General features: G+C 67.5%; 46 protein-coding genes (1 of these 46 running past the window's edge). 28 read left to right on the forward strand and 18 right to left on the reverse strand.

Going from position 1 to position 57,671, the window contains the following annotated elements:
* The coding region (locus QLQ86_RS05750) for an Ig-like domain-containing protein (RefSeq protein ID WP_282816195.1) at window positions 1-2,843 on the forward strand (2,843 nt) is incomplete at its 5' end.
* Window positions 2,844-2,947: 104 nt separating this feature from the next.
* Entirely contained in the window at window positions 2,948-3,286 is a 339-nt protein-coding gene (locus tag QLQ86_RS05755) for a tryptophan synthase subunit beta like protein (RefSeq protein WP_282816196.1), read from the forward strand.
* A gap of 68 nt (window positions 3,287-3,354) precedes the next feature.
* On the opposite strand, the gene QLQ86_RS05760 is transcribed toward QLQ86_RS05755, so the two are convergent.
* From QLQ86_RS05760 to QLQ86_RS05780, 5 genes are all read right to left on the reverse strand, one after another.
* The gene (locus QLQ86_RS05760) at window positions 3,355-5,271 is read right to left on the reverse strand and encodes an EAL domain-containing protein (RefSeq protein ID WP_282816197.1); all 1,917 of its coding nucleotides are present in this window, start codon (window positions 5,269-5,271) and stop codon (window positions 3,355-3,357) included.
* Window positions 5,272-5,275: 4 nt separating this feature from the next.
* The gene (locus QLQ86_RS05765) at window positions 5,276-5,989 is read right to left on the reverse strand and encodes a transglutaminase-like cysteine peptidase (RefSeq protein ID WP_282734498.1); all 714 of its coding nucleotides are present in this window, start codon (window positions 5,987-5,989) and stop codon (window positions 5,276-5,278) included.
* Window positions 5,990-6,074: 85 nt separating this feature from the next.
* A complete protein-coding gene (locus QLQ86_RS05770) occupies window positions 6,075-7,280 on the reverse strand; it encodes a cation diffusion facilitator family transporter (RefSeq protein WP_282816424.1) in 1,206 nt (401 codons plus the stop codon).
* Window positions 7,281-7,293: 13 nt separating this feature from the next.
* The gene (locus tag QLQ86_RS05775; RefSeq protein WP_282816198.1) at window positions 7,294-8,460 is read right to left on the reverse strand and encodes a 1-acyl-sn-glycerol-3-phosphate acyltransferase; all 1,167 of its coding nucleotides are present in this window, start codon (window positions 8,458-8,460) and stop codon (window positions 7,294-7,296) included.
* 26 nt (window positions 8,461-8,486) lie between these two features.
* Window positions 8,487-9,419, reverse strand: a complete 933-nt coding sequence (locus tag QLQ86_RS05780; RefSeq protein ID WP_282816199.1) for a recombination-associated protein RdgC — start codon at window positions 9,417-9,419, stop codon at window positions 8,487-8,489.
* A gap of 162 nt (window positions 9,420-9,581) precedes the next feature.
* Here QLQ86_RS05780 and QLQ86_RS05785 point away from each other — a divergent pair, with 162 nt between their 5' ends.
* The 9 genes from QLQ86_RS05785 to QLQ86_RS05825 all read left to right on the forward strand — a co-directional run bounded on the left by QLQ86_RS05785 (window position 9,582) and on the right by QLQ86_RS05825 (window position 21,125).
* The gene (locus QLQ86_RS05785; RefSeq protein ID WP_318725858.1) at window positions 9,582-10,001 is read left to right on the forward strand and encodes an acyl-CoA thioesterase; all 420 of its coding nucleotides are present in this window, start codon (window positions 9,582-9,584) and stop codon (window positions 9,999-10,001) included.
* A 119-nt stretch (window positions 10,002-10,120) separates the two neighbouring features.
* On the forward strand, window positions 10,121-12,856 hold the full coding sequence (gene gyrA / locus QLQ86_RS05790) for a DNA gyrase subunit A (protein WP_282734503.1): 2,736 nt from the start codon (window positions 10,121-10,123) through the stop codon (window positions 12,854-12,856).
* 15 nt (window positions 12,857-12,871) lie between these two features.
* A complete protein-coding gene (serC, locus tag QLQ86_RS05795) occupies window positions 12,872-13,975 on the forward strand; it encodes a 3-phosphoserine/phosphohydroxythreonine transaminase (RefSeq protein ID WP_282816201.1) in 1,104 nt (367 codons plus the stop codon).
* Between the two features lie 3 nt (window positions 13,976-13,978).
* On the forward strand, window positions 13,979-15,070 hold the full coding sequence (gene pheA / locus QLQ86_RS05800) for a prephenate dehydratase (RefSeq protein ID WP_282816202.1): 1,092 nt from the start codon (window positions 13,979-13,981) through the stop codon (window positions 15,068-15,070).
* Window positions 15,071-15,072: 2 nt separating this feature from the next.
* A complete protein-coding gene (locus tag QLQ86_RS05805; protein WP_282816203.1) occupies window positions 15,073-17,388 on the forward strand; it encodes a bifunctional prephenate dehydrogenase/3-phosphoshikimate 1-carboxyvinyltransferase in 2,316 nt (771 codons plus the stop codon).
* Window positions 17,385-18,074, forward strand: coding sequence for a (d)CMP kinase (gene cmk / locus QLQ86_RS05810; RefSeq protein WP_282734507.1), 690 nt, complete (start codon window positions 17,385-17,387; stop codon window positions 18,072-18,074). The genes QLQ86_RS05805 and cmk overlap by 4 nt, the downstream gene beginning before the upstream one ends.
* A 182-nt stretch (window positions 18,075-18,256) precedes the next feature.
* Window positions 18,257-19,933 carry a 30S ribosomal protein S1 gene (rpsA, locus tag QLQ86_RS05815; protein ID WP_282734508.1) on the forward strand — a complete coding sequence of 559 codons (1,677 nt, stop codon included), beginning with the start codon at window positions 18,257-18,259 and terminating at the stop codon, window positions 19,931-19,933.
* 286 nt (window positions 19,934-20,219) lie between these two features.
* Entirely contained in the window at window positions 20,220-20,606 is a 387-nt protein-coding gene (locus QLQ86_RS05820; protein ID WP_282734509.1) for a histone-like nucleoid-structuring protein, MvaT/MvaU family, read from the forward strand.
* A gap of 231 nt (window positions 20,607-20,837) precedes the next feature.
* Complete coding sequence (locus QLQ86_RS05825; protein WP_282734510.1) at window positions 20,838-21,125, forward strand: hypothetical protein; 288 nt, start codon at window positions 20,838-20,840, stop codon at window positions 21,123-21,125.
* A 33-nt stretch (window positions 21,126-21,158) separates the two neighbouring features.
* Here the strand turns inward: QLQ86_RS05825 and QLQ86_RS05830 are convergent, their stop codons facing one another.
* The 4 genes from QLQ86_RS05830 to QLQ86_RS05845 are packed head-to-tail and all read right to left on the reverse strand — an operon-like array spanning window position 21,159 to window position 23,814.
* Window positions 21,159-22,034, reverse strand: coding sequence for a DNA replication terminus site-binding protein (locus QLQ86_RS05830; protein ID WP_282734511.1), 876 nt, complete (start codon window positions 22,032-22,034; stop codon window positions 21,159-21,161).
* Entirely contained in the window at window positions 22,031-22,264 is a 234-nt protein-coding gene (gene yacG, locus QLQ86_RS05835; protein ID WP_282816204.1) for a DNA gyrase inhibitor YacG, read from the reverse strand. The genes QLQ86_RS05830 and yacG overlap by 4 nt, the downstream gene beginning before the upstream one ends.
* Before the next feature lie 41 nt (window positions 22,265-22,305).
* Window positions 22,306-22,920, reverse strand: coding sequence for a dephospho-CoA kinase (gene coaE, locus QLQ86_RS05840; protein ID WP_282734513.1), 615 nt, complete (start codon window positions 22,918-22,920; stop codon window positions 22,306-22,308).
* A 42-nt stretch (window positions 22,921-22,962) separates the two neighbouring features.
* A complete protein-coding gene (locus tag QLQ86_RS05845; RefSeq protein WP_282734514.1) occupies window positions 22,963-23,814 on the reverse strand; it encodes a prepilin peptidase in 852 nt (283 codons plus the stop codon).
* Window positions 23,815-23,962: 148 nt separating this feature from the next.
* On the opposite strand from QLQ86_RS05845, the gene nagZ reads away from it, so the two are divergent.
* Together nagZ and QLQ86_RS05855 are read left to right on the forward strand one after the other, a co-directional pair.
* The gene (gene nagZ / locus QLQ86_RS05850) at window positions 23,963-24,976 is read left to right on the forward strand and encodes a beta-N-acetylhexosaminidase (RefSeq protein ID WP_282816205.1); all 1,014 of its coding nucleotides are present in this window, start codon (window positions 23,963-23,965) and stop codon (window positions 24,974-24,976) included.
* 42 nt (window positions 24,977-25,018) lie between these two features.
* On the forward strand, window positions 25,019-25,597 hold the full coding sequence (locus tag QLQ86_RS05855) for a hypoxanthine-guanine phosphoribosyltransferase (RefSeq protein WP_282734516.1): 579 nt from the start codon (window positions 25,019-25,021) through the stop codon (window positions 25,595-25,597).
* 156 nt (window positions 25,598-25,753) lie between these two features.
* Here the strand turns inward: QLQ86_RS05855 and QLQ86_RS05860 are convergent, their stop codons facing one another.
* Window positions 25,754-27,445 carry an AMP-binding protein gene (locus tag QLQ86_RS05860; protein ID WP_282734517.1) on the reverse strand — a complete coding sequence of 564 codons (1,692 nt, stop codon included), beginning with the start codon at window positions 27,443-27,445 and terminating at the stop codon, window positions 25,754-25,756.
* 91 nt (window positions 27,446-27,536) lie between these two features.
* The gene (locus QLQ86_RS05865) at window positions 27,537-27,980 is read right to left on the reverse strand and encodes a MerR family transcriptional regulator (protein ID WP_282734518.1); all 444 of its coding nucleotides are present in this window, start codon (window positions 27,978-27,980) and stop codon (window positions 27,537-27,539) included.
* 260 nt (window positions 27,981-28,240) lie between these two features.
* On the opposite strand from QLQ86_RS05865, the gene QLQ86_RS05870 reads away from it, so the two are divergent.
* The 6 genes from QLQ86_RS05870 (at window position 28,241) to QLQ86_RS05895 (ending at window position 35,740) form a co-directional block, all read left to right on the forward strand.
* Window positions 28,241-29,407: an acyl-CoA dehydrogenase family protein gene (locus QLQ86_RS05870; protein WP_282734519.1), complete on the forward strand. Its 1,167-nt coding sequence runs from the start codon at window positions 28,241-28,243 to the stop codon at window positions 29,405-29,407.
* Window positions 29,408-29,442: 35 nt separating this feature from the next.
* A complete protein-coding gene (locus tag QLQ86_RS05875) occupies window positions 29,443-30,597 on the forward strand; it encodes an enoyl-CoA hydratase/isomerase family protein (protein WP_282816206.1) in 1,155 nt (384 codons plus the stop codon).
* 65 nt (window positions 30,598-30,662) lie between these two features.
* On the forward strand, window positions 30,663-31,565 hold the full coding sequence (mmsB, locus tag QLQ86_RS05880; RefSeq protein WP_282816207.1) for a 3-hydroxyisobutyrate dehydrogenase: 903 nt from the start codon (window positions 30,663-30,665) through the stop codon (window positions 31,563-31,565).
* Window positions 31,566-31,742: 177 nt separating this feature from the next.
* On the forward strand, window positions 31,743-33,128 hold the full coding sequence (locus tag QLQ86_RS05885; RefSeq protein WP_282816208.1) for an MATE family efflux transporter: 1,386 nt from the start codon (window positions 31,743-31,745) through the stop codon (window positions 33,126-33,128).
* Window positions 33,129-33,229: 101 nt separating this feature from the next.
* Window positions 33,230-34,411 carry an acyl-CoA dehydrogenase gene (locus tag QLQ86_RS05890; RefSeq protein WP_282816209.1) on the forward strand — a complete coding sequence of 394 codons (1,182 nt, stop codon included), beginning with the start codon at window positions 33,230-33,232 and terminating at the stop codon, window positions 34,409-34,411.
* A 123-nt stretch (window positions 34,412-34,534) separates the two neighbouring features.
* Window positions 34,535-35,740: a CaiB/BaiF CoA transferase family protein gene (locus QLQ86_RS05895; RefSeq protein ID WP_282816210.1), complete on the forward strand. Its 1,206-nt coding sequence runs from the start codon at window positions 34,535-34,537 to the stop codon at window positions 35,738-35,740.
* Between the two features lie 86 nt (window positions 35,741-35,826).
* Here the strand turns inward: QLQ86_RS05895 and ppsR are convergent, their stop codons facing one another.
* On the reverse strand, window positions 35,827-36,660 hold the full coding sequence (ppsR, locus tag QLQ86_RS05900; RefSeq protein WP_282734525.1) for a posphoenolpyruvate synthetase regulatory kinase/phosphorylase PpsR: 834 nt from the start codon (window positions 36,658-36,660) through the stop codon (window positions 35,827-35,829).
* Window positions 36,661-36,931: 271 nt separating this feature from the next.
* On the opposite strand from ppsR, the gene ppsA reads away from it, so the two are divergent.
* From ppsA to ggt, 6 genes are all read left to right on the forward strand, one after another.
* The gene (ppsA, locus tag QLQ86_RS05905; protein WP_282816211.1) at window positions 36,932-39,304 is read left to right on the forward strand and encodes a phosphoenolpyruvate synthase; all 2,373 of its coding nucleotides are present in this window, start codon (window positions 36,932-36,934) and stop codon (window positions 39,302-39,304) included.
* Window positions 39,305-39,425: 121 nt separating this feature from the next.
* Complete coding sequence (locus QLQ86_RS05910; protein ID WP_282816212.1) at window positions 39,426-40,070, forward strand: anti-virulence regulator CigR family protein; 645 nt, start codon at window positions 39,426-39,428, stop codon at window positions 40,068-40,070.
* A gap of 119 nt (window positions 40,071-40,189) precedes the next feature.
* The gene (locus QLQ86_RS05915) at window positions 40,190-42,598 is read left to right on the forward strand and encodes a Lon protease family protein (protein WP_282816213.1); all 2,409 of its coding nucleotides are present in this window, start codon (window positions 40,190-40,192) and stop codon (window positions 42,596-42,598) included.
* Window positions 42,588-43,370: a universal stress protein gene (locus QLQ86_RS05920; RefSeq protein ID WP_282816214.1), complete on the forward strand. Its 783-nt coding sequence runs from the start codon at window positions 42,588-42,590 to the stop codon at window positions 43,368-43,370. Before QLQ86_RS05915 ends, QLQ86_RS05920 begins: the two co-directional genes overlap by 11 nt.
* A gap of 83 nt (window positions 43,371-43,453) precedes the next feature.
* A complete protein-coding gene (locus tag QLQ86_RS05925; RefSeq protein WP_282816215.1) occupies window positions 43,454-43,897 on the forward strand; it encodes a hypothetical protein in 444 nt (147 codons plus the stop codon).
* A 69-nt stretch (window positions 43,898-43,966) separates the two neighbouring features.
* Entirely contained in the window at window positions 43,967-45,793 is a 1,827-nt protein-coding gene (gene ggt, locus QLQ86_RS05930) for a gamma-glutamyltransferase (RefSeq protein WP_282816216.1), read from the forward strand.
* 6 nt (window positions 45,794-45,799) lie between these two features.
* On the opposite strand, the gene QLQ86_RS05935 is transcribed toward ggt, so the two are convergent.
* From QLQ86_RS05935 to acnB, 3 genes are all read right to left on the reverse strand, one after another.
* Complete coding sequence (locus QLQ86_RS05935) at window positions 45,800-47,683, reverse strand: glycerophosphodiester phosphodiesterase family protein (protein ID WP_282816217.1); 1,884 nt, start codon at window positions 47,681-47,683, stop codon at window positions 45,800-45,802.
* Window positions 47,684-47,771: 88 nt separating this feature from the next.
* Window positions 47,772-48,260, reverse strand: a complete 489-nt coding sequence (rraA, locus tag QLQ86_RS05940; RefSeq protein ID WP_282816218.1) for a ribonuclease E activity regulator RraA — start codon at window positions 48,258-48,260, stop codon at window positions 47,772-47,774.
* Window positions 48,261-48,492: 232 nt separating this feature from the next.
* Entirely contained in the window at window positions 48,493-51,096 is a 2,604-nt protein-coding gene (gene acnB, locus QLQ86_RS05945) for a bifunctional aconitate hydratase 2/2-methylisocitrate dehydratase (RefSeq protein ID WP_282736149.1), read from the reverse strand.
* A 276-nt stretch (window positions 51,097-51,372) separates the two neighbouring features.
* Between acnB and QLQ86_RS05950 the strand changes: the two genes are divergently transcribed.
* From QLQ86_RS05950 to QLQ86_RS05960, 3 genes are read left to right on the forward strand one after another with little or no spacing between them, the layout of a single operon-like run.
* Window positions 51,373-51,828 (forward strand): DUF1289 domain-containing protein, encoded by a 456-nt coding sequence (locus tag QLQ86_RS05950; protein ID WP_282736148.1) that lies wholly within the window; start codon window positions 51,373-51,375, stop codon window positions 51,826-51,828.
* Window positions 51,829-51,836: 8 nt separating this feature from the next.
* Entirely contained in the window at window positions 51,837-52,469 is a 633-nt protein-coding gene (gene miaE / locus QLQ86_RS05955; RefSeq protein WP_282816219.1) for a tRNA-(ms[2]io[6]A)-hydroxylase, read from the forward strand.
* Window positions 52,470-52,502: 33 nt separating this feature from the next.
* On the forward strand, window positions 52,503-56,417 hold the full coding sequence (locus QLQ86_RS05960; protein ID WP_282736146.1) for an AAA family ATPase: 3,915 nt from the start codon (window positions 52,503-52,505) through the stop codon (window positions 56,415-56,417).
* A 72-nt stretch (window positions 56,418-56,489) separates the two neighbouring features.
* On the opposite strand, the gene QLQ86_RS05965 is transcribed toward QLQ86_RS05960, so the two are convergent.
* The 3 genes in view from QLQ86_RS05965 to queE are tightly spaced (each overlapping or abutting the next) and all read right to left on the reverse strand, a layout consistent with a single transcriptional unit that may run on beyond the window.
* Entirely contained in the window at window positions 56,490-56,765 is a 276-nt protein-coding gene (locus QLQ86_RS05965) for a YkgJ family cysteine cluster protein (protein ID WP_282736145.1), read from the reverse strand.
* Window positions 56,762-57,607, reverse strand: a complete 846-nt coding sequence (locus QLQ86_RS05970) for a 6-pyruvoyl trahydropterin synthase family protein (RefSeq protein ID WP_282816220.1) — start codon at window positions 57,605-57,607, stop codon at window positions 56,762-56,764. The genes QLQ86_RS05965 and QLQ86_RS05970 overlap by 4 nt, the downstream gene beginning before the upstream one ends.
* Window positions 57,607-57,671, reverse strand: the 3' portion of a protein-coding gene (gene queE, locus QLQ86_RS05975; protein ID WP_282816221.1) for a 7-carboxy-7-deazaguanine synthase. Its footprint extends 592 nt past the window's final position; only the last 65 of its 657 coding nucleotides appear in the window; its start codon lies off the right edge, out of view; its stop codon occupies window positions 57,607-57,609. Before queE ends, QLQ86_RS05970 begins: the two co-directional genes overlap by 1 nt.

Here is a 57,671-nt window from a genome sequence, read left to right on the forward strand (position 1 = left end):
CGGTGACGCTGAGCATCGCCGCGGACTCCACGCCGACCGTGACCGTGGCGGATGCCTCGGTCGACGAGACGGGCGGTCTCGAGTCCGATACCCAGGCGTTTACCACCACCTACGGCAGCGACAGTGCCGGCACGCTGGCCCTGAGTGCGGCGGGTGCCACCTGGGATGCCGCCACCAGCACCCTGGCGGCGGACAACGGTGACTGGCAGATCGTCGTCAATGATGACGGCACCTACACCGTGACCCAGCTGCAGGCGATGACGCATCCGGACGCCAGTGATCCGAACGACGCGGTCGTGGTCACCGTGACGGCGGACATCACCGACAACGAGGGGGATCCGGCGCAGGACACCTTCACGGTCACCTTCCTTGATGATGGTCCGGTGGCTGCCGATGACACCGTGACAGACGAGGTGGATGAGGACGGCAGCGTCGACATCGACGTCTTCGCCAATGACACCGCGGGCGCCGACGGCGTCGACTTGCAGAGCGGCGTCGCCGTGGCCACCGCGCCTACCCAAGGTACGGTGACCTACAACGGTGACGGCACCTTCACCTACACCGCCAATCCCGGCGCCGAGGGCAGCGACAGCTTCAGCTACACCCTCACCGACGCGGATGGCGACACCGCCACGGCCACGGTGACGCTGAGCATCGCCGCGGACTCCACGCCCGCGATGATCTCCGTGACCGATACGCTGGTGGATGAGGACAACCTGGAAGTGGGGCTCGCCGACGTGGCCAACGGTGACGATAGTCAGGTGCTGACTGGTACCTTCAGTTTCGACACCGGCTTCGACGCTCTGCAGGCCATTGCCCTGGCAAGCAGCACGGATGATCTGACCACCGTGGATGGGGACTCGGTAAGCTTCGCCTGGGACGCCACTACGGGAACCTTGTTCGGTTACACCGGTGACACGGCGCCGACCGAAGATGGTTACGACCCGTCCAACACGGTAGTGACGGTGACACTGGACGCGGTGCAGTATGCGACGGCCTTGGGCAGTACCGGCACTGGCAGCGTGGACTACACGGTGGAGCTTTTCCAGCCACTGGCCCATCCGGCCGTGGACGCCGCTGGTGAGCCGGTTGCCGCCTTTGAAAACAACCTGGCTTTCGAGGTTGATGTGACGCTGACTGACGCGGATGGGGACACCGCGCCGGCGAGCAGCTTCACCGTCGAGATCGACGACGATATGCCCGCTAGTTTCTACCCGCAATCGGGTCATGTGCTGCTGGCTGTGAACTCTGATGCTCCGACAGAACAAACCGTTACTCAGTCCCTGAACTTCCTTGCTGGAGCGGATGGTTTAGGGGATATCGTATTCAACCTTGACCTGGTGGATGGGCGGCAAGCCTTCCTTAGCGTTGATGGTGATCAGCTTTACTTGAACAACGAGCCTTTGTTCCTTAAATACACGAATGGCGACGATCAAAGCAGCATCCAGGCTGTCACTGAAAGTGGTGATGTCGGGTTCACAGCCACCATCGATGCCGAAGGAAACGTGACCTACACGGTATTCTCAGGATCGATCTTGACTGATAGCAAGATCACCTCTGTTACCGATTTGGGTGGTATCGGGGGGGGTAATGTACCCTTCAAGGGTCTGAACATCGGCACCAGCAATTCTCCTGACCCCGATGGCACAGATGATGTCCTGGTATCTTCGGAGATTCTTCCCCTTGCTGATGGCATTCAGAGCACCGTAAACAGCACAAGCAACATCCTTGGTGTTGGCAAGGGTGCTGAGGTGTCTGGCGGCGAGGTCTTGCGTTACGACTTGGTACGAAATCTTTCGATTGATGATACCAATAATCAGGAGTCATTCAGCTTCGACGGTTATCAACAAACGAATGTGTTTTCGCAGAATATTGTCGTATCTGGTGATGCTCAGAAAGAGGCTAGCTTCAATTTGCGGATCTACTCCATGGGTCTGGAGGATTCCGCTAGTGGTGAATCATCGTCACTCGTCTCGGGTCCCGGCGGTGAAGGGCAACTGATCTTGACCGCCGAAGAGGTCAAGATCTACGACGAGAACGGTGTTGAGCAGACGGGGCATGTCACCACCAACAGTGATGGCTCTGTCCTGGTCGAGGCGCTTCAGGATGGCTGGACCTTCGAGATCGTCAGTGTCGACGACAATCTTGACCCTGAAGCCTTCAATGCCGTTGAGATCGAGGGTGTCGAACTGGATGGCGGTGCTGATACCAGCTTCAAGCTTGGGGAGTTCAGCTATGGGGAAGAGCCGACCTTTGATCCGGTCACCTTCGAGCTGCCAGTCACTGGTTCGGATGCCGATGGCGATAGCCTCGATAGTCAGGTCGCCATCACCGTCTATCCTGATTCGGAAAGTATCGTGGGTGATGCTCAGGGTAATAACCTCTCGGGGACCAGCGGGGATGATAGCCTGTTCGGTCTCGAGGGTGACGATACCCTGACTGGCGGACAGGGCGATGATGTGCTGGCTGGTGGCCTGGGCGCCGACACCTTTGCCTGGAGCTTCGCTGACGACGGTGGTGACCAGGGAACAGCCGGTTCACCGGCCGTTGATCTGGTTACTGACTTCAACTTCAATGAGGTCAGCGAAGGGGATGTCCTGCAGCTGAGTGACCTGCTTCAGGGATCTGATACCGTATCGGACTTCGCGAACTACCTGCATGCCGAAGACGACGGCCAGGGCAATACCCTACTACACGTCAGCACCAGTGGCGCTTTCGGGGACGGCTTCAGTTCAGCTGAGTCGGATCAGATCATTGCCTTGAATGGTGTAAGCATGGAGGGGATTGATTCCAACGACTTCCTTGAATCCCTCATCGCCGAAGGCCAACTCAATATCGAGTAAAAGGCTATCCTCCAATCCCATCGTTCGGCCATGGCCGGGCGATGGTTTGTCACTTTCAACGCCGCCACTTTACGCTGCGGGGCACGACGTTCCAGGAGCTAGTCATGTACATCAAGCGCGACGGTGAAGGTCATATCGAGCTGGTCAGTCGCGAGGAGACGTCGGCGTGCAGCGAGTACCTGCCGGCGGACTCCCCGGAGCTGCTGGCCTTCCTGATGGATGGCGAGGTGGGCAAGGGCGCGGCGCGTTTCCAGGCCTCGGACCTGGCCTTCGTGCGGGTGCTCGAGGACGTGATCGAGGTGCTGATGGACAAGGGGGTGATCAGCTTCACCGACCTGCCTCCAGCCGCCCAGGAGAAGGTGATGGAGCGCCAGTCGTTGCGTCGCCGCCTGAATGGCCTGCAGCTGGTGTCCGGCAGCGACGAGGAGAGCGGGGTGATCTAGCTCGAGCAAGTCCCGTGGTGACCTGATGATGCGGGCCGGCATTCTCCTGAGTGTCGGCCCGTGTCGTGTCAGCTCGTGGGCTTGTCGTGCTGCCGGATGCCGGGGCCGGTGGCGCCGTCCAGGCCCAGCTCGAAGAGCATGAGCGCCTCCTCGCGGTTCTCGACTCCCTCGCCGATGGCCAGTATCCCCAGCGAATGGCAGAGCGTGGCCATGCCGCGCAGGATGGTCTGTTGCTCCGCAATCTTGTCGACCTCCTTGATCAGCGTCCTGTCAATCTTGAGGTAGGCGAGCCCCAGGTCCTGCAGGTCGGCGATGCGGGTGAATTCGGCGCCGACATGCTCCAGGCCGATCCGGCAGCCGAGCGGCTGCAGGGCGTGGCAGAGGCTGCGGAAGCTGGCCAGGTCATGGATCGCCAGGGATTCCGGGATCTCCAGCCAGAGCCGCTTGGCGACGTCAGGTCGGGCCCTGAGCCGTGCCTGGAGCTCCATGACGAAGCGGGCATCCTGTATGGAGGCGGCCGAGAGGTTGATGCCCAGCGGCTTGCCGCGCTGGGTGATGTCGCGCACGGCCTCGTCGATCACCGCCAGGTCGAGCTGGCTGTCGAGCTCGAGCCGCGAGATCCAGGGCATGAAGACCCCGGCGGGCTGCCACTCGCTGTTCAGACGCAGCCGCGAGGGACTCTCGAAGTGCAGGAGCTCGCCCTTGCCATCCAACACCGGATAGTGGGCCAGGTAGATGCCCTTGGCCATCGCCTCCTGGAGGGCGCGGCGCCAGGCGCCATGGCTGGTGAACAGGCTGCGGCGCTGGGGGCCTTGGGCGATGACCAGGCTCTGGTCACCGCGGGTCTCGGCGGCCGAGAGGGCGCCGTCGAGGCTGGCCAGCAGCACGCTGCGCTGGTCGCCCTGGGCGTAATCGACCAGCGCCGCGGGCAGGCCGAGGGGCACTCGGCTCTGATCTCTCAGGGAGGCGAGACGCTTGCCGAGCTCATGACGCAGCTGCTCCAGGTCATGGGCGCCGGGCAGCAGCAGGGCGAAGTCACTGCCGTTGAGGCGGCCCACGACACCCCCGCCGCGGACCTTGCCGAACTGGTCCAGGCCGTTGGCCAGCGCATGCAGCAGGGTATCGGTGTCGACATGACCGAGAAGTTCGTTGACCTCGGCCAGGCGGGCGAGGCGTACCAGGGCGAGCGTGCCGCTTGCCCGTGAATCCTGGCTCTCAAGGTGGATCTGCAACTGGGCGAGGAAGGCCTCGCGCTTCAGGACGCCGGTCACGCCGTCGTGCTGCAGTCGCCGGCGCAGGAGGTCGAGCTTCTGGCTCTCCTCGCCGAGCATGTCCCGGACGGCGGCGGAGAGCTGGTTCATGGCCACCACCACCTCGCGCAACTCCCGCGTGCGCGGGGCGGGAATGGTGGTGAAGCGCCGCTCGCCGATGTGCAGGGCCTGTTCGACCACGTTGCGCAGCGGGCGGCGGATGGTCCGCACGATCCACCAGGCCAGCATCAGGCTGAGGGCGGCGGCCAGGGCGAACCAGCCGACCAGTTCCAGGCTGCTGCGCCACAACGAGCGATAGGCAAAGCTGTGTTGGCTCTCGAGGGTAAGGGTGCCGAACTGTCGCCAGCCGTCCTGGACCACGGCCTGCCCCGGGGGCACCTCGAAGCGGACCAGCTCGACGAACCAGGCCGGTACGTCCTCGATGGCCTCGCCGGCGCGGCGCTGCTCGATGATCTCGCCCTGTGGGTCGCGCAGCTCTACCCGCCGGTAGTGGCCGGTATCGAACTGGGCGGCCACCAGCAGCTCCAGGGTCACCGGGTCCTTCTGCATCTGGCTCATGGTCAATGCCAGGGCGTTGGCGTTGTCGGCATTCTTGATACGGACTTCCTGCTCGATATAGGCCCGGCTGGAGCTGACCCCGATGAACAGGCTGCCGCCGAAGGCGAGCAGCAGCAGTACCACGATGGCCAGCCAGAGCTGCTTGATGAGCGACATCTCGTTACCCCCCTTGAATGAATCCCTGCTCCTGCATGCGGCCGATCACGCGTCGCCAGCGCGACAGTCGTGCCACCGGGTCTGCGCGCGACCGAGTGGAGCCGCCGGCCCAGAGGCCGCTGCTGTTGAAGCTGAACAGCGGGTCCAGGTCGTCGCGCAGGGAGCCACGGGTGATCGATGGCACCAGATTATCGAGCACCAGCGGGTCCGCCGCGGGGGTCTCGTAGTAGCCCAGCACCATATGCGCCTGTGTGATGCCGCTGCGACCGATGCGTGCACGGACATAGATCATGCGCAACTCGTCGCCGGGTACCCCCAGTTCCTTGAGGGTGATGTACTTGGCAATGGAGAAATCCTCGCAGTCCCCCTGGCCGCGGCCCAGGGTCTCCAGCGGCGTGGCCCAGTAGTCTTCCTGGCCCCAGATGTCGATATCGTCGAGCCAGCGGACCCGCCGGTTGAAGAAGGCGTTGACCTCGCGCAGGCGGGTCTCCAGGTCGGCAGGGCGCAGCCGGTCGAGCAGCGCGAACCACGCCTCGAGGCTCGCCATCCCGCGCTCGCCATACTGGGCCTGCATGCTCCGGCGCAGGCGTTCCGGCGAGAGGTTGGCCACCACCGAGGAGGGGCGCAGCCCCAGGCCGAGGACCAGCGACAGGCCGCCTAGCCCCGCCAGGAAACGGCGGCGCCCGGGCGATTCGAGTGTCCGGGAGGAGGGCGGCATGCAGCGGGCCTGAATGAGCGTTTGCTCAAGTCTAGGGGGCGTAGACCCTTAATGCGAGGGGGTGAGGAACGTGATGTCGAGCGACTCAGCCCTTGCCGGGGCCCAGCCAGATCCGCAGCCGGCCTACCCAGTCGAGCTCCCGTGCGGCCCGGCGCAGTTCACCGGCCGCATCCTCTAGGGTCTGGCCGTCAGGCAGCGCATTGATGTAGAGGGAGACATCCACCTGGTTGTCCAGGTAGTGGAGGTCCAGCGCGACCCGAGTATGCCAGATCGGCAGCCCGTGCCAGGCACCATCGAGGAGCTCCACCACGTCGCTGCGCAGCGGCAGGCCGGGGCGCAGGCTGTGCTCGAGTTCGCCGGAATCGTCCTCGGGGTCGATGTGGAAGGTCACGTCGGCGAGCTCCGGGAAGGCCTCGCGAAGGCGGCGACTCACCTCGTTGCCGATCTCGTGGGCCTCGGAGACGGTGACTCGCGGCGGCACCACGATGTGCAGGTCGAGGACCACATCGCTGCCCAGCTTGCGGGTCCGCAGGTCGTGCACCCCGTTGACGTGGGGGACGCGCTCGGCGATGTCCTGCATGCGGTCGCGCTGGGCGCGGGGCAGCGCCGTGTCGATCAGCTCCTGGCTGGACTCCCACAGCAGGCGTCCGCCGACCTGCCCGACCATCAGGCCTACCACGATGGCGGCCACGGCATCCATCCAGCCGACCCCGAATTGGGCCGCCACCAGGCCTACCAGTACCACCACCGTGGAAAGGGCATCGGAGCGGGAGTGCCAGGCGTTGGCCTCGAGCAGCCGCGAATTGACCCGCCTGGCCACGCGCAGGGTGTAGCGGAAGATCCACTCCTTGGCGAGCAGGGCCGCCACGGCGATGGCGATGGCCCACAGGCCCGGTGCGGGCACTGCCTCCCCCCCCACCAGCCGGGTGATGCTCGCCCAGGCGATGCCTCCGGCGACGAAGATCAGCACGCTGCCCAGCCACAGGGTGGCCAGGGTCTCGATGCGGCCGTGGCCGTAGGGGTGGTTGCTGTCGGGCTCCTGGCGGCCGAAGTGGGTGGCGGCGACGACGAACAGGTCCGTCAGGATGTCCGAGAAGGAGTGGATGCCGTCGGCCACCAGCGCCGCCGAGCCCACGACGAAGCCGGCGACCATCTTGGCCACGCCGACCACGAAGTCGATGACGGCGCCGATCAGCGTGACCTTGTGGGCCTCGCGGGTCTGGGCGGCGCGGTCTGCGGCCGCCCCCTGCCGGTTCGTCGCCTGACCGCTTACGCCGGGCGTCTCATGCATCATGCTTCGCCCCTCAACGGCAGCGCTCCGCCTTGTTGAGCACCGGGTTGGCGTACTGGGTCAGCCACCAGTGGCGAAGGTCGTCGGGCACTTCCTGCAGGCGCGCCTGGAAGCGGGCGCGATCGGCGTCGCTGACCTCGCTCAGGTCGAGCAGCTCCGGGGCCTCGCCCAGGGCCTCCAGGGCCAGGAAGTGGCTGGGGAAGAGGTGGTAGCCGGCGAGCACCTGGCGGTCGATCTCGGCGGCCACGGCTTCGGGGTCGTCGAACGCCGCCGTGAGCGGGGTGCCGAAGGTGAGCTGCACGCGGCCCTTGTGGCCGGTAATGCCGGCGACGATGGAGCTGATGTCCTCGAACTCGCTCTTCTCGTAGTTGCCGCTGGTCTGCATGGCGTGCAACTCCCTGGCCTTCTGCAGGTCGCAGGGGTCGTACTCGTAGCTGATCGACACCGGCACCAGGCGCAGCTCGGCAATGGCCTCGCCGATGCTCGCCTGGCGCTCACGGCCGCGCCGGGCCATGGTCAGCATCTTGACGATCGCCGGATCGGTTCGGTCGATGCCATTCTTGGCGCGTCCCTCGCGCTGGGCCATCCAGATGGAGTGGTTGTCCTCGAGGATGGAGTGGCGAATGTAGGCGGAGAGGTTCTGGTAGGCGGCCAGCATGGCGCGCTTGCCTCGGGCGCTGCGCGGCACGATGAAGCTCTTGTTGAGACGCATCAGGTCGTTGACGTAGGGCTTCTTGAGCAGGTTGTCGCCGATGGCGATGCGCACGGTGTCACGCCCGGCCAGGTAGAGGGCGTAGTTGACGAAGGCCGGGTCCAGTGAGATGTCGCGGTGGTTGCCGATGAACAGATACGCGGTGTCCGGGTCCAGCGACTCGAGGCCCTCCACCCGGAAGGTATCGGTGGAGGTCCGGATCATGCGCTGCATATAGCTGGCAATGCGCATCTGGAAGTCATTCACGCCGGTCACGCCGCGCACCTCGCGGCGGATGGCGACGCTGGCCAGGGCGCGCGAGAGACGCGGCATGAAGCGGCTGAGCCTCGGCAGTCGATAACGGGTCAGGGCATCGAGCAGCTCGGCATCATGGGCCAGGCGCTCGAGGACCTCGGCCACCTCGTCGTCCTGGTAGGGCCGGATCTCGGCCCAGGGATCGGATGCGGGGATGTCGTGAGTCTCGGTCATGTTTACCAGGCTGTGGTCGGAAGCGATCAGGCGCTGCGGGCGTCACCGGCGGTGCCGGCCTCGCCGCCCAGCCACTCGATCAGGCGCTCGATGTTCTCGGCCAGCGCCTGGGTCATCAGGATGAAGTCGGTCTCCAGGCGTACCAGGGCATCATCGCCATCGTCGGCCTGGGAGGCCTCGTCGATCAGGGCGTCGTCGAAGCGCAGCGCCTTGATCGCCAGGTCGTCATGCAGCACGAAGCTTAGCCGGCCCTCGATCGACAGTGCCAGCTTGCTGGCCTGGCGACCGCTCTCCAGCAGCTGCTGGATCTCGTCGCTGTCGAGGTCGACCTGGCGGGCACGCAGCACGCCGTCGTCGCCCTTCGCCTTGAGCTCCACCTGGTCGCCGAGCACCAGGTCGGCGGGCCGCGACCCCGGGTCGCCGAGCCAGGTGGTCATGGCCCGCATGGGTAGCGTCTGGCTGGCCAGCGGGGTCACCTTGAGGCTGCCCAGGGTCTCGCGCAGCAGGTCGAGGAGTTCCTCGGCACGCTTGCGGGAGCTGGCATTGACGGCGATCAGCTGGCGGCGACTGTCCCACCACAGGTCGACCTTCTGGCTGCGCACGAAGGCGCGGGGCAGGAGCTCCTCGTAGACCTGCTCCTTGATCGCCAGCTTCTCCTGGCGGCGCAGCTTGCGGCTCTCGCTGATCTCGATCGCCTCGCTGCGCTCCTCGACCTCCTCGCGGACCACCGAGGCGGGCAGGATGCGTTCCTGGCGCAGGGCGGTCATCAGGCGCTGGCCCTGCAGCTCGTGCAGCAGCTGCGTCCCGGCCCGGCCGGCCGGCGCGGACCAGCCCAGGCGACGCGCTTCGCTGCCCCCCAGGGGGCGGAAGGCCTGCTCGCCCAAGGCGGTTTCCAGGCTGGCGGCGTCCAGCTCAGGGGCGTCGTGCAGGCGGTAGAGGTGCAAGTGCTTGAACCACATGGAGCATTTCCCGAGAGAAAAGGGGCACATTATGGCCAAAGGGAGTCGCCGGTGCCAGCGCATGCGTGAGTGGCGTGATATGCTGATGTTCAAACGATGGTTTGAATATCGGCCGCCGCCCTGACTAGAATCGAGGCTTTGCCCGCCCAGGAGGCCGTCAGCATGGATCCCCGCATCTCCCGCACCGCCCTGCGTGTCAGAGGCTATCACCTGGATGGTTATGGCCATGTGAACAATGCCCGCTACCTGGAATTCCTGGAGGAGGGGCGCTGGGCGTACTTCGACGACCGCCCCGGGCTGGCCGCCTTCCTGCAGAAGGGCGACGTGGCCTTCGTCGCGGTCAACCTCAACATCGACTACCGTCGTGCCGCGGTCGCCGGCGATGACCTCGAGGTGCTGACCCGGCTCGCCGAGCTCGGTTCGCGGCGTGCCCGCATGCATCAGGAGGTTCGCCGGGTGCGTGACGGCAAGCCGGTGGCCAGTGCCGACATCACCTTCGTACTGCTCGACGTGGCGACCCATCGGGCCATCGAGATCGGCGGCGAGATCCGCGAGGCCATGGCAGCACTGGTCCTGCCATAGCCCCCTTGCATAGCTCCCTTTGCACCGTCCGGGATGGTATGATGCCAGGCTGATATTGCGCGCCATGTCACGGCCACGTGACGCGCCAACCTGTTGCAGTGCAAAGGATTCGACGACCCATGGGTGACATCGCCAGAGAGATTCTGCCAGTCAACATCGAGGACGAGCTCAAGCAGTCGTACCTCGATTACGCGATGAGCGTGATCATCGGCCGTGCGCTGCCCGACGTGCGCGATGGCCTCAAGCCGGTGCACCGGCGCGTGCTGTTCGCCATGCACGAGCTCGGCAACGACTGGAACAAGCCGTACAAGAAGTCCGCCCGTGTGGTGGGCGATGTCATCGGTAAGTACCACCCCCATGGGGACAGCGCCGTCTACGACACCATCGTGCGCATGGCCCAGGACTTCTCGATGCGCCACGTGCTGGTCGACGGCCAGGGCAACTTCGGCTCCATCGACGGCGACAACGCCGCTGCCATGCGTTACACCGAGGTGCGCATGGCCCGGCTGGCCCACGAGCTGCTGGCCGACCTGGAGAAGGACACCGTCGACTGGGTCGACAACTACGACGGTACCGAGCGCATCCCCGAGGTGCTGCCCACCAAGGTTCCCAACCTGCTGATCAATGGCTCGTCGGGCATCGCCGTGGGCATGGCGACCAACATACCGCCCCACAACATGGGCGAGATCATCAACGCCTGTCTGGCGCTGATCGACGACTACACCCTCACCGTCGACGACCTGATGGAACATGTGCCCGGCCCGGACTTTCCCACCGGCGGCATCATCAACGGTCGCGCCGGTATTCTCGAGGCCTATCGCACCGGTCGCGGGCGCATCTACGTGCGGGCCTGCCACACCATCGAGCATGACGACAAGACCGGCCGCGACCACATCATCGTCAACGAGCTTCCCTACCAGGTGAACAAGGCGCGGCTGATCGAGAAGATCGCCGAGCTGGTCAAGGAGAAGAAGATCGAGGGCATCGCCGAACTGCGCGACGAGTCCGACAAGGATGGCCTGCGGGTGGTGATCGAGGTCAAGCGCGGCGAGTCCGGCGAGGTGGTGGTCAACAACCTCTTCGCCCAGACCCAGCTGCAGACCGTGTTCGGCATCAACATGGTGGCCATAGACAATGGCCAGCCGAAGATCCTCAATCTCAAGGAGATCCTCGAGGCCTTCATCCGCCACCGGCGTGAGGTGGTCACCCGCCGCACCCTCTTCGAGCTGAAGAAGGCCCGCGAACGCGGTCACATCCTCGAGGGCCTGGCCGTCGCCATCTCCAACATCGACGAGGTGATCGAGCTGATCAAGGCCTCGCCGAACGCGGCAGAGGCCAAGGAGAAGCTGCTGGCAAAGTCCTGGCAGCCGGGGCAGGTCACCGGCATGCTCGAACGCGCCGGGGCCACCTCCTGCAAGCCCGAGGAGCTGGAGGAGGGCTTCGGCCTCAGTCAGGCCGGCAGCGAGTATCGCCTGTCGCCGGCCCAGGCCCAGGCCATCCTCGAGCTGCGCCTGCATCGCCTGACCGGGCTCGAGACCGAGAAGCTCCTCGACGAGTACCTCTCGATCCTCGAGAAGATCGCCGAGCTCACCGCCATTCTGGCCTCCGCCGAGCGGCTGCTCGAGGTGATCCGCGAGGAGCTGATCGCCGTGCGTGATCAGTTCGGCAACCCGCGCAAGACCGAGATCCAGGCCAGTCACCTGGACCTGCGCCTCGAGGACCTGATCGCCGAGGAGGACATGGTGGTCACCGTGTCGCGCACCGGCTACGCCAAGACCCAGCCGCTCTCCGATTACCAGGCCCAGCGCCGAGGTGGACGCGGCAAGTCGGCCACGGCGATGAAGGACGAGGACGTCATCGAGCACCTGCTGGTGGCCTCGACCCACGATACCGTGCTGCTGTTCTCCAATCGCGGCAAGGTCTATTGGCTCAAGGTCTACGAGATGCCCGTCGCCAGCCGCGGCTCGCGGGGCAAGCCGCTGGTCAACCTGCTGCCGCTGGACGAGGGTGAGGCGATCAACGCCATCCTGCCGGTGCGCGACTACGACCCGGAGAGCTACATCTTCTTCGCCACCGAGCGCGGCACCGTCAAGCGTACCAGCCTCGAGCAGTTCTCGCGGCCGCGCAGCGTGGGCCTGATCGCCATCGACCTCGAGGAGGGCGACCGCCTGGTGGGTGCGGCCATCACCACGGGCAGCGATCACGTCATGCTGCTCTCCTCCAACGGCAAGGCGATCCGCTTCGAGGAGTCCAACGTGCGCGCCATGGGCCGCACCGCCCGCGGCGTGCGCGGCATGCGCCTGCTGGGTGATGCCGAGGTGATCAGCCTGATCATTCCGCAGAGCCAGCAGATCGATGCCGAGGCCGACGTCGAGGCCGAGGCCGAGGAGGGTGCGAGCATCGAGAACGGCAACGGCGGCCAGATCTATATCCTCACCGCCAGCGAGAACGGCTTCGGCAAGCGCACCCGCCTCGAGGAGTTCCCGCTGCGTGGGCGCGGCGGCCAGGGGGTGATCGCCATGCAGACCAGCGAGCGCAACGGCGCGCTGGTGGCCGCCATGCAGGTCTACTCGACCGACGAGATGATGCTGATCACCGATCGCGGCACCCTGGTGCGGACCCGGGTCGACGAGGTCTCGATCACCTCGCGCAACACCCAGGGCGTGATGTTGATCCGCCTGGGCAACGACGAGAAGCTGGTCAAGACCGTGCGGATCGACGAGCCCGAGGACGCCGTGGAGGCGGCTCATGACGAGTCAGAAGAGACTGGACACGAGACCGGCGAGATGTCATCCGACGATGAGACGCCGGCGGCCGGTGCGGAAGATGCCGGCGGTGAGCCAGACCAGGAATAAGGACACGCAACGCTGATGACACGTCACTACAACTTCTGTGCCGGCCCGGCCGCGCTGCCCACGGCCGTGCTGGAGCGAGCCCGGGACGAACTGCTGGACTACCACGGCCGTGGCCTCTCGGTGATGGAGATGAGCCATCGCGGCGAGGACTTCGTGGCCATCGCCGACCAGGCCGAGGCGGACCTGCGCGAGCTGCTGGCCATTCCCGACAACTACCGGGTGCTGTTCACCCAGGGCGGGGCCAGCCTGCAGTTCGCCGCGCTGCCCTACAACCTGCTGGGCGCCGGCGGGCGGGCCAACTTCCTGCATACCGGCATCTGGGGCAAGAAGGCGATCAGTGAGGCGCGCCACCTGTTCGGCGACGTCCATGTGGCCGCCAGCAGCGAGGAGAACGGCCACAGTGCCGTGCCGCGCCAGGAGGATATCCTCCTCTCCGACGACGCCGCCTACCTGCACTACACCGCCAACGAGACCATCGGCGGGCTTGCCTTCGACTACATTCCCGAGGCCCGACGGCCGGATGGCAGCGAGGTGCCGCTGGTCTGCGACATGTCCTCATCCATCCTCTCCGGCCCCCTGGATGTCTCGCGGTTCGGCGTGATCTATGCCGGTGCCCAGAAGAACATCGGGCCCGCCGGCCTGGTGGTGGTGATCGTGCGCGATGACCTGCTGGACCAGGCCCGTGGCGACATGCCGACCCTCTTCGGCTACCGGGCGCTCAGCGAGGCGGGCTCGATGGTCAACACCCCGGCGACCTACAGCTGGTACCTGGCGGGGCTGGTCTTCGATTGGCTGAAGGGCGATATCGGCGGGCTGGCGGCCATGGACGCCATCAACCGTCGCAAGGCGGCCCGGCTCTATGCGGCCATCGACGGCAGCGGCCTCTATGCCAACCCGATCACGCTGCGCAACCGCTCGCGGATGAACGTGCCCTTCGTGCTCGCCGACCCGCGCCTGGACCGCCTGTTCCTGGAGGAGGCCGAGACGGCGGGGCTGCTCAACCTCAAGGGGCACCGCAGCGTGGGGGGCATGCGGGCCAGCCTCTACAACGCCGTGCCCGAAGCCGCCGTCGAGGCACTGATCGACTTCATGGCCGATTTCGAGAACCGCAGGGGATAATCCATGACCGAGCCTACCGTCAGCCTCGAGGCGCTCCGCCAGCGCATCGACGCCCTGGACAACGACATCCTGCGTCTGATCAGCGAGCGGGCGGCCTGCGCCCAGCAGGTGGCCGAGATCAAGGCCGAGCATGAGCCCGGGGCGGTCTTCTATCGGCCCGAGCGCGAGGCCCAGGTGCTGCGCCGGATCATGGAGCTCAACCAGGGCCCCCTGGACAGCGAGGAGATGGCGCGGCTGTTCCGCGAGATCATGTCGGCCTGCCTGGCCCTGGAGCAGCCGGTCAAGGTCGCTTACCTGGGGCCGGAAGGCACCTTCACCCAGCAGGCCGCCATCAAGCACTTCGGCGAGAGTGCGATCAGCCTGCCGATGGCCGCCATCGACGAGGTGTTCCGCGAGGTGGAGGCCGGCGCCGTCAACTATGGCGTGGTGCCGGTCGAGAACTCCACCGAGGGCGTGATCAATCACACCCTCGACTCCTTCATGGATTCCGGGCTTCGCATCTGCGGCGAGGTGGTGCTGCGCATCCACCATCACCTGCTGGTGGCCGAGACGACCCGTCGCGACAAGGTCTCGCGGATCTACTCCCACCCGCAGTCCTTCGCTCAGTGCCGCAAGTGGCTCGATGCCCACTTTCCCCAGGCCGAGCGGGTGCCGGTCTCCTCCAATGCCGAGGCCGCCCGCCTGGTCAAGACCGAGTGGCACAGCGCGGCCATCGCCGGCGACATGGCCGCCAAGCTCTACGGGCTGGCCAAGCTGGCCGAGAAGATCGAGGACCGCCCGGACAACTCCACGCGTTTCCTGATCATCGGCAACCAGGACGTGCCCATCTCCGGCGAGGACAAGACCTCGCTGGTGGTCGCGATGCGCAACCAGCCGGGGGCCCTGCACGACCTGCTCGAGCCCTTCCATCGCCACCAGATCGACATGACGCGCCTCGAGACCCGCCCGTCGCGCACCGGCGTGTGGAACTACGTGTTCTTCATCGACTTCAAGGGGCACCGCGAGGAGCCGCGTGTCGCGGCCATGCTGGAGGAGGTTCAGCTGCGCGCCGCCGAGGTGAAGGTGCTGGGCTCCTACCCGGTGGGCGTCCTCTAGGCATGGCAGTGGAGCTGCGTGAGTCGCGCATCCTGATCGTTGGCCTGGGGCTGATCGGCGGGTCGCTTGCCGCCGCCCTGCGCGCGGCCGGTGTCGTTCGGTGCGACAGCGGTGACGCCGGTGAGAGCAGGTCGTTGGAGCGCACCGAGATCGTCGCCTGCGACCCCGATGCGGGCGAGATCGCCCGCGGTATCGAGATGGGCCTGATCGATCGCGGCGACCCCCGTCTTGAGGCGGTGATCGAGGGCGCGTCGCTGGTCGTGCTGGCAGTGCCCGTGCTGGCCATGGCCGGCGTGATGAAGGCCCTGGCTGCCTGCCTCGATCGCGCTGCCCCGCATGTCGTCGTCACCGATGTGGGTAGCACCAAGGCAGCGATCCGCGAGGCGGCCATGACCGCCTTCGGTCGCATGCCGGCTAACCTGGTGCTCGGCCACCCCATTGCCGGCTCGGAGAAGAGCGGGGTCGCTGCCGCCGATGCCTGGCTCTATGCCCGCCACAAGGTGATCCTCACGCCCGAACCCGATACCCACCCGGCCGCGACGGCCAGGGTGCGCGCGCTCTGGGAGGCCACCGGGGCCGAGGTGCTGGAGATGGACGTGGCCCGCCACGACCAGGTGCTGGCGCGGACCAGCCACCTGCCGCACCTGCTGGCCTTCTCGCTGGTGGACACCCTGGCCCGCCAGGACGAGCGCCTGGAGATCTTTCGCTATGCCGCCGGCGGGTTTCGCGACTTCACCCGCATCGCCGGCAGCGACCCGGTGATGTGGCGCGACATCTTCATCGCCAACCGCGATGCCGTGCTCGCCTCCCTGGACGACTTCGAGGCCGGGGTGGCCCGACTGCGACGCGCGGTGGAGCGCGGTGACGGCGATGCCATGCTGGCCACCTTCGACCGGGCCAGTCACGCCCGGCACTATTTCGAATCCCTGCTCAACCAGACCAGTTATCAGGCGGAGTACCAGATGCAACAACACGGCAAGCTGCGCTATCGGGTCAGCCCTGGCGGTGGCGTCACCGGGCGGATCCGCGTGCCCGGCGACAAGTCGATCTCCCACCGCTCCATCATGCTCGGGGCGCTGGCCGAAGGCGTCACCGAGGTGAAGGGCTTCCTCGAGGGCGAGGACAGCCTGGCCACCCTGCAGGCCTTCCGCGAGATGGGCGTGGCCATCGAGGGGCCCCACCAGGGGCGGGTCACCGTCCACGGTGTCGGCATGCACGGCCTCAAGGCGCCCTCCGGCCCCCTCTACGTGGGCAATGCGGGCACCGCCATGCGCCTGTTCGCCGGGTTGCTGGCCGGCCAGGCCTTCGATACCGAGTTGACCGGCGACGCCTCGCTCACCAAGCGGCCCATGGGACGGGTGGCCGATCCGTTGCGCGCGATGGGCGCCGAGATCGATACCGCCGAGGGCGGGCGTCCGCCGCTGCATATCCACGGTGGCAAGGCGCTCAAGGGCATCACCTACGACATGCCCATGGCCAGCGCCCAGGTGAAGTCCTGCCTGCTGCTGGCCGGGCTCTACGCCGAGGGCGAGACCCGCGTGCGCGAGCCGGCGCCGACCCGTGACCACACCGAGCGCATGCTCCAGGGCTTCGGCTACGAGGTGCACCGTGAGGGCGACACCTGCTGGCTCAAGGGTGGGGGCAGGCTCACCGCGGCCCCCATCGACGTGCCCAGCGACATCTCGTCGGCGACCTTCTTCCTGGTGGCGGCGGCGATCACGCCCGGTTCCGACCTGGTGCTGGAGCATGTCGGCATTAACCCGACCCGCATCGGCGTGATCAACATCCTCCAGCTGATGGGTGCCGACCTGCGCCTGGAGAACCAGCACGAGGTGGGCGGCGAACCGGTGGCCGACCTGCATATCCGCTACGCATCGCTCAGGGGCATCGATATCCCGGTGGAGCAGGTGCCGCTGGCGATCGACGAGTTCCCGGCGCTGTTCATCGCCGCGGCGAATGCCGAGGGCACCACCCGGCTGCGGGGCGCCGAGGAGCTGCGCGTCAAGGAGTCCGACCGGCTTCAGGCCATGGCGAACGGTCTGGCCACCCTCGGCGTCGAGCATGTCCTTCACGAGGACGGCATCGACATCGTCGGCCGTCTTGAAGGACGGGGCGGCGAGGGGGCCAGCTATGGCGGCGGGCACATCGATAGCCTGGGCGACCACCGCATCGCCATGGCCTTCGCCATCGCCGCGCTGCGCGCCGGCGGCGAGATCGTCATCGACGACTGTGCCAACGTGGCCACCTCCTTCCCCGGCTTCATCGACCTGGCGCGCCGGGTGGGGCTGACCCTCGAGGAACAGCAGGAGGCGTCATGAGTGATTCGGCACCGGTACTGACCATCGATGGCCCGGGCGGGGCAGGCAAGGGCACCATCAGTCGCCTGGTCGCCGCACGTCTGGGCTGGCACCTGCTCGACAGCGGTGCGCTCTATCGCCTGACCGCACTGGCTGCCGTGAAGCACGAGGTGCCCCTGGACGACGAGCCAGCGCTGGCCCGGATTGCCGCCTCGCTGGATGTGGTCTTCCTCGCCGAGGGCGAGTCCGCCACCGTGCTGCTGGAAGGGCAGGACGCCACCACCGCGATCCGCACCGAGCAGGTGGGCGATGCGGCCTCCCGGGTCGCCGCGCTGCCCGCGGTGCGCCAGGCGCTGCTGCAGCGTCAGCGCGATTTCCGAAAGGCCCCGGGCCTGGTGGCCGACGGGCGCGACATGGGCACCGTGGTGTTCACGGATGCGCCGCTCAAGATCTTCCTTACCGCCAGCGCCGAGGAACGGGCGAGGCGGCGCCACCTCCAGTTGCGAGAGGCCGGGGTGGATGCTAGTCTATCGAGTCTTCTAAAGGAGATTCAGGCGCGCGATGCCCGCGACATGCAGCGCAGCGTGGCCCCGCTCAAGCCGGCCATCGATGCCATCACGCTTGACACCACGCGCCTGACGATACCGGAAGTGGTGGATCGGCTGACGGAGCTGCTGACCGAACGAGGTCTGGCATCCGCCACCTGACACTCCCTTGCGGCGCCTCCGGCAGGATGTGATGACGTGGTCCGGCACTTCGATTCGCCGTGAGCCGGGCCAGGTCGAACCAGCGCCAACATCCCCGGGGGCTTGGTAAATAAGGCCCGCACTCGCTGGTGGTGCGGAGAAGGCGGCAACGCCGTACTCAACGTTGATCACGTAGGAACATCATGAGCGAAAGCTTTGCTGAACTGTTTGAACAGTCTCTCCAGGACATCAACATGGAGCCGGGCGCCATCGTACCGGCTACCATCGTCGACATCGACGGCGACTGGGTCACCGTCAATGCCGGCCTGAAGTCAGAAGGTCAGATCCCCGCGGCCCAGTTCCGCGACGAGAATGGCGAACTGAGCATCGCCGTCGGTGACGAGGTGCACGTCGCCCTGGAAGCCGTCGAGGACGGGTTCGGCGAGACACGCCTGTCCCGCGAGAAGGCCAAGCGCGCCGAAGCGTGGAAGGTGCTGGAAGCTGCCTTCGAGAAGGAAGAGATCGTCAAGGGCGTGATCAACGGCAAGGTCAAGGGCGGCTTCACCGTCGATGTCGACTCCATCCGTGCCTTCCTGCCGGGTTCCCTGGTGGATGTCCGTCCCGTGCGCGACACCACCCACCTCGAGAACAAGGAACTCGACTTCAAGGTCATCAAGCTCGACGCCAAGCGCAACAACGTCGTCGTGTCCCGTCGCGCCGTGCTCGAGGCCGAGAACAGCGCCGAGCGTGAAGCCCTCCTGGCAACCCTGCAGGAAGGCCAGCAGATCATCGGTATCGTCAAGAACCTCACCGACTACGGCGCCTTCGTCGACCTGGGTGGCGTCGATGGCCTGCTGCACATAACCGACATGGCCTGGAAGCGCATCAAGCACCCGAGCGAGATCGTGGCCGTGGGCGACGAGATCACCGTCAAGGTGCTCAAGTTCGACCGCGAGCGCAACCGCGTCTCCCTGGGCCTGAAGCAGCTGGGCGAGGATCCGTGGGTCAACATCAAGGATCGCTACCCGGAAGGCACCAAGGTTCACGCCAAGGTCACCAACCTCACCGACTACGGCTGCTTCGCCGAGCTGGAAGAGGGTGTCGAGGGCCTGGTCCACGTGTCCGAGATGGACTGGACCAACAAGAACATCCACCCGTCCAAGGTCGTGCAGGTCGGCGACGACGTGGACGTCATGGTGCTGGACATCGACGAGGAGCGTCGCCGTATCTCCCTGGGCATCAAGCAGTGCACCACCAATCCCTGGGAAGACTTCAACGCGCGCTACAACAAGGGTGACCGCGTCACCGGCACCATCAAGTCGATCACCGACTTCGGCATCTTCATCGGCCTGGAAGGCGGTATCGACGGCCTGGTGCACCTGTCCGACATCTCCTGGACCGACACCGGCGAGGAAGCCGTTCGCCAGTTCAAGAAGGGCGACGAGGCGGAAGCCGTCATCCTCTCGATCGATCCGGAGCGTGAGCGTATCTCGCTGGGCATCAAGCAACTCGATACCGATCCGGTGTCCGAGTTCCTGGCCGTCAACGACAAGGGCTCCATCGTCACCGGTCGCGTGATCGAGGTCGATGCCAAGGAAGCCCAGGTCGAGCTGGCCACCGATGTCGTCGCCGTGCTGAAGGCCTCCGAGATCAGCCCCGACCGCGTCGAGGATGCCCGCAACGTGCTGAGCGAAGGCGACAGCGTCGAGGCCCGCATCATCGGTGTCGACCGCAAGAACCGCCAGATCGCCCTGTCCATCAAGGCCAAGGATCAGGACGACACTCGCCAGAACCTCAAGAAGCTGCGTGAGGAGTCTCCCGAGAGCGGTGGTCCGACCACCATCGGCGATCTCATCAAGCAGCAGATGGGTCAGGACTGATAGCGGCAGGGACCCTGTCCCTCATCGCCTGCCAAGGCGCCGCCCCTCGGGGTGGCGCCTTTTTCATGGGTCGGTATGTTTCACGGCTCGAGAATAATCTCTCCAGATGGACTGAGGTTGTTCGGTATTCCACTAGTTTTCCGCGACGAGTTATTTGCAAAGAGTGCCGCTAAACGTCACGGTTGTTGTTTGCCGAAGTTTGGATCCATGCTCATACTGTTGCCAAGGAAGTTTCAAAAGGCAATAATGTCGCTGCATCCTGTAATCCCCGAGAAGGAACTATTACATGTCATCACTGCTCAGCAACTACATGCAGATGGAACAGCAGCTCAAGCAACTTCAGTCGGAGCTGGACAAGCTGCAGAACGACGACCGTCTCAAGGCCGAACTCGAGTTCAAGGAAAAGCTCGAGTCGCTGATGCGCGAGTTCGACAAGAGTGCCGCCGATGTCATTGCGCTGCTCGACCCCAAGCCGGCCTCGGCCTCTCGCGGCAGTGCCGCCGCCCCGGCGACCGGCGGTGCCCGCCGCAAGCGCAAGTTGAAGATCTATAAGAACCCCAACACCGGGGAAGTCGTGGAAACCCGCGGCGGCAACCAGAAGACCCTCAAGGCCTGGAAGGACGAGCACGGCTCCGACACTGTCGAGTCCTGGCTGGTCCGCGTCGAGGAGTGAGTCCCGGCGCGTGAAGGCATGACGCCGCCCCTCGGGGCGGCGTCGTCGTTAGTGTTGTACCCTGCCCGCGTCAAACGGAAACGCTGACGGGAAGGTGATTCGCCGGTGCGTTGCCCGTATAATCAGCCTCATTACCGAGTACCGGCGTTGGCCTGTTCATCCCTCTTCACGCCACGGCCTTCGCCTCGACACCATTGGAATCGAATGAAAACACACAATCCCCGACAGCCCATGGACGAACGAGAGAAGTTGCGCAAGTTCCGCGAACTCGATGATGCCTTCGCCGATGCACTGCGCGAACTCGAGAGTCCCGACAGCGAACTCGATATTCCCACCGGTCCGCCGGTCCGTTCACTGGAGCGCCTGGAGCAGGAGGCGGGAGCCGAGCCGCAGGACGAGCAGGCCCTCCAGCGCGCCTTCGAGCAGCGCCTCAAGGCCCTGATGGCCGAGTACGCCCAGCCGGCCGAGAGCGTCAGTCGCCTGCTGCAGACCCTCAGGTCCCTCGGGCGGATCGCCTGACCTCCGCCGCCTGTCCTTCACACTCGGTGTGCGTCACCGGTAGCGATAGACGCGCAGGCTCGGCAGGAAGACCGTGTCCTCCAGTCGCTCGTCGCGTCGTCGGGCGCGGGTGCGGGTAGCAGGCGGTCGAGGGGGGGGCAGGTTGTGGTCGGGCAATCGACCGTCAGGGCTGGGCACGAACAGCGGCAGGGCGATGTTCATGGCGCGCCGACTCCGGCCATCCTCCAGCGGTTCGCGGTAAAAGAGGTTGGCGCGCATCAGCGGCGCCTGGCTCTGCACCTGGGCCAGCGGCTCGCCACCGGGAATGCCGGCCAGGTGGCGCAGCTGGATGCGCACGTGGGGGGCCTCGCTGTCCAGGGCCAGCAGTTTCTGCTCGGCCTCGCGCACCGTCAGTCGCTTGATCGAGCGCCCGCTGGCATACCAGGCCAGGCGGACGCGGGCCACCGGGGCCTCGGCCAGGGGGATCGCCCGCCAGCACTGCTTGAGGTGCAGCCTGGCAAGCCCCGTGCCGCGCAGGTGATCGTGCAGGGCCGGATGCCGAAAGGGCAGGACCGCCTTGATCTCCGGGATCAGTGACGGAACCTCGCTGCGGATCTCCGCCAGCAGCGCGGCGAAGGCCTTCTTGGTGGCATTCACCCGGGCGACGGCTTCCATCACCGGCTCGTCGCCGGCCACCAGGCCCACATGGCTGCGGGTGGCGCGGCCGTCCTGGCCATCCTGGTACCAGACGTCGAGCAGGGCATGGCGCAGCCAGGCGGCATCGGCCGTGTCGTGCTCGAAGGACCAGGCCGAGGCGCCCGAGGCCAGCCAGGTCGCCACCAGGGCATCGGTTTCCTCCACCAGGCGATCGAAGAGGGCCTCCAGTTCGGCCAGCAGGCGGTATTCCGGGCGCTGCCCGTGACCGCTCACGACGGCTCGCCATCCCGGTCCGCTCGCGCCAGCAGGGCGTCGAGGTCGGTCTCGTCCATGGCGGGCTCGCCGGCGATGCGATGCGACTCGTCGGCCCAGGCACCCAGGTCGAGCAGGCGGCAGCGCTTGCTGCAGAAGGGGCGATAGGGGTTGGCCTCGCTCCACAGCACCTTCTTGCGGCACTGCGGGCAGGCGACTTCCAGGGGACGCGTGGTGTCTTGCGTGTTCATGCGATGTCGTCTTCGGCAGGGTGTCGGGGAAGGATGACGAATCAGGGCCCGGGAGGCAAACCGACGGCTTGCCGGTACTGGCGGTCGAGCTCTGCCACCTGCGCGGCCAGGCCCGCCTCGTCGGCGGAGTTGTCGATGACGTCATCGGCGCGCGCCAGCCGCTCGGCCCTTTGCATCTGGGCCGCGACGATGGCCCGGGCCTGGGCCTCGTCCACCCCGTCGCGCGCCGCCGTGCGGGCAATCTGGGTCGCCTCGGGGACATCGATGACCAGGCAGCGGTCGACCATCGTATCCTGGCCGGATTCGAACAGCAGCGGGGAGACCAGCAGCACATAGGGGGCCCCCTGGCCCTGGAGCCGCTCGAGGTGGGCCTCCAGGCGCTGACGTATCCGCGGGTGGGTGATCCTCTCCAGCCGCTGTCGCGCCTCGGCATCGGCGAAGACGATCTCGCGCAGCGCTCGCCTGTCCAGGGCGCCGTCGGGCGCCAGGACCTCGCGGCCGAAGTGCTCGGCGATCTCGGCGAGTGCCGGCTCCCCCGGTGCCACGACCTCCCGCGCCACCTCATCGGCATCCACCCAGGGGATGCCCCGCGCGGCGAAGGCCCGCGCCACCGTCGACTTGCCCGAGGCGATGCCGCCCGTCACGCCGATGATCATCATTGCCTCCCTGTTTGGTCCATTGTTGACGCCATGCTCATCTCAATACAGCAGCCCGGTATAGAGCGCCATCAGCGGCTCGCCGGCCAGCAGGGCGATCCAGCCGGCCATCACCAGCCAGGGCCCGAAGGGCAGGGGAGCGCCGCGCAGGCGCGGGATGGCCAGCTGGATGAGGATGCCCACCACCGCCCCCGCCCCGGCGGACAGGATCAGCACCAGCGGCAGGTATTGCCAGCCGAGCCAGGCGCCGAGGGCGGCCAGCAGCTTGAAGTCGCCGTAGCCCATGCCCTCCTTGCCGGTGACCAGCTTGAACAGCCAGTAGAAGCTCCACAGCACCAGGTAGCCGGCCATGGCACCAATGACGGCCGAGGGCAGCAGCAACGGCTGGAACAGCAGCTGGTAGAGCAGCCCGGCCCACAGCAGCGGCAGGGTGAGCAGGTCCGGCAGCAGTTGGGTGCGCAGGTCGATCACTGCCATGGCCAGCAGGGCCAGGCAGGCCCCGAGGATGAACAGTGCCTCCAGGGTCGGCCCGAAGAGTGCCAGTACCGCCACGGCCAGCACGCCCCCGGCGAGCTCCACCAGGGGATACTGGGGGCTGATAGGCGTCTGGCAGCTGGCACAGCGTCCGCGACGCTTGAACCAGCCCAGCAGCGGGATGTTGTCGTGCCAGGCGATGGGGGCCTCGCAGCGCGGACACAGCGAGCGGGGCGTCACCAGGTTGAAGGGGGGGGGTTCTTCCGGCGCCAGCTCCAGGGCCTCGCGGGCCTCGGCGCGCCAGCCGCGCATCAGCATCACCGGCAGGCGGGTAATCACCACGTTGAGGAAGCTGCCCAGGCACAGGCCCAGGACGACCGCCAGGGGCCAGAGCAGGAAGGGAGGGAGGTCGGCGAGCAAGGGGTGACTCCTGTCAGGTCGGATCCGGTCCACTATTGTATCGGGGGATGGCGCCGATTGCCCGGATACTCCCGTGCCGCTCGCGGGCTGTCCTGCGCTGCGGCTTTGGTCTAGAATCGGCTCCCTTTCATCTTCCAGGGGCACGATCATGACCCAGATGCTCGGACCGGTGATGCTTGATCTGGAGGGCCAGAGCCTGACCCCCGAGGAGCGCGAACTGCTGGTGCGTCCCGAGGTCGGGGGCGTGATCCTCTTCGCCCGCAATATTGCCTCGGCCGACCAGGTCCGTACCCTGTGCGACGAGGTCCGTCGCCTACGCCCCGACCTGCTGCTGGCGGTCGACCAGGAAGGGGGGCGGGTCCAGCGGTTGCGCGAGGGCGTCACCCGCCTGCCGGCCATGGGACGCCTGGGGCGCGACTTCGCCCTGCAGCCCGAGGTGACGGTGCGTCTCTGCCAGGATGCCGGCTGGCTGCTGGGCATGGAGATGGCGGCCTGCGGCCTCGACCTCTCCTTCGCCCCGGTACTGGACGTGGACGGTGGCACTTCCAGCGTGATCGGTGATCGCAGCTTCTCCGCGGACCCGCGGGCGGTGGCCCGCCTGGGGCGCGCCTTCCTCGATGGCCTGCACGAGGCGGGCATGGTGGCCGTGGGCAAGCACTTTCCGGGCCACGGTGGCGTGGCGGCCGACTCCCACCATGAGTTGCCGGTGGATGAGCGCCCCCTGGACGAACTGCGTCGCCATGATCTCCTGCCCTTCGCCGAGCTGGCGCCCCGGCTCGATGCGGTGATGCCCGCACATGTCGTCTATCCCGACTTCGACCCGCGTCCGGCGGGCTTCTCGCCGGCCTGGCTGGGCATGCTGCGCGAAAGCCTGGGTTTCAAGGGCGTGATCTTCTCCGACGACCTGAGCATGGCCGGTGCGGCTGCCGCCGGGACGCCCGCGGAACGGGCCCGGCTGGCGCTGGCCGCGGGGTGCGACATGCTGTTGGTCTGCAACGACCGCGGCGCGGCCCGCGAGGTGCTCGACGCCTGCCAGGGGCGCCAGGCGCGTCGTGCCACGCGGCTGCGCTACGCCAGGGCCCGACCCGACCTCAAGGCGCTGGGAGCCCTGTCGCGCTGGCGCCGCGTCCATGCGCGGCTCGAGGCGATGGCCGCCGACTGAACCGCCTTTCTTTCTCTGATTCCCATCAAGAGCCGACCGACGATGTCCCGACTCGATGCCGATTCCCTGCCGTCCCTGACCGACATGCGCGACGTCATGGACAATGCCGACTGCCTCATCTCGCAGCCCGAGGTCGAACGTGCGCTGGACCGCATGGCCGACGAGATCACCCGTGACCTGGGTGACCGCCTGCCGGTCTTCTACTGCGTGATGAACGGCGGCCTGATCACCACCGGCCACCTGCTGACCCGGTTGGGCTTCCCCCTGGAGGTCGACTACCTCCACGCCACCCGCTATCGGGGTGGCCTGCGGGGCGGCGAGCTGTTCTGGCGGGTCTCCCCGGAGGTGCCCATGGCCGGGCGCCACGTGGTGATCGTCGATGACATCCTCGACGAGGGCGCCACCCTGGCCGCCATCCTCGACTACTGTCGTCAGGCGGGGGCGGCGAGCATCTCCACCGCGGTGCTGGTCGACAAGCAACACGAGCGCAAGGCGGTCCCCGGTCTCAGGGCTGATTACTGCAGCCTGGAAGTCGCCGACCGCTATGTCTTCGGCTTCGGCATGGACTACAAGGGCTACTGGCGCAATGCCCCGGGGATCTACGCGCCGAAGGGGCTGTAAGCGCCAAGCAGCCAAGCAGCCAAGCAGCCAAGCAGCCAAGCAGCCAAGCAGCCAAGAAAAACCTCCAGCAGAGTCGCCTGCTGGAGGTTTTGCGTTGTTGCCATTGACGCGGGCGAACACCAGCCTGCTCGGCGCTCGGCGCTCGGCGCTCGGCGCTTACGCCAGCCCCAGCTCGTGGGTGGCTTCCTCGCGCATCTTGAACTTCTGGATCTTGCCGGTGACGGTCATCGGGAAGTCGTCGACGAACTTCACGTAGCGCGGCACCTTGTAGTGGGCGATCTGGCCCTTGCAGAAGGCCTTGAGCTCCTCGTCGGTGAGCGACTCGCCCTCGCTCAGCTTGACCCAGGCCATCACCTCCTCGCCGTACTTCTCGTCGGGCACGCCGATCACCTGCACATCCGAGATGGCCGGGTGGGTGTAGAGGAAGTCCTCGATCTCGCGCGGATAGATGTTCTCGCCGCCGCGAATGATCATGTCCTTGATGCGCCCGACGATCGCCACATAGCCTTCGTCGTCCATGGTGGCGAGGTCGCCGGTGTGCATCCAGCCCGCCTTGTCGATGGCCTTGTCGGTCGCCTCCGGGTTGTTCCAGTAGCCGAGCATCACGCTGTAGCCGCGGGTGCAGAGCTCGCCGGTCTCGCCGCGGGCCACCACGGCGCCGGTCTCGGGGCTCACCAGCTTGACTTCCAGGTGGGGGTGGATGGTGCCCACGGTGGTGACGCGCTTCTCCAGCGGGGCGTCGGTCTGGGTCTGGGTGCTCACCGGGCTGGTCTCGGTCATGCCGTAGCAGATGGTGACATCCTGCATGTTCATGCGGTCGATCACCTTGCGCATCACCTCGATCGGGCAGATGGAGCCGGCCATGATCCCGGTGCGCAGGCTGGAGAGGTCGAAGGTCTCGAACTCCGGATGCTCCAGTTCGGCGATGAACATGGTCGGCACCCCATAGAGGGTGGTGGCCTTCTCCTCGGAGACGGCGCGCAGCGTCGCCTCCGGCTCGAAGCCGTCGCCGGGGTAGATCATGGTGGCGCCGTGGGTCACACAGCCCAGGTTGCCCATCACCATGCCGAAGCAGTGGTAGAGCGGGACCGGGATCACCATGCGGTCGGCTTCGCTGAGGTTCATGGTGCGGGCCACGAAGAAGCCGTTGTTGAGGATGTTGTGGTGGGAAAGGGTGGCCCCCTTGGGCGCGCCCGTGGTTCCCGAGGTGTACTGGATGTTGATCGGGTCGTCGAACTGCAGGCTGGCCTGGACATCGGCCAGGTGCTCGGCGGAGACCTCGTCGGCATGGGCCAACATCTGCGGCCAGGTCAGCATGCCGGTCAGGGCACGCTGCTCGTCGAGGCAGACCACCCGCTTGAGCTCGGGCAGGCGTTGGCAGGAGAAGGTCCCGGGTGCGCCGTCGCGCAGCTCCGGGGCCAGCTCGGCCAGGGTGGCGACGTAGTCGGAGGTCTTGAAGGCGCCCTGCAGGACCAGCGTCGAGGCGCCGGACTGCTTGAGGGCGTACTCGAGCTCGTGGGTGCGATAGCTGGGGTTGATGTTGACCAGTATGGCGCCGATCTTCGCCGTGGCGAACTGGGTGATGGTCCATTCGGCACAGTTGGGTGACCAGATGCCGACCCGGTCCCCCTTGTCCACCCCCAGGGCGAGCAGGGCGCGGGCCGCCTCGTCCACGGCCTGCTGCAGCGCCTTCCAGCTGTAGCGCAGCCCCTGGTGGCGGCTGATCAGGGCGTCGCGCTCGGCGAAGCGCGCCACGGTATCGTCGAAACAGTCACCGATGGTCTGGCCCTTGAGGGGGGTGTCGCTGATGCCGCTGACGTAGCTGATCGATCGATGTTGGCGTGTCATGGTGTTTCTCGTCTTGTTGTTGCCTGTGGCGGTGTGCGTGAAACGGGTAATGACGTCGTGGTTCGCGTGCGCAGGGGCGTCAGCCCATCGTTCAGGCCTCGTGGCCGAGGCTGCGCAGTACCTCCCGGGCACGGTGGTCCACGTCGTCGATCTCCATGCGCATCAGGCGGATGTCCTCCAGCTGACGCTCGAGGTTGTCGCGCTTGTCGGCCAGTATCTCCAGCAGACGCCAGAGCTGGCGCGCATTGCCGTCGGGCATGGCGTCGTACATCGTCACCACCTCGCGGATCTCGGCCAGCGAGAACCCCAGCCGCTTGCCGCGCAGGGTCAGCTTCAGGCGCACCCGGTCCTTCTCGCGGTAGATGCGCTTCTGTCCCTCTCGGCGCGGCGCCAGCAGGCCTTCCTGCTCGTAGAAGCGGATGGTGCGCGGCGTGACCTCGAACATCCTCGCCAGTTCACCGATGGTGTAGTGTCGGTGCTGGCGGGGCAGGGCCTCCTGGCTGGCCTCGTCGGCCGGGGCGGTTGGCTGTGTCATGACGTCGATCCTGTGACCGGGTGGTGAACCGGCGGTTTCCCACCTCGTCTGGCAACACTAGACGAGGTTTACGTTAACGTAAAGTGCTTGTTCGACCATGGGGTGATATGGGATAAACCTAGCAAGTGCTAGGTTGGTGTCCAGCCGGGCGAGGCGACAATGCCGCCTGGGTATCCCCGCGACCCGTCCCGGGTCAGCAGCGGCCCGGACAACAACCACAATGATGTCACCCACCCATTGCTGAACAAGAGGGATTCCCCATGGACTTCTCCCTGACCGATGACCAGAAGGCGCTGGCCGCTGCGGCCGCCGACTTCGCGAGGGCCGAGCTGGCCGAGCATGCCGCCGACTGGGACGCGCGTTCCCACTTCCCGGTGGACGTGATCCGCCGGGCGGGCGAGGCGGGGTTCCTCGGCATCTATACCCCGGAAGAACACGGCGGCCTGGGCCTGTCGCGCCTCGAGGCCTCGCTGATCTTCGAGCAGCTCGCCCAGGGCTGCATCGCCACCACCGCCTACCTGACCATCCACAACATGGTGACCTGGATGATCGCCAGTTGGGGCGACGATGCCCTGCGCGAGGCCTGGGTGCCTGCCATGGTAGCCGGTGAGGCGCTCGGCTCCTACTGCCTCACCGAGCCCGGTGCCGGCTCCGATGCCGCCAGCCTGCGCACCCGGGCGGTGCGTGACGGTGATGACTATGTGATCAATGGCTCCAAGATGTTTATCTCCGGCGCCGGGGCCACCGAGGTGCTGGTGGTGATGGCCCGCACCGGCGCGCCCGACAGCGGGGCCGGCGGCATCTCGGCGATCGTGGTGCCGGCCGATGCCGCGGGGATCGAGTATGGCAAGAACGAGGAGAAGATGGGCTGGAAGAGCCAGCCGACGCGCCTGGTCAGCTTCGACGGCGTGCGGGTGCCGGTCACCAACCGCCTGGGCGCGGAAGGAGAGGGCTTCAAGTTCGCCATGAAGGGCCTCGACGGCGGGCGCCTGAACATCGCCAGCTGCTCGCTCGGGGCCGCCCAGCAGGCGCTGACCCTGTCGCGGGACTACCTCGCCGAGCGCAAGCAGTTCGGCCGCGAGCTGTCGCAGTTCCAGGCCCTGCAGTTCAAGCTCGCCGACATGGCCAGCGAGTTGACCGCCGCGCGGCTGATGGTGCGTCACGCCGCCTGGCGCCTCGACCAGGGCGACCCCGAGGCCGCGGCCCACTGCGCCATGGCCAAGCGCTTCGCCACCGACATGGGCTTTACTGTCTGCAACGAGGCCCTGCAGCTGCATGGCGGCTATGGTTACATCCGTGAGTATCCCCTGGAGCGTCTGGTCCGTGATACACGGGTGCATCAGATCCTTGAGGGTACCAACGAGATCATGCGCTTGATCGTTGCCCGTCGCCTGCTGGCCGACGGCGTCATCGAGTCGCTCCAGTAACCCCGTTTCCTTCACCAGACCCAGGAGATCCCGGGATGTCGGACCTTGCAGTGCTCTTCGACGAGCTGCCCACCCGCAATGGCGGCCGCATCGGCGTGGCCACCCTCAACGCCCCGAAGTCGCTCAACGCCCTGTCGCTGGAGATGATCCGCCAGCTCGAGGCCAAGCTCGAAGCCTGGGCGGTGGATCGCAGCGTGGTGGCGGTATGGCTCGAGGGCAGCGGCGACAAGGCCTTCTGCGCCGGCGGTGACGTGGTGGCCCTCTACCGGTCGCTGACCGAGGAGGGCGAGAACCGTGGTGCCGGCCGCGACGGCCTCTTCGCCGAGACCTACTTCACCGCGGAGTATCGCCTCGACTACCGCATCCACACCTATCCCAAGCCGCTGATGGTCTGGGGCGACGGCATCGTGATGGGCGGTGGCCTCGGGCTGCTAGCCGGCGGCTTTCAGCGCCTGGTCACCGAGACCACGCGCATCGCCATGCCGGAGATCACCATCGGCCTCTATCCCGATATCGGCGCGAGCTGGTTCCTGGGCCGCATGCCCCCCGGAGTGGGGGCCTACCTGGGCCTGACCGGGGCCCAGCTCAATGCCCATGACGCCCTGGACCTGGGGCTGGCCGACCGCTTCATCCCGCGTGAACGCCGCGAGGCGCTGCTCGGCGCCCTGGAAGAGGCCGACTACGGCGACCGCAGCCTGCCGGCCCTGCGTGCCGGGGTTCAGGCGGTGCTCGATGACCACGAAGACCGCCGCGCCGAGCCGGATGGCCAGGTGTGGCCGCATCTCGACCATATCCAGGCGCTGGTGGGCCGGGTGGATGCCGCCACGGCCGTCAAGCGCATCCTGCGCGACACCACCGACGACGGCTGGCTCGCCGCCAACCGCACGCGTCTCGAGGCCGGCTGCCCGATGAGTGCCCAGCTGGTGTGGCGCATGCTCGAGCGTCACGCCCACACCAGCCTTGCCGACGCCTTCCGTGACGAACTCGGCCTGTCGGTGCAGTGCTGTCGCCAGGGGGACTTCGTCGAGGGGGTGCGCGCGCTGCTGGTCGACAAGGACAAGTCGCCACGCTGGCAGCATGCCAGCGTGGCCGGGGTGCCCCAGGCCGACATCCAGGCCCTGATGACCCCGCTCTGGTCCAGCGAGTCACACCCCCTGCGCGACCTCGGCGTCGGCCATCGGGTCGGATAGGGGTGGAACAGCCTCGCGCACTGCCGCCATAGCCTTCACGAGATCAACAACAAGGAGCACAACCTATGAACATCGCCTTTATCGGCCTCGGCAACATGGGCGCGCCCATGGCCATCAACCTGGTCAAGGCCGGCCATGACGTCACCGTGTTCGACCTGGTCGAGAGCGCCATCCAGACCCTGGAAGCCGAGGGCGCAAGGCGCGCCGCCAGCGCCGAGGCGGCCGCCGCCGGCGCGGACGTGGTCGTCTCCATGCTGCCGGCCGGAGCGCACGTCAGGGGGCTCTATCTGGGCCGCGACGGCGCGCCGGGGCTGCTCGATGCCCTCGACGGCAAGCCGCTGCTCGTCGACTCCTCGACCATCGCGCCGGATGACGCCCGCCTGGTGGCCGCCGCCGCCGCCGAACGCGGCTTCACCTATCTGGATGCGCCGGTCTCCGGCGGGGTGGGCGGCGCCAAGGCCGGCACCCTGACCTTCATCGTCGGCGGCGAGGCGGCTGGTTTCGAACAGGCGAAGCCGCTGCTCGAGGCCATGGGCAAGAATATCTTCCACGCCGGCGAGGCGGGCGCCGGTCAGGTGGCCAAGATCTGCAACAACATGCTGCTGGGCATCCTGATGTCGGGGACGGCCGAGGCCCTGGCGCTGGGCGTGAAGAACGGCATGGACCCGGCCGTGCTCTCGGAAATCATGAAACAGAGCAGCGGCGGCAACTGGGCGCTCAACGTCTACAATCCCTGGCCCGGGGTGATGGAGGGCTCCGCCGCCTCCCGGGACTATCAGGGCGGCTTCCTGACCGACCTGATGGCCAAGGACCTGGGACTGGCCTGGGAACTGGCGCTGGGCTCGAAGTCCACCGTGCCCATGGGCTCCCAGGCCCGTAACCTCTTCGCCCTGCACAGTGCCCAGGGCAGTGGCCAGCTTGACTTCTCGAGCATTCAGATCCTCTACCGCGAGGGCGAGGACAAGTAAGCACCGAGCGCAAGCAGCCGCTCGGCCAGGAAAAACCTCCGCAGAGTCGCCTGCTGGAGGTTTTTGCCTTGTTGCCATGGTGGCGCGCGAGCATCATCCTGCTCGGCGCTCGGTGAGCTTTGCCCTCCGTGCGGAGAGGCGGCACAATCCAGTGCCCGTTATCCGTCGAGACCCTGCATGAGCGCACCCGCCTCCCCGTCCTCACCCCCCGCGTCCCGCTCCCGTCCCGCCCGCAGCGAGCTGCTCGAGGGGCCCATCGGACTGACCCTGCTGCGCAAGAGCCTGCCGGTGGTCGGCGGCATGATCGCCATGATGAGCTTCAACCTGGTGGATACCTGGTTCATCTCGCGCCTCGGCACCGAGGAGCTCGCGGCGGTGGCCTTCACCTTCCCGGTGGTGTTCACGGTGATCAGTCTGGCCATCGGTCTGGGCATCGGGACCTCCGCGGTGGTGGCCCGCCGGCTGGGGCAGGGCGACCTCGGCACGGTGCGACGGCGAGCCACCGATGCGGCCCTGCTGGCGGTGGTGGTGGGGCTGTGCATGACGCTGCTGGGACTGGCCACCCTGGAACCGCTGTTCCGCCTGATGGGTGCCGATGACCTGCTGATGCCGCATATCCGCGACTACATGGGCATCTGGTACCTGGGGGCGGCGGCGGTGATCGTGCCGAGGGTCCTCAACAGCATCCTGCGTGCCCACGGCAATACCGCCACCCAGGGGCTGATGATGGTGTTGGCCGCCGGGACCAACGTGCTGCTGGACTGGTGGCTGATCTTCGGAATCGGGCCCTTTCCGGCCCTGGGCGTTTCCGGCGCGGCGCTCGCCACGGTGTTGAGCTGGGGCCTCATGGCCGGGGTGCTGGTCTTCCAGCGCGAACTGCGCGAGCTGTTCGACCTGGCCGGCCTGAGCTGGCGAGGCCTCGCCGGCTCCTGGCGGGAGCTCGGTCGCATCGCCGGGCCGGCGGCCCTCACCAGTGTCTTCACCCCAATCGCCCTGGGGCTGGTGACTCGCATCATGGCCGGCCACGGCCACGATGCGGTGGCGGGCTACGGTGTGGGCACGCGCATCGAGGCCATCTCGCAGATCGCCGTGCTGGCACTCTCCATGACCCTCTCGCCACTGGTCAGCCAGAATGCCGGCGCGGGCCAGCATGACCGGGTGCGCCGGGCGATCCTGGGCTGCTTCGTCTTCGTGCTGGCCTGGCAGCTGCTGGTCTGGGGCGTGCTGCAGCTGCTGGCACCCTGGCTGGTGGCCGGCTATGCCCAGCGCGAGGCGGTCGGGGGGGTGCTACGCAGCTTTCTGTGGCTGGTGCCCCTGGGGCTCGGTGCCCAGGGCGTGGTGATCCTGGCGGTCTCTTCCTTCAACGCCCTTCACCGTCCCGCCCGCGCCATGCGACTGTCGGTGGTCCGGCTCTTCGCGCTGACCGTGCCGCTGGCCTGGCTGGGCGGGCGGCTGGCCGGTAGCACCGGCGTGTTCGCCGGGATGCTCGCCGCCAACCTGCTGGTCGCGCTGCTCGCCTGGCGACAGGTCCGCGCCGAGCTTAGGCGTCAGGGAGCGCGCTGAAAGACGAGCGAGCAGGCGACGTCGTACTTGGCAGATGAGTCGGCTTGGTCTACATTTATTGAAAATGTAGAAATTGTCAGCACGCCAACCGAGGACACCCCATGAGCCAGATCACTCCCGTCACCTGGGACGATCCCTTCCGCCTCGTCGACCAGCTCTCCGAGGATGAGCGCATGGTCCTCCAGACCGCCCACGACTATTGCCAGGAGAAACTACTGCCGCGGGTACTGGAGGCCAACCGTCACGAGCACTTCGATCGCGAGATCATGAACGAGATGGGCGAGCTGGGGCTACTCGGCGCGACCATCGACGGCTACGGCTGCGCCGGGCTGAACTATGTCAGCTATGGCCTGATCGCCCGTGAGGTGGAGCGCGTCGACTCCGGCTACCGCAGTGCCATGAGCGTGCAGTCGAGCCTGGTGATGTACCCGATCCATGCCTTCGGCAGCGAGGCCCAGCGCGACAAGTATCTGCCCAAACTGGCCAGCGGCGAGTGGGTGGGGGCCTTCGGCCTCACCGAGCCGGACCACGGCTCCGACCCCGGCGGCATGAGCACCCGTGCCACCCGCACCGACGGTGGATGGCGGCTGAACGGCACCAAGACCTGGATTACCAACTCGCCCATCGCCGACGTCTTCGTGGTCTGGGCCCGGGACGACGAGGGAGTCGTCAACGGCTTCATCCTCGAGAAGGGCATGAAGGGGCTCTCGGCCCCCAAGATCGAGGGCAAGTTCAGCCTGCGCGCCTCCATCACCGGCCAGATCGCCATGCAGGACGTGGAGGTGTCCGACGAGCAGCGTCTGCCGAACGTCACCGGCCTGAAGGGGCCGTTCTCCTGCCTCAACCGCGCCCGCTATGGCATCGCCTGGGGCACCATGGGGGCCGCCGAGGCCTGCTGGCATGCGGCCCGCGACTATACCCTGGAGCGCAAGCAGTTCGGCCGCCCCCTGGCCGCCAACCAGCTGATCCAGAAGAAGCTCGCCGACATGCAGACCGAGATCACCCTGGGCCTGCAGGCCGCGCTGCGGGTCGGGCGCATGATCGATGACGGCCAACTGGTGCCCGAGGCGATCTCGCTGATCAAGCGCAATAACTGCGGCAAGGCGCTGGACATCGCCCGGGTGGCCCGTGACATGCACGGCGGCAACGGCATCAGCGACGAGTACCATGTGATCCGCCACGTGATGAACCTCGAGGCGGTGAATACCTACGAGGGCACCCACGACGTCCATGCCCTGATCCTCGGGCGCGCCCAGACCGGCATCCAGGCCTTTACCGGCTGATCTGTCAGGACCATTAAGCTGGCGGAAACGAGGGGCGCCGGGGACAAGTCGAAGAAAGTGGGGCTTGTCGCCGGATCTGCCCCGAGTGATGCAGCTATCTGCGCACTCTATCAAGGAGTCAACATGAGCGGACCGCTGGACGGCATCACGGTGCTGGATCTGTCGCGGGTGCTGGCCGGGCCCTGGGCCGGCCAGCTGCTCGCCGATCTCGGGGCGCGGGTGATCAAGGTCGAGCACCCCTCGCGCGGCGATGACACTCGTGGCTGGGGGCCGCCCTGGCTGGCCGAGCAGGATGATGCCGAACGGGTAGCGGCCTACTTCCTGTGCGCCAACCGCGGCAAGCAGTCGCTGGCCGTGGACATCGCCACCGAGGGCGGACAGGACCTGGTCAGGGCGCTGGCGAAGGGCGCCGATATCCTGCTCGAGAACTTCAAGGTCGGTGGCCTGGCCAGGTACGGGCTCGACTACCCCAGCCTGCGGGCGATCAATCCGCGCCTGATCGGTTGTTCGGTCACCGGCTTCGGCCAGGACGGTCCCTATGCCCATCGGGCCGGTTATGACTTCATGATCCAGGCGATGGGTGGACTGATGAGCCTCTCCGGCGACCCCGGAGGCATGCCCATGAAGACCGGCGTGGCCATCACCGACGTGATGACCGGTCTCTATGCCACGGTGGGCGTGCTGGCCGCCCTGCAGCAGCGCGCGCGTACCGGCCAGGGACAGCATATCGACCTGGCCCTGCTCGACGTCCAGGTGGCCACCCTGGCCAACCAGGCGCTCAACGCCCTGGTCGAAGGCCGTTCACCCGAGCGCCATGGCAACGCCCACCCCAACATCGTGCCCTATCAGGCCTTTGCCTGCGCCGACGGGCACCTGGTGCTCACCGTGGGCAACGATGCCCAGTTCGCGCGCTTCGCCGACATGCTGGGCCATCCCGAGTGGGCCGAGGATCCTGCCTACGCCACCAATGCGGCCCGGGTCGGCAACCGGGAGGTGCTGGTCTCGCTCATCCGGCCGATCCTGCTCGAGCGCGACCGCGATGACTGGCTGACCGAGATGGAGGCGCGTGGAATCCCCGCGGGACCCATCAACACCCTGACCGAGGTCTTCGACGACCCCCAGGTGCGCCATCGCGGCCTGCACAGGACCTTGCACCGTGACGATCTCGAGGTGCCCCAGGTCGCCAACCCGCTGCGTTTCGACGGCGAGCCTGCCACCAGTGAGATCGCGCCACCCCGGCTCGGCCAGGACAGCGATGCGATACTCGCCGAGATGGGCCTGACGCCGGAGGATATCGCCAGGCTCAGGCGGGCGGGCGTGGTGAGATAGCCTCAAGCAGCCAAGCAGCCAAGAAAAACCTCCAGCAGTGTCGCCTGCTGGAGGCTTTCCTGTGTTGCCATAGTGGCGCTCGGCGCTTATCGCGGCGAAAACCGCCGTGTCAGGCCGGTCTCGGCGATCATTCGGGTGGAGATCTCCTCCACGGAGAAGCGGGTGGTGTCGATATAGGGGATATGCAACTGGCGATAGAGCCCCTCGGCCTGCTCGACCTCCTGGACGCACTGGTCCATGGAGCTGTAGCGGCTGTTGGGCCGGCGCTCGTGGCGGATGGCCGCCAGCCGTCGCGGGTCGATGGTCAGCCCGAACAGCTTGTGGCGATGCGGGACCAGGGCCTTCGGTAGCTTCAGGGTGCCGTTCTCGTCCTGGTCGTCCTCGGTGAGCGGGTAGTTTGCGGCGCGGATACCGAACTGCAGAGCCAGGTAGAGCGAGGTGGGGGTCTTGCCGCAGCGGGAGACCCCGACGAGGATGATGTCGGCCTTGTCGTACTGGTGGGTGCGGGCCCCGTCGTCGTTGTCCAGGGCGAAGTGCACCGAGTGGATGCGGTCCATGTAGACGTCGTCGCGGCCGATGGCATGGGTGCGACCGACGCTGTAGGAGGAGTGGGCTTCCAGTTCCTCCTCCAGTGGCTTGAGGAAGGTAGAGAAGATGTCGACCTTGAAGCCCGGGGCCTGGCGGATCACCTCGCGTATCTGCTCGTCGACGATGGTGTCGATGATGATCGGCTGCTCGCCGTCGCGCACCGCCGTGGCCTCGATGATCGCCACCAGGGTCCGTGCCTTCTCGAGGGAGTCGATGTACGGCTTGGTGAGCATGCGGATCTCGACGCTCTCGAACTGGGCGAGCAGGCTGCGTCCCAGGCTCTCCGCGGTGATGCCGGTGCCGTCGGAGATGAAGAAGGCGGTGCGCGTCATGGCGGGTCGCTGTGCTCCGATGTGTAGGTGAGGCCCATTGTCGGTGCTGGTCGGGGCCGGGACAAGAGGCGGGTTTGCTGTCACCACTGCCCTGGCCACTACAGATACCTGGCGATTCGGCCGAGTGTTGTAAAAATCCTCCAGTGACTTCGATGTTAGACTAATGGCGAATATGGAAGGCCGCTGGTAGAGTCGCCAGCATCCCTTCATGCCCGAGTCCCCTGCGGTCCGCCGGCATGATGCATCCGTCGTCGAAATCCTGGGAGGTCTCATGGACGATTATATTCAGTGGTTCGATCAATTGGGCATGGACGATGTCGAACGGGTCGGCGGCAAGAACGCCTCTCTCGGCGAGATGATCTCCAACTTGTCCGGCGCGGGTGTCACCGTCCCCGGCGGGTTTGCCACCACGGCCCACGCCTACCGCGAATTTCTCTCCCACGAAGGGCTCAACGAGCGCATCAACAGCCGGCTCGCTACCCTGGACGTCGATGACGTGGCCGAATTGGCGAGGGCCGGCGCCGAGATCCGCCAGTGGGTCATCGATACCCCGCTGCCGCCGACCTTCGAGCGCTACCTGCGCGAGAGCTACGAGACGCTCTCGGCGATGCATCCCAGCCTCAAGGTCGCCGTGCGCAGCTCGGCCACCGCCGAGGACCTGCCGGACGCCTCCTTTGCCGGCCAGCAGGAGACCTTCCTCAACATCGAGGGTTTCGACAACATCAAGCGCGCCGTGCATGAGGTCTTCGCCTCGCTGTTCAACGACCGCGCCATCTCCTATCGTGTCCATCGCGGCTATGCCCACGAGAACGTGGCGCTCTCCGCCGGCATCCAGAAAATGGTGCGCTCCGAGACCGGCGCCTCGGGCGTGATGTTCACCCTGGACACCGAGTCCGGCTACCGCGACGCCGTCTTCGTCACCGCCTCCTGGGGGCTGGGCGAGACCGTGGTTCAGGGGGCGGTGAACCCCGACGAGTTCTATGTCCACAAGCCGACCCTGGCGGCGGGCCGCCCGGCGGTGCTTCGCCGCAATCTCGGCTCCAAGCTGATCAAGATGGTCTACACCGACGACACCAGCGCCGGCAAGTCGGTCGCCACCGTGGACGTGCCGCTGGCCGACCGCACCCGCTTCTGCATCGATGACGAGCAGATCATGGCGCTGGCCCGCCAGGCGGTGACCATCGAGGAGCACTACGGTCGCCCCATGGACATCGAGTGGGCGCTGGACGGGGACGATGGCGAGCTCTACATCGTCCAGGCCCGCCCCGAGACCGTGGTCTCCCAGCAGGAGGGCGGTAAGCTCGAGCGCTTCCAGCTCAAGGAGAAGGGGCGCACCCTGGTGGCCGGCCGAGCCATCGGCCAGCGCATCGGCCGTGGCGCGGTCAAGGTGGTGTTCTCCCCGGAAGACATGGAGAAGGTCAACCCCGGCGATGTCCTGGTCACCGACATGACCGACCCGGACTGGGAGCCGATCATGAAGCGCGCCTCGGCCATCGTCACCAACCGTGGCGGCCGCACCTGCCACGCGGCGATCATCGCCCGCGAGCTGGGCATTCCCGCCGTGGTCGGCTGCGGTGATGCCACCGAGACGCTGGACGACGGGCGCGACGTCACCGTCTCCTGCGCCGAAGGGGACACCGGGCACGTCTACGAGGGGCTGCTGGAGTTCGACCGTCGCGTGACCAGCGTCGATGCCATGCCCGAGATCCCCTTCAAGATCATGATGAACGTCGGCAATCCGGATCGCGCCTTCAGCTTCGCCAGCCTGCCCAATGCCGGGGTCGGCCTGGCACGCCTCGAGTTCATCATCAACCGCATGATCGGCGTGCACCCCAAGGCACTGCTCGAGTACGACACCCTGCCCGCCGACCTGCAGCAGACCATCGACCTGCGGACCGCCGGCTACAGCGACCCGGTGGAGTTCTATGTCGACAAGCTGGTCGAGGGCATCTCCACCCTGGCAGCCGCCTTCTACCCGCAGCGGGTCATCGTGCGCCTGTCGGACTTCAAGTCCAACGAGTACGAGAACCTGATTGGCGGCAAGCTCTACGAGCCGGGCGAGGAGAACCCCATGCTCGGCTTCCGGGGCGCTTCGCGCTACATCTCGGAGTCGTTCCGTCCCTGCTTCGAGCTGGAGTGCCGGGCGCTCAAGCGGGTCCGCGAGGTGATGGGGCTCGACAACGTCGAGATCATGGTGCCTTTCGTGCGCACCACCGAGGAGGCCCGTGAGGTGGTCGACCTGCTGGCCGCCAACGGCCTGGCCCGGGGAGAGAACGGCCTCAAGGTGATCATGATGTGCGAGCTGCCGGCCAACGCCCTGCTGGCCGAGGAGTTCCTCGAGTACTTCGATGGCTTCTCCATCGGCTCCAACGACCTGACCCAGCTGACCCTGGGCCTGGACCGCGACTCCGGCATCGTCGCCCACCTGTTCGACGAGCGGAACCCGGCCGTGAAGAAGCTGCTGGCCATGGCCATCCAGGCCTGTCACGCCCAAGGCAAGTACATCGGCATCTGTGGCCAGGGCCCCTCGGATCATCCGGACCTGGCCAAGTGGCTGATGGAGCAGGGCATCGACTCCGTGTCGCTGAATCCCGATGCGGTACTGGAGACCTGGTTCATGCTGGCCGGCGAGACCCTGGGCTGACGCCCGCTCCTGCCAGCAGTGATCGACGACACCCGGGCTTGCCCGGGTGTCTTGCTTTGTGCACGGCCCTTGCACGATGCCGGGCTAGACTGAGCGTACATGCCCCGACGAGGAGATCTGCATGAAGACCCGTTTCCCTCTTTATCCCCTGGTGGTGGCCGGTGCCCTCGGCCTGGCCCTCGCCGCCTCCCCGCTGCTGGCTCAGCCCGGCAACGGCCAGGGCAATGCCCAAGGGGCGGCGCCCTGGAAGGAGGAGGGCCAGCAGCAGCGTGGCCAGAAGAACGAGAGCCAGCGTGCCCGGGAGTCGCGTGGCCAGGGACAGGGCCAGGCGCGAGGCGAGCGGGACCGTCAGGAGTACCGTGACCGGGAGCGCGACGAGTATCGTGACCGGGAGCGCGACGAGTATCGTGACCGGGAACGTGATGAGTATCGCGATCGGGAACGTGATGAGTACCGTGATCGGGAAGGCTATCGCGACGAGGCAAGGCGGCCGATGATCGACGAGCGCGAGGTTCGCGAGATCTTTCGCAGTCGGCGTGAGTATCTCCAGCATGAAGACCGCGACAGCCTGCCGCCCGGCATCCGCATGAACCTGGAACGCGGCAAGCCCCTGCCTCCCGGCATTGCCAGGAACTTCGACGAGCGCGTGAGGCGAGACCTGCCCTACTACGAGGGCTATGAATGGCGCCGTGTAGGCACCGATGCCGTGCTGGTCGACCTCACCGACGACATCATCCACGAGGTGATCCAGGACATCCTGCGATGATCGCCCCCGGCGGGCACGCCGTTGCTCGCCGACGCTCCTGCGCCCGCTCTCCTTGATCTCCATCAGGCACGACCCGTCGCCTTGTCTCATACTGCCCGTGTCTGCAAAGGAGAACTGCCATGGTGGAACCCCTTGGGGTGGCACAGGTGTACCGGACCTGTCCGACCGATGCCTTCGATTTCGAGGTTACCAGTGAGCTCGAGTCGCTGGACCTGCTCGTCGGCCACGAGCGTGCACGGGATGCATTGAGCTTCGGCACCGCGATTCGCAGCGACGGCTTCAACCTCTTCGTGCTGGGCCAGCCCGGGCACGACCGACACAGCCTGGTGGGCAGCTTCCTCGCCGAGAAGGCCCGGGGCGCCTCGCCCCCCCGTGACTGGTGCTATCGCTACAACTTCGACGATCCGGCCGTGCCGCTGGCCCTCTCGCTGCCGCCCGGCCTGGGGCGTCAGCTGCGCACGGACCTGGAGGCCCTGGTCGAGGAGCTGCGCAGCGCCATCCCCGCCGTGTTCGAGAGCGAGGAGTACCAGAACCGTCTTCACGAGCTCAAGCAGGCCATGGGCGAGCGCCAGCGTGACGCCGTCGAGGCCGTGCGACGCGAGGCCCGCGAGCACGATATCCTGCTGCTCTCCACCCCCAACGGCTTCACTTTCGCGCCGGCCGAGGGCGACAAGATGATGGCGCCGGAGGCCTTCGAGAAGCTGCCGAAGGACGAGCGCGAGCGCATCGAGGCCACGGTCGAGATCCTGCAGCGCAAGCTGACGCAGGCGATCCGTCAGATGCCTCGCCTGGCCAAGGCGCTGCGCGACCAGGCCAATGCCCTCAACGCCGAGATGCTCGAGTCCGCCATCGGCGCCCCCCTGGACGAGCTCAAGGAGCGCTATGCCGAGCACGCGGGAATCCTGACCCACCTCGATGCCATCCGCGAAGCGATCCTGTTCAATGTCGACTCCTTCATCGCCGATGAGCCCGACATCCCGGCGGAGGCGGTGTTCAGCCGCTTCCAGGTCAACCTGTTGGTGGACAATGCCGAGGCGCAAGGGGCGCCGGTGATCTACCAGGACCTGCCCACCCATCAGCACCTGGTGGGTCGCATCGAGCACCATGTGCACAACGGCACCCTGCTGACCGACTTCTCGCTGATCCGGGCCGGTGCCCTGCATCGCGCCAACGGCGGCTACCTGGTGCTGGACGTGCGCGGCGTGCTCACCCAGCCGGGGGCCTGGGAGACCCTCAAGCGGGTGCTGAGAGCCGGCGAGATCCGTACCGAGTCGCTGGAGCAGGCCTATGGGCTGATCAGTACCGTGACCCTCGAGCCGGAGCCGGTCCCGCTGGACGTCAAGATCGTGCTGCTGGGCGAGCGCCTGCTCTACTACCTGCTCTGCGAGCACGACCCCGAGTTCCTGGAGCTGTTCAAGGTACAGGCCGACCTCGAGGACGAGCTCGACCGTGACCCCGAGCACGAGGCCTTCTATGCCCAGGTGGTGGCGACCCTGGCCCGCGAGGCGGCCCTGCGCCCGCTGGACCGCAGCGGCGTGGCCGCGGTGATCGAGCGGGCCAGCCGCCTGGCCGACGACCAGCGCAAGCTGACCGCGCGTCACCGCGACCTGCATGACCTGGTGCTGGAGGCCGACCACTGGGCCGGGGAGGAGACGGCCACGGTGATCGCCAGGCGCCATGTCGAGAAGGCGGTCAGCCAGCAGCTCTGGCGGGCGGGTCGCATCCGCGAGCGCAGCCACGAGATGATCACTCGCGGCACCATGCTGGTCGCCACCGAGGGGCGCGTGGTCGGCCAGGTCAACGGCCTCTCCGTGCTGCAGCTGGGCGAGTATGCCTTCGGCCAGCCGTCGCGCATCACCGCCACGGCGCGTCCCGGCAGCGGCCAGGTGGTGGACATCGAGCGCGAGGCGCGCATGGGCGGGCGTATCCACTCCAAGGCGGTGATGATCCTGTCGCGCTACCTGGCCACGCGCTACGCGGGCGAGGAGCCGCTCTCGCTCTCCGCGAGCCTGGCCTTTGAACAGTCCTATGGCGGCGTCGAGGGCGACAGTGCCTCGGTGGCCGAGGTGTGCGCCCTGGTCTCGGCCATCGCCCGGGTGCCGCTCGACCAGGCCTTCGCCGTCACCGGCTCCATCGACCAGCATGGACGGGTCCAGGCGGTGGGCGGCGTTAACGAGAAGATCGAAGGGTTCTTCGATGTCTGTGCCGCCCGTGGCGACCTCGTGGGACAGGCGGTGATCCTGCCGGCGACCAACGTCGAACACCTGATGCTCAAGGCCGAGGTTCGCGAGGCGATCGAGCAGGGGCGCTTCCGCGTCTTCGCCGTGTCACGGGTGGACGAGGCACTGGAGCTTCTCACCGGCCTGCCCATCGGTGAGGCCGATGCCCAGGGGCACTTCCCCGAGGGTAGCCTGGATGCCCGCGTGGCCGAACGGCTGGTGCATTTCCGCGAGGTGGTGAAGCACGCTCGCCAGGAGGAACAGGGCGGCGATGGGAACGGACACGAGGAGCAGGACGATGAACGCTGACGAGTCCCGGCCAGACCCGGGGGGGCAGACGCGGGATGACGAGATCCCGGTGGTGCGGGTGCTGGCGCTGCTCGATGCATCCCGACACAGCCTGGCGGCACTGGCCGCCGCCGTGGACCTCGCGGTGACGCGCCACGCCGAGCTGGTGGCGCTTTACGTCGAGGACCAGGACCTCCTGGGGAGCGCCGGCTTCCCCTTTTCCCGGGAGATCGGCGCCGTCTCGGGGCGGGTGCGCCGACTGTCGAGGACCGATCTCGAGGCCGGCATGGCGCGTCAGACCCGGCGCGTGACCGAGGCCCTGGATGCCGCGGTGGCCGGCCGGGAGCTGCGGCACCAGTTGCGGGTCAGTCGCGGCCGGGTGATCAGCGAGGCGTTGTCGCTGGCCGGCCCGGGGGACCTGCTGGTGCTCGGCAAGGCCGGGCTCTCGGGCCACTGGGGCGTGCGGCTGGGCTCCACCAGCCGGGCCCTTATCCTTGAGGCGCCCTGCACGGTGATCATCTGGGACGAGCGCCTGTCGCTGGCCCGCGGCCCCCTGCGCACCCTGGACGGTCCCGGTGCGGGGGGCGAGTTCCCGCCCGTTCCCGAGGCGCTGACTCGCCTGTTCGACGGCAGGGAGACCCTGCAGGCGAACGATGCCCGGCAATTGGAGCGGCAGCTGGCCCACGTGGACAACGGCGCCCTGCTGCTCCATCGCCCCCAACTCGCCCACCTGGCCGACCAGGATGCCGACCTGCTGGCCCGCTTGCCGATCCCGGTCATCGTGGTGCCCTAGGGAATCAGAACGATCCTGGCCCACGAGGCGGCGAGAATTTGGCAAGATAGCACCTCCAACGAGCCGAAGAGGGATCTGCCGGGATGGCATACTTGCTGGTGATGGGGGGCCTGGCGCTGTCCGTCTGCTTCACCCTGGGGTGGGGCCTGGTCTGCGCCACGCGCTGGCTGGCGGGCCGGCTGCCGGGCGCGGGCCGCCAGCCATCGCGGCGCGCGGCGCGCCGTGTGCCCAACAGGCCCAGGGCCGCTGCGCGGACCAGCGCCCGGAAGACCGCGCCCGCCAAGACGCCGACGGAGCCATGGCGCCTGACCCGCTGGCTGGCCCAGTGGCGTTCTCCGCTGCCGCTGGGCCTGCTGGCCCTGCTGCTCTACGGGGGCAGCCGCCTGGCCGAATACGGCATGGCCTTCCGGCCGCAGGCCGCCCCCGGCGAGTTCCATGGCCTGGTCAGCTCTCTGGGCTGGGCCGCCGCCGCCCTGCTGATCCTCGCCTGTCTGAACCTGCTGGCTCTCTGGCGCTGCCGCCGGTAAGGGTGGCGACGACCGGGCCGGACTCACCTATGCTGTCATGACCCCGAATCGAGACAAGGAGTCATGATCATGGCCATCCCCAACGCTTGCCGTCGCTCGGCATCCCTGCTGTTACTCCTCTCCCCGCTGCTGCTGTCCCCGGCGGCCCTGGGCGAGGTGGACTTCCAGTACGAACGCCCGGAGATCGCGCCGGAGACGGCGTCCGGTAGCGAGGAGAAGCCCGGCTGGGCCACCGAGACGTTCGCCGTGGCCGCGGCCAACCCCCTGGCCACCGATGCCGGCTACCAGATCCTCAAGGCGGGAGGCTCGGCCATCGACGCCGCCATCGCGGTGCAGATGGTGCTCACCCTGGTCGAGCCCCAGTCCAGCGGCATCGGCGGCGGTTCCTTCCTGATGTACCACGACGGCGAGGAGGTCAGGGCCTACGACGGCCGCGAGACCGCGCCGTCCTCGGTGGAGGAGGGGCTCTTCCTCGACGCGGATGGAGAGCCCCTGGCGTTCATGAAGGCGGTGGCCAGCGGTCGCTCGGTCGGCGTGCCGGGAACCCTGCGCATGCTGGAGATGGCCCACGATGCCCATGGTCGCCTGCCCTGGGCAGAGCTCTTCGAGCCGGCCATCACCCTGGCCGATGAGGGATTTCCCGTCAGCCCCCGGCTGCATCGTAGCCTGGCCGGCACCGAGGCCCTGCGCGAAGACGACAGGGCATCGGCCTTCTACTTCACCGAGGAGGGGGAGCCGCTGCCGGAAGGGCACATGCTCAAGAATCCGGCCCTGGCCGTGATCTTCGAGCGGATCGCCAAGGATGACAGCTCGGCGCTGCACACCGGGGAGATCGCCGAGGACATCGTGGCGCGGGTGCAGAACCACCCCGGGATTACCGGCACGCTGAGCCTCGAGGACCTGGCCACTTACTCCGCGAAGGAGCGTGAGCCGCTCTGCACCGACTGGCAGGACTACCGGGTATGCGGCTTTCCGCCGCCTTCGTCGGGCCACCTGACGGTGATGCAGATCCTCGGCACCCTGGAGCAGCTCCCTCCCATCGAGGTCGGCCTGGAGGACGACCTGCCCGGCGTCGACTGGCTGCACCGCTTCCTCGAGGCCTCGCGGCTGGCCTTCGCCGACCGCGGGCGCTATATCGCCGACCCGGACTTCGTCGAGGCGCCCGGCGGGGACTGGTCGCTGATGCTCGACCCGGACTACCTGGAAGAGCGTGCCGACCTGATCGAGGAGGGACAGAGCATGGGCAGTGGCGGTGCGAGCCCGGGCAACCCCGGTGCCCTGGCCACTGCCTGGGCCGTGCAGCCCATGCAGCCGGAATACGGCACCAGCCACATCAGCATCGTCGACGAGCACGGCAACGCCCTGGCCATGACCAGTTCCATCGAGCAGGCCTTCGGCGCGCGCATCCTCTCCGATGGGGGCACCGGCATGCCGGGGGGCTTTCTGCTCAACAACGAGCTGACCGACTTCTCCTTCACCCCGACGGATGACGAGGGCACCCCCATTGCCAATCGGGTGGAGCCCGGCAAGCGCCCCCGCTCCAGCATGAGCCCGACGCTGGTCTTCGACCGGGACAGTGACGAGTTGGTGGCGAGTCTCGGTTCGCCGGGGGGCGCGGCCATCATCCACTACACCGCCCGCTCGCTGGTGGCGATGCTCGACTGGGGCCTGGATGCCCAGCGCTCGCTGGACCTGCCCCATGCCATCACCCTGGGCGGGCCGGTCTACCTGGAGGCGGGACGCTTCCCGCCGGCCACTCAGGAGGCCCTTCGCGAGCGCGGCCACAAGGTGGAGGAGCGTGAGCTGACGAGCGGTCTGCAGGCGATCCAGCGGACCGAGGAGGGCTTCTTCGGTGGCGCCGATCCGCGCCGTGAAGGGGTCGTGATGGGGGATTGAGCACGCCTAGCCCCGCAGCCAGTTACGCAGCTTGACCAGCAGCAGGGCGCCGTCGCCCAGGTGGCGGCGCTCGGCGATCAGCGCGGCCAGCATGGCCGGCCGGTCGGTGATGATGCCGTCCACTCCCAGGTCGATCAGCTGGGACATCCGGGTGCGATCGTTGATGGTCCAGGCGTGCAGTTCATAGCCGTAGTACCCGGCGAGGCGGACCTCCTCCTCATCGATGCGGTTGTGGCGAAGGGCCAGGGCATCGAAGCCCCGGCGCTCCAGTGTGCCCGACATCACCAGCTGGGCCAGCAGGGTGGTGCGCAGGCGGGGCGCGCGCAGCGTGACCTCGCGCAGCAGCCAGGGCGACATGGCGGCCACGCGCATCTCGCCCATGACATCCGGATCGCCACAGGCCAGGGCGGTCACCCGGTCCTCGGCGCGGTGACGGCACGCGCGGCGAAGTTCCCTCTCTCTCTCCAGGGCGTCGATGACTGCGTCGACCAGCTCGAGTTCGCTGCCGGGGTCGGGCTTGAGCTCGATCATCAGGCTGGAGCGTCCGCGCACCGCCGCCAGCACCTCGTCCAGCCCCGGGATGCGCTCGCCGATGAAGGGGTCACCGAACCAGCTGCCCACATCCACCTCGGCGAGGTCAGATCGCGGCAGGGCTCGGACACTGCGGTCGTCTCCGGCCAGTCGTCTGAGGCTCTCGTCATGGTAGAGGACTACCTCGCCGTCACCGGTGAGGCGCACGTCGATCTCGATGCCATCGGCCCGGTCCCGAATGGCCTGTTCCACCGCGGCCAGGGTATTTTCCGGCGCCTTCAGCGAGCTGCCGCGGTGGGCGATGATGGCGACCTCGTCGCGGATCTCGAACCGGTTGACGATCAGCCAGGCCTGCCCGATGGCGAACAGCACGACGGCGAGCTCGACGGCCCAGGCCAGGCGCCCGGGGTGGGTGCCGGGTGGGGGTGGCTTGGGCTTCGGCTCGCGATGGGCCAGGCGAAGGTAGAGGCAGGTGGCCTGCAGGGCGTTGGCGGCGATGCCGCCGAAGGTGATGGCCAGGGCGATCAGCAGGTAGGCGGTGAGGTAGGCGAGCATGGCCGGGACCAGCACCGCGTTGCGCTCGGGGAGCCACCACAGCAGCGGCGTGACGACCCGGTCGAACAGCGCCGTGGCCAGCAGCGGCAGCATGACGATGCCCAGCAGCAGCAGGACCACCGCCGCGGCGATGTGGCGGCCCCGGCCTCGGGTCAGCTGCATGCTGCGCGCCAGGGCCGCCGGCGGCGAGAGTTCCTCCAGGGTCAGCACCGGCAGGGCCAGGTGCCAGCGGACATAGAGGCTGCCGGCGAGCAGGAGCCAGACCAGAACCGGCACCAGACCGGTGCCGAGAAAGGCCCAGAAGGCGGGGGGACGCACGCTCTGCACGAAGTAGGGATCCAGCCCCCCCAGGAAGAGCCCATGGAGCCAGGCGAGGCTCAGGGCCAGCGGGACCAGCAACAGCAGCTGGGCCCCCACCTGCAGCACCACCAGGCCGCTGATGGCCGGCAGCCGCCGCAGGGTGGCCCAGAGGGCCTCGAAGGCCAGGCGGACATGGTGGTCCCGGGGCCGGACCGCCACCAGGATCATGCCGGATTGCTGCAGGTAGAGCACCAGGAAGGTCAGGCCGACGGCGGCCAGCAGCCAGAACAGGCCCCCGGGGCTCATCAGCAGGGTGATCAGCTCGTTGTTGGTGATCACCGGTCGGCCGAACTGGGCGAGCAGTCCCGAGAGGGTCCAGCCCACGGCCGGAAGCAGCAGGCTCGAGGCCAGCAGGGTAAAGAAGAGGTGATAGGCAATCAGCGGACGCAGATGCTCGCGCAGCGTGCGCAGCACGTCGCCGCTCAACCGTGACATAGGCAGCATGGACAGGCGCGTGACGGGAATCAGGCGTCAGGGTGACACCGCTAGCCCGTCACGGGCAAGTGCCTGTTACCGAAAGCCTCGTCGCACTTCAGCGCTCCAGGTCCAGCTGCTCGTCGGCGACCAGGATGCCGTTGTTGTCGGCATAGAGCCATTGGCCTGGCGACAGGGTGACGCCGGCGAAGCTGACCGGGAGGTCGCGCTGTCCTTCGCCGCGCTTCTCGCTCTTGCGCGGATGGGCCCCCAGGGCCTGGATGCCCAGTTCGGTCTCGGCCAGCACGTCGACGTCACGCACGCAGCCGTACATCACCACACCGGCCCAGCCGTGGCCGGCGGCCTGTTCGGCCAACATGTCGCCCAGCATGGCGCAGCGCGTGGAGCCGCCGGCATCGACGACCAGCACGGCGCCGTCGCCGGGCTCGGCGACCGCCTGCTTGACCAGGGAGTTGTCCTCGAAGCACTTGACGGTGCGGATCGGGCCGGCGAAGGTCTCGTGCCCGCCGAAGTTGACGAAGGTCGGCTCGAGCACCTGCACCTCGGGGTAGGCGTCGCAAATGTCCGGCGTGACGATATGGCTCACGGTGAGGCTCCTCGTGACGTGGGTGATCACCCGATGATGCCACGGCTCGTGCAGAACGAAAGTCCCCTTTGGTGGGACGGGTGGGGGGTAGGGGTACCGGAATGGCGGGGCGGGATCAGAAAAAAAGCGCCCCGGATGGGGCGCTTCGTTCATCGGCTCCGGCCGCCGCGGGCGGCGGCCTTCGATGTTGCGAGCATCGGAGTCGAACCTGAGACTATCACAACACCGGGTATCAGGCTTCCTGCGCGACCGGAATCACGTTGGAGGCGGCGTTCTGATACTCCTCGATCTCGTGGAAGTTCATGTAGCGGTAGATCTCGCCGGCCATGGCGTCGAACTCGCCCATGTAACGGCGGTATTCGTCGACGGTGGGCAGGCGGCCTTCCACGGCGGCCACGGCGGCCAGTTCCGCGGAGGCGAGGTAGACGTTGGCACCATCACCCAGGCGGTTGGGGAAGTTGCGGGTCGAGGTGGAGACCACGGTGCTCTTGGCGGCGACGCGGGCTTGGTTCCCCATGCACAGCGAGCAGCCCGGCATCTCCATGCGCGCGCCGGCGCGGCCGTAGATGCCGTAGTAGCCTTCCTCGGTCAGCTGGTGCTGGTCCATCTTGGTCGGCGGGGCCAGCCACAGGCGGGTCTTCAGGCTGCCGGCCGGCTGCTTCTCGAGCAGCTTGCCCGCGGCGCGGAAGTGACCGATGTTGGTCATGCACGAGCCGATGAAGACCTCGTCGATCTTCTCGCCGGCCACGTCGGAGAGCAGGCGGGCGTCGTCCGGATCGTTCGGGGCGCACAGCACCGGCTCCCGGAGTTCCTCGAGGTCGATCTCGATGACCTCGGCGTACTCGGCGTCCTTGTCGGCGCGCATCAGGCTCGGGTTGGCCAGCCACTCCTCCATGCCCTGGATGCGGCGCTCGATGGTACGGCGGTCGCCGTAGCCGTTGGCGATCATCCACTTGAGCAGGGTGATGTTGGACTTGAGGTACTCGGTCACGCTGTCCTCGGACAGGGTGATGGTGCAGCCCGCGGCGGAGCGCTCGGCGGAGGCGTCGGAGAGCTCGAAGGCCTGCTCGACGGTGAGGTCCTCGAGGCCCTCGATCTCCAGCACGCGACCGGAGAAGGCGTTCTTCTTGCCGGACTTCTCGACGGTCAGCAGGCCCTGCTGGATGGCGTAGTAGGGGATGGCATGGACCAGGTCACGCAGGGTGACGCCCGGCTGACGCTGGCCCTTGAAGCGCACCAGCACCGATTCCGGCATGTCCAGCGGCATCACGCCGGTGGCGGCGGCGAAGGCGACCAGTCCCGAGCCTGCCGGGAAGGAGATGCCCAGCGGGAAGCGGGTGTGGGAATCGCCACCGGTGCCGACGGTGTCGGGCAGCAGCATGCGGTTCAGCCAGCTGTGGATGATGCCGTCGCCCGGACGCAGCGAGACACCGCCGCGGTTCATGATGAAGTCAGGAAGGGTGTGGTGGGTGTCCACGTCGACCGGCTTCGGGTAGGCGGCGGTGTGGCAGAAGGACTGCATCACCAGGTCGGCCTGGAAGCCGAGGCAGGCGAGGTCCTTGAGCTCGTCGCGGGTCATCGGCCCGGTGGTGTCCTGGGAGCCCACGGTGGCCATCTTCGGCTCGCAGTACATGCCCGGGCGCACGCCGTTCAGGCCGCAGGCCTTGCCGACCATCTTCTGGGCCAGGGTGAAGCCCTTGCCGGTGTCGGCCGGCTGCTCGGGCAGACGGAAGACGTCGGAGGCGGGCAGGCCCAGGGACTCGCGCGCCTTGGTGGTCAGGCCGCGACCGATGATCAGCGGGATACGGCCGCCGGCACGCACCTCGTCGAGGATCAGCTGGGTCTTGAGCTCGAAGGTGGTGAGCACCTCGTCGGTGCCGTGCTTGCACACCTTGCCCTCGTAGGGGTAGACGTCGATGACGTCGCCCATCTCGAGCCTGGAGACGTCCATCTCCACGGGCAGGGCGCCGGAATCTTCCATGGTGTTGAAGAAGATCGGGGCGATCTTGCCGCCGAAGCAGAAGCCGCCGGCGCGCTTGTTGGGCACATTGGGGATGTCGTCGCCGAAGAACCACAGCACGGAGTTGGTGGCCGACTTGCGCGAGGAGCCGGTGCCGACCACGTCGCCCACGTAGGCGACCGGGAAGCCCTTGGCCTTCACGTCCTCGATCTGCTTGAGGGGACCCTTGACCCCAGGCTCTTCCGGCTCGATGCCGTCACGCTCGTTCTTGAGCATGGCGTTGGCATGCACCGGGATATCGGGGCGTGACCAGGCGTCCGGGGCGGGGGAGAGGTCGTCGGTGTTGGTCTCACCGGGCACCTTGAACACGCTGAGGGTGATCTTCTCCTCGAGGGCCGGCCTGGAGAGGAACCACTCGGCGTCGGCCCAGGACTGGATGACGTCCTTGGCCACGGCGTTGCCGGACTTGGCGCGCTCTTCCACGTCGTGGAAGGCGTCGAACATCAGCAGGGTATGCTTGAGCTGCTCGCCCACTTCCTTGGCCAGGTCGGCGTCGTCGAGCAACTCGACCAGGGAGACGATGTTGTAGCCGCCCTGCATGGTGCCCAGCAGCTTCACTGCGTGCACCCTGTCGATCAGCGGGGACTCGGCCTCACCCTTGGCGATGGCGGTGAGGAAGCCGGCCTTGACGTAGGCCGCCTCGTCGACACCGGGCGGAACGCGATTGGTGAGCAGGTCGAGGATGAACTCTTCTTCGCCGGCGGGCGGGTTCTTCAGCAGCTCGACCAGTGCGGCGACCTGCTCGGCGTTCAGCGGCTTCGGCGGCACGCCGTCGGCGGCGCGCTCCTCGACATGTTGGCGATAGGCTTCAAGCACGTTAGGGCCCTCATCGGTGGTGGTGGCCGAAGCCGGCAGACCTTGTCGAGCTTCGACGAAAGGCACGCTTCGGCGCGGGAAAACGTCTGGCAGACCCTTCCTGTTACCAGGATGTCAGCGGTGCCGCGATCATAGAGGAAACTGTCGACAATGTTAAGTTGGGCCCGCGGTGGCGGCCTTGAACTTTGGTCGGCGGCAACTTCGGGCTGCCAGCACGGCGTCCCCCGCGTTACCATGACGTTCTGTCAACGTACGTTAACGTCAACGGGAGGGGACATGGGAGAGCGCATCACCTCGCCGTGCGTCGGCCTCTGCTCGACCACTCTGGGCGACCGGGTGTGCCGTGGCTGTCAGCGCGTCGACAGCGAGATCCGCGACTGGCCGGCCCTGTCCGGCGAGCAACGACGGCGGCGAATGGCCGAGCTGGACCGGCTGCGGGCCGAGGTCGCCGGGCGCTTCCTGGTGGTCATGGATCCTGCGAGCCTGGAGGCGCAGCTGCGCCGTCACCGGATCCGCTTCCGGAACGAGCAGCCGCCGCTGTCCCGCGCCGTGGAACTGCTGCGGGTGGGCCGTGGCCGCATTCGCGACCTGTCGCGCTACGGGCTGGCCGGTCGCGACGGCGAGGACGTCGCCACGCTCCATGAACGCATCACCGCCGACCTGCGGGTTGCCGCCGAGCGGCGACAGGCGCTGCTCCCCGACCTCCTTGACCTGCCGACACTGGACCCATGATGCCCCCGATGCCGACCCTAGAGACGACCGATTGCCGGGACCTGCTGCCTGTGGAGCTGCTGGCGTTCCTGCCCTGCGCCACGCCGGATGCCTGGGTGGATTGGGCCCTGACCAACCCCGAGCTGTTGCTGATCGACCACGCCCAGTGCGAGAAGAAGGCGGCTTCCACGGCCATGAGCCTGCTCTACCGCTATGTGGACCAGCCGCTGCTGCTCACCAAGATGTCGCAGCTGGCCCGGGAGGAGTTGCTGCACTTCGAGCAGGTCGTCAAGCTGATGGAGGCGCGGGGGATCGTCTATCGCCAGATCAGTGCCTCGCGCTATGCCGAGGGGCTGCGTCGCCACGTCCGAGGTCAGGAACCGGAACGCCTGGTGGACATCCTGATTATCGGGGCATTGATCGAGGCACGCAGCTGCGAGCGCTTTGCCCGCCTGATTCCGCATCTGGACGATGAACTTGCCAAGTTCTATCGCAGTCTGGTTAAGTCGGAAGGTCGCCATTTCGAGGATTACCTGATGCTGGCGCGCCGCCTGGCCCCGGCGCCCATCGACGCGCGTATCGCCTTCTTCTCCGATCGCGAGGCCGAGCTGGTCACCATGCCGGACACGGTCTTTCGTTTTCACAGCGGCGTGCCGGCCTGAGGCCATCACTTCCGCCACGCAGGAATGATCACCATGCGGGATGCTGCCGACGACGTACACGACAATGACCGGGACCACCTGGCACTCTTCGGCCACTTTTCACTGAGTCTGGGCGACGATGTCCTGACCCAGTTCAGTTACGACAAGGTCAAGGCTCTGCTGGTCTACCTGCTCCTCCACGACCAGCCGGTCAGCCGCGCCACCCTGGCCGAACTGCTGTGGCCCGACCAGGGGCTGTCGTCGGGACGCACCAACCTGCGCCATGCCCTGCACTGCCTGCGTCAGTCCCTGGGCGACGAGGCCGAGCGGGTGCTGTCGGTGTCCCGCCAGACCATTGCCTTCCGGCTGCCGGAGCGCTGGCACTTCGACATGCACCGGCTGCAGGCGTTGCTCGAGGGGCCCGTCGACGTGACCACGCTCGAGGCGGTGCTGGCCTGCTACCGAGGCGATCTCGCCGAGGAGCTGCACCTCTCCAGCTGTGCCGAGTACCAGCGCTGGCTGGTACAGGTGCGCAACGAGTGGCGTCAGCGGGTGATCCGCTTTGCCGAGAGCGTCCTGGAGCGTCAGGAGCCGCTGCCGGATGGCGTGCTGGAGTCACTGGTCAGCCGCTTTTCCGGCTACGGACCCTTCCATGAGCGCCTGGTGCGCCAGCTGGCCGAGCAGGGCCAGCTGGCCGCCGCCCACGAGCAGTACAACGCCTACCTGCAGCTGCTGGCGCTTTCCGGCCAGCAGCCTGAGCCGACCTTCCTGCAGCTGGCCCGCTACTGGTCCGATGTCCAGGCCGAGGGGGCGCACCTCGGCCCCAGCGGGGCCTTCTCGCGCACCCTGGCCATGGACAGCGCCCCCCTGCGCGAGGACGAGATCGAGCAGCGCCAGCTCTCGGTGATGGCCATTCGCCTGCGGCTCAAGGCCGACCTCTCGGCCCGCGCCGATGCCCGCGCCTGCCTGGCGCTGCAGGTCGAACTGATGCGCTGGCTCGAGCAGCAGTGTCATCACCTCGGTGGCTTCTGGCTGCCCGGGGCGACCGGTGGCCTGGGCCTGGCCTGCTTCGGTACCCATGGCCCGGCGCACCAGCTGGCCGAACTGGTGGCGCTCTATGAGCACTGTCGGCGCGTGCTGCCCGACGAGACCCAGCGCCACTGGAGCGGCGAGGGTGAGCCGCCCCGCATCGAGCTGGCCGCCGGCCTGGACAGTGGCCGCGTGGTCTACCTGCCCGAGCGGCACCTGGTCGATCCGCTCGGCCAGGTGACCCAGGGCTCCCTCGACCTGATGAGCGCCGCCGAGGGCAGCGAACTGGTCATCTCCCAGGACGCCAGCCAGCACATGCCGCCGGCCCTCGACCTTCAGCCGCGGCTCTCCACGCGGCTGGTGGCCAGCGACGGCCGGGTGCGCCTGCGGGCGCTCGTCCTCGGTTCGAACGAGGGCGGGCGCGAGGCGCCTCCGCCCAGCCTGGTGGGACGAGAGGGCTCCCTGCGCACCCTGCGCGATGCCCTGGCCCGGGCCGGGATCGGTCTGAGGCAGAGCGTGCTGGTGCGGGGTCCCTCGGGGCTCGGCAAGTCGGCGCTGCTGGTCGGCTTTCGCCAGCTCGAGCAGAGCCGCGAGGCGGCGATCTGCTGGCAGCCCACCACCCGACTCTCCGTCCAGGAGCCCTATGGGGTGGCCCGTCAGCTGCTGCGCTGGCACCTGGGAGGGTGCATCGATGCCGAGGCGCTGTCGCGACTGCTGGCCGGCGATGATGCCCTGGCCCCCGATGCCGACCACCGCCTGCTGCTGGAGGAGGCCCTCGGCGTGCGGGAGCCCCGCGAGATGGCGGTGCTGGCCCAGAGCGGGGAAGCCGTCGACCTGGTCGTGGGGCTGGTCCATCGCCTGATCCGCGAGCTGTCCCGCGAGCGCACCCTGGTGTTGATGATCGACGACCTGCAGTGGCTCGACGAGCCCTCCTTCAAGGTGCTGGCAGGCCTCCAGGCGCGGCTGCCGATCAACAGCCCCTTCCTGCTGGTGGCCAGCCACCATGGCCGGGAGGCGCTGCCGGCGAAGCTGCACTGGGACCAGCAGATCACCCTGGGGCGGCTGGACGCCATGCAGTCCTCCCGGCTGCTCTCCCAGCTGGCGCGCCGCTACCGCATCCACCTCAGCCCGCGGCTGCGCGGCCAGATCATCGAGCGCTGCGATGGCGTTCCGCTCTACCTCCAGGAGATCTGCCGCCGGGTGGACATGGATCGTCGTGAAGGTCGCAGCGTGCAGCTCGACGAGCTGCCTCGTGGCCTGCTCGGGCTGCTGGCCAGCCGCATCGACCAGCTCGACACCGACCGCGAGGTGGCCCATGTGGCGGCGGTGCTCGGGCGCCGCTTCCGCCTCGATTTCCTGGCCGAATGCAGCGGCTGGGAAATGAGCCGCCTTGCACCGGCCCTGGAGCAGATGCGCCGTCTGGAGATCATCGAGCCGGCCGAGGGCGAGGAGGGCGAGCGCGAATACCAGTTCACCCACCAGCTGCTGCAGGAAGCCGCCTATCTCTCCTGCCCCCGGGACGTGCGGGTGAGCATCCATCGTCAGGTGGTCAGCCTGATCGAGGAGCACTTCCCCATGTGGATCAGCCGCCATCCCGGCGACTTCGCCACCCACCTGCGGCGCAGCGGCCACTATGCCCGCGGCGCCCGCTACTTCGAGCTGGCCGCCCGGGAGGCCCTCAAGGTCAGCGCCAACCGCACGGCCCTGAAGATGGCCGACTTCGGCCTGGCCAGCCTGCGCCATGTCGAGGGGCAGGCCGAGCGCGAGATCAGCCTGCTCACCGTACGTGGTCAGGCCGCCTTCGCCCTGGAGGGGCACGGCTCGCCCACCGCCCACGAGAGCTTCGTGCGGGCCCGGGAGCTACTCGCCCAGGAGGAGGCCGGCCTGGACGACGGCGGGGACCTGGAGCCGGCCTTCCTGGTCCAGTGGGGGCTATGGGTGGGCTGCAGTCAGCGCCATGCCCATGCCGATGCCTTCTCCCTGGCCTCGCGCCTGGCCGGTCTCGCCGACCGTCTCGAGGATCCGCGCTACCGGCGCCTGGCCGACTTCGCCCGAGCCAGCTGCGAGTACTGGGCCGGGCGCATCTCCCAGGCGTACGACCATCTGGAGGAGATCGACCCGCTCAATGCCCCGATGATGATCGAGTGGCTGCCGTTCTCCGACCATCCCCAGGTCGCGGCCGCCTGCTTCCAGGGTTGGACCCTCTGCCTGCGCGGCGACTACCAGCGTGCCGAGCGGCAGGTGGAATCGGCCATCCGGCTGGCCGAGCGGATCGGCCACCCCGGGAGCCTGGCCATGGCGCTGATGTATGCCGCGGCCCTCTATCGCCAGCTGGGGCATGTGCACCTGGCCACCATGCGGGCGGAGCGGGCCTTCGAGCTGACCGGCACCCCCGATTTGCACCTCTGGCAGGTGGCCTCGCGCAGCGTGCTGGGCTGGCAGCGGGCCCTGGCCGGCGACCGCGATGGTCTGGCCCAGATCGAGTCGGCCCAGGAGGAGCTGGCCGAGGTCACCGGGCGCGACCCCTACCAGCGACCGGCGCTGTGGTACGTGGATGCCTGCCTGGCCCTGGGGGAGCTGTCCCGGGCCGAGGACTACCTCGACCAGTGCCTGATGATTGCCCGCGAGCGCACCACCCTGTTCGTCCCCGAGTTGGCCGTGCATCTGGCGCGCGTCCGCCATCGCCTCGGACACTCCCGCGAGGAGGTCAAGAGCCTCGCCGAGCAGGCCCTGGCGCAGGCCCGGGAGGACGGCAATCTCCACCAGCAGCTCGCTGCCCTGGAGCTCTGGCTGACCCTGATCGATCCCCGCGACGAGGCCTCCCGGGGGGAGTTCCGCGCCTTGCTGGGCGAGGTGAGCCACAGCGATGCACCGGTCCTGATGCGCTGGCGCACCCTGCTCGACCGGCGCCTGCCCCATGCCGCGGACCTCTCCTCCTGACGCGTCGATTCGCGATCCGCAGGGGACAACCGCGCCCTTGGCGGGCGCCGTTGTCGTTGGGAGGGCAGGGCGTCAGGTGGCCAGTTCCAGGGCCTCGATGCGCCTGAGCGCCTCGTCGCGTCGCTCGCCGCACAGCTCGGGGTCGTAGTCGAAGCGCGCGCACACCGCAGGGCGACGCGGGTCACCGAACAGCCGACAGAGGTTGGTGTCATCGAGCTGCACGCAGCGCACCCCCGCCGCCTTGCCGTCGGGCATGCCGGGAATCGGCGAGCTGATCGAAGGTGCGATGCAGCAGGCACCGCAACCCGGGCGGCACGCGCTGGCGGGGGCCGCGGACGTGCCGGTCATGGCCGGGCCTCGGCGATGGCGCCCTTGTCGATGCCCTCGAAGGCCTGGACCCGTGTGGCCTGGCCGCTCTCCCGGGCGATGGCCCCGGCCAGCCAGGCGGCGATGTGTTCCACCGTGGTCGGCGTCGGCAGCACCGCGCAGCGGCTGCGTGGGAGCCGGATGAAGAAGTGCCCCTGCTCGGCGCGGTAACGGCAGGTGAGCAGGTCGCGAAAGCCGGGCAGGTCATCGTCGACGACATCCGCCGCGTCCAGCAGGTAGCGGTCGGCCAGCCAGTCGGCCCACTGCTGCTCGAGGACCGGAGCGCGTTGCCCCTGCTGCCACACTTGCAGGCGCGAGCGATGGCCATGGGCGATGCGCTGGCAGTTGCCGGCATGGTGCTTCAGGCCATGGCTGTAGGTGTAGGCGGCTCCCTCGATGGCCTCCTCGCGCAGGCGCAGGCGGATGTCGGTGACCCGTGACGGTGGGCGGCGCATCAGCTCGGCGGCCAGGTGGTCGGCGAGGCGTTCTGGGGTGATCTCGCGCCAGGGCAGCAGGGTCAGTGCCTGGCGCGGGGCACGCACGTCCAGCGGATAGGGCCGTTCGCTGCGTACGCTGAGCCCTTCCCGGCAGTCGTGGAGCTCCACGCCCGGTGCCCGGGTGGGGACCAGCAGGGTGTGGTCGAGGCCGCCATCGAGCCGCGACTTGATCCAGGGCTTTACCTCGCCGAAGTCGAACAGCATGCCGTCCTCGCCGAGCTCGCCGTCGAGCTCCACGTCGACCTGCCAGCTGGCGCCGACCAGGCCCCGCTGCGGGCACCAGAACGAGACGTCGAGGTGGGTGAGGCGGTTGACGAAGAGTGTCATCAGTCGATCCCCGCGATCTTGTGGGTCTGCAGCGACAGCCGCCACTGGGGATGGGCCAGGCAGT

Source organism: Halomonas rhizosphaerae (assembly GCF_030012485.1).
Lineage (GTDB): Bacteria > Pseudomonadota > Gammaproteobacteria > Pseudomonadales > Halomonadaceae > Halomonas > Halomonas rhizosphaerae.

Bases quoted from the DNA above. Each gene is read 5' to 3' on its own strand.
- QLQ86_RS05760 (WP_282816197.1), bottom strand. From the start codon at position 5,271: ATGTCGCTCATCAAGCAGCTCTGGCTGGCCATCGTGGTACTGCTGCTG.
- QLQ86_RS05780 (WP_282816199.1), bottom strand. From the start codon at position 9,419: ATGTGGTTCAAGCACTTGCACCTCTACCGCCTGCACGACGCCCCTGAG.
- QLQ86_RS05895 (WP_282816210.1), top strand. From the start codon at position 34,535: ATGAGCGGACCGCTGGACGGCATCACGGTGCTGGATCTGTCGCGGGTG.
- QLQ86_RS05875 (WP_282816206.1), top strand. From the start codon at position 29,443: ATGTCGGACCTTGCAGTGCTCTTCGACGAGCTGCCCACCCGCAATGGC.
- QLQ86_RS05860 (WP_282734517.1), bottom strand. From the start codon at position 27,445: ATGACACGCCAACATCGATCGATCAGCTACGTCAGCGGCATCAGCGAC.
- QLQ86_RS05965 (WP_282736145.1), bottom strand. From the start codon at position 56,765: ATGACCGGCACGTCCGCGGCCCCCGCCAGCGCGTGCCGCCCGGGTTGC.
- mmsB (WP_282816207.1), top strand. From the start codon at position 30,663: ATGAACATCGCCTTTATCGGCCTCGGCAACATGGGCGCGCCCATGGCC.
- miaE (WP_282816219.1), top strand. From the start codon at position 51,837: ATGCCGACCCTAGAGACGACCGATTGCCGGGACCTGCTGCCTGTGGAG.
- QLQ86_RS05820 (WP_282734509.1), top strand. From the start codon at position 20,220: ATGTCATCACTGCTCAGCAACTACATGCAGATGGAACAGCAGCTCAAG.
- ppsA (WP_282816211.1), top strand. From the start codon at position 36,932: ATGGACGATTATATTCAGTGGTTCGATCAATTGGGCATGGACGATGTC.
- QLQ86_RS05805 (WP_282816203.1), top strand. From the start codon at position 15,073: ATGGCAGTGGAGCTGCGTGAGTCGCGCATCCTGATCGTTGGCCTGGGG.
- QLQ86_RS05765 (WP_282734498.1), bottom strand. From the start codon at position 5,989: ATGCCGCCCTCCTCCCGGACACTCGAATCGCCCGGGCGCCGCCGTTTC.
- ggt (WP_282816216.1), top strand. From the start codon at position 43,967: ATGGCCATCCCCAACGCTTGCCGTCGCTCGGCATCCCTGCTGTTACTC.
- QLQ86_RS05770 (WP_282816424.1), bottom strand. From the start codon at position 7,280: ATGCATGAGACGCCCGGCGTAAGCGGTCAGGCGACGAACCGGCAGGGG.
- QLQ86_RS05920 (WP_282816214.1), top strand. From the start codon at position 42,588: ATGAACGCTGACGAGTCCCGGCCAGACCCGGGGGGGCAGACGCGGGAT.
- coaE (WP_282734513.1), bottom strand. From the start codon at position 22,920: ATGATCATCGGCGTGACGGGCGGCATCGCCTCGGGCAAGTCGACGGTG.
- QLQ86_RS05890 (WP_282816209.1), top strand. From the start codon at position 33,230: ATGAGCCAGATCACTCCCGTCACCTGGGACGATCCCTTCCGCCTCGTC.
- QLQ86_RS05970 (WP_282816220.1), bottom strand. From the start codon at position 57,607: ATGACACTCTTCGTCAACCGCCTCACCCACCTCGACGTCTCGTTCTGG.
- QLQ86_RS05915 (WP_282816213.1), top strand. From the start codon at position 40,190: ATGGTGGAACCCCTTGGGGTGGCACAGGTGTACCGGACCTGTCCGACC.
- yacG (WP_282816204.1), bottom strand. From the start codon at position 22,264: ATGAACACGCAAGACACCACGCGTCCCCTGGAAGTCGCCTGCCCGCAG.
- QLQ86_RS05870 (WP_282734519.1), top strand. From the start codon at position 28,241: ATGGACTTCTCCCTGACCGATGACCAGAAGGCGCTGGCCGCTGCGGCC.
- QLQ86_RS05950 (WP_282736148.1), top strand. From the start codon at position 51,373: ATGGGAGAGCGCATCACCTCGCCGTGCGTCGGCCTCTGCTCGACCACT.
- ppsR (WP_282734525.1), bottom strand. From the start codon at position 36,660: ATGACGCGCACCGCCTTCTTCATCTCCGACGGCACCGGCATCACCGCG.
- QLQ86_RS05925 (WP_282816215.1), top strand. From the start codon at position 43,454: ATGGCATACTTGCTGGTGATGGGGGGCCTGGCGCTGTCCGTCTGCTTC.
- QLQ86_RS05755 (WP_282816196.1), top strand. From the start codon at position 2,948: ATGTACATCAAGCGCGACGGTGAAGGTCATATCGAGCTGGTCAGTCGC.
- pheA (WP_282816202.1), top strand. From the start codon at position 13,979: ATGACCGAGCCTACCGTCAGCCTCGAGGCGCTCCGCCAGCGCATCGAC.
- QLQ86_RS05865 (WP_282734518.1), bottom strand. From the start codon at position 27,980: ATGACACAGCCAACCGCCCCGGCCGACGAGGCCAGCCAGGAGGCCCTG.
- QLQ86_RS05935 (WP_282816217.1), bottom strand. From the start codon at position 47,683: ATGCTGCCTATGTCACGGTTGAGCGGCGACGTGCTGCGCACGCTGCGC.
- serC (WP_282816201.1), top strand. From the start codon at position 12,872: ATGACACGTCACTACAACTTCTGTGCCGGCCCGGCCGCGCTGCCCACG.
- nagZ (WP_282816205.1), top strand. From the start codon at position 23,963: ATGACCCAGATGCTCGGACCGGTGATGCTTGATCTGGAGGGCCAGAGC.
- QLQ86_RS05960 (WP_282736146.1), top strand. From the start codon at position 52,503: ATGCGGGATGCTGCCGACGACGTACACGACAATGACCGGGACCACCTG.
- QLQ86_RS05825 (WP_282734510.1), top strand. From the start codon at position 20,838: ATGGACGAACGAGAGAAGTTGCGCAAGTTCCGCGAACTCGATGATGCC.
- rpsA (WP_282734508.1), top strand. From the start codon at position 18,257: ATGAGCGAAAGCTTTGCTGAACTGTTTGAACAGTCTCTCCAGGACATC.
- gyrA (WP_282734503.1), top strand. From the start codon at position 10,121: ATGGGTGACATCGCCAGAGAGATTCTGCCAGTCAACATCGAGGACGAG.
- QLQ86_RS05785 (WP_318725858.1), top strand. From the start codon at position 9,582: ATGGATCCCCGCATCTCCCGCACCGCCCTGCGTGTCAGAGGCTATCAC.
- cmk (WP_282734507.1), top strand. From the start codon at position 17,385: ATGAGTGATTCGGCACCGGTACTGACCATCGATGGCCCGGGCGGGGCA.
- QLQ86_RS05885 (WP_282816208.1), top strand. From the start codon at position 31,743: ATGAGCGCACCCGCCTCCCCGTCCTCACCCCCCGCGTCCCGCTCCCGT.
- QLQ86_RS05775 (WP_282816198.1), bottom strand. From the start codon at position 8,460: ATGACCGAGACTCACGACATCCCCGCATCCGATCCCTGGGCCGAGATC.
- QLQ86_RS05855 (WP_282734516.1), top strand. From the start codon at position 25,019: ATGTCCCGACTCGATGCCGATTCCCTGCCGTCCCTGACCGACATGCGC.
- QLQ86_RS05910 (WP_282816212.1), top strand. From the start codon at position 39,426: ATGAAGACCCGTTTCCCTCTTTATCCCCTGGTGGTGGCCGGTGCCCTC.